This is a genomic window from Confluentibacter sediminis (genome assembly GCF_003258355.1).
In the GTDB taxonomy this organism is placed as follows: Bacteria; Bacteroidota; Bacteroidia; order Flavobacteriales; family Flavobacteriaceae; genus Confluentibacter; species Confluentibacter sediminis.
Window position 1 is genome coordinate 1 of sequence record NZ_QKPO01000019.1, and the last position, 57,671, is coordinate 57,671.

Sequence of the window (57,671 nt, forward strand, 5' to 3'; positions counted from 1 at the left end):
CACCAATTCGTATTCTGTATCTGATATTTTATCTACTGATGTCGTCCACTTTACGGGCTTTAGGATTTGAGCCTGCGAAAAGCTAAAAGTTAAAAGTGCTAAAAAGAAAATAAATTTTTTCATATATGGGGTTTATTGTTTGGGTTTAAATACGACTTCATAAGACTTTCCACTATCAAGTACTTGTATTGCCATATTTTGGATATCCTTTTTGGACATATTATTTACAATATCCTGAAAGTTTTTTGGATCATTTATGTTTTCGTTATATCTAAAGTAAGAAGTAAGTACTTGCATATCATACCCGTTCTTATCTTTAGCTTGCTCACGCTCTTTTAGGAAGTTCGTTCTTGTTTTATTTAAATCATCATCTTTAATCTCCCCATTTGCTATTTTTTGAAGTTCTCCATTAACAATATCTACTAATTTATCTACCATATCTGGATTACAATCAAATGCAAAAGACACGTATGCCTGCGATTTTGGTTCTCTTGTAAAATAAGCATTCGCTCTTGGGCTATAAGCTCCGCCCTCAGATTCCCTTACAATTTCAGTAACCCGTAATTGTAAAATATCACCTAAGGCATTGGTATAGATTTCATTATTCTTTGTGTATGGCATATCTTTTTTATAGACAATATTTACGTTTGCTTTAGGGTCTTCCATAGTCAAATAAATATCTTTATCTATTTTGTTGGATACCCATTCTGCACTATTGTTTTTATAGGTCTCTTTAATGTTCTTTGTTGGCAAACTAGCTATATACTTTTCCAAAAGAGGTTTTAATTGATCTTCACTAACATCTCCCACAATAAAAAACTCAAAATCTGAAGCATCGGCAAAGCGGTCATTGTAAATCGTTTTAATTTTCTCAAACGAAACGGCATCAGCATAATCTTTATTAAATATTCGTTTTCTGGGATTGTTTTTACCGTATAAAGCAACGGTCAAACTATCTCTCATTTTCTCACCAATATCCTTACTTCTTCTAACAATGTAATCATCTATATTACTCTCTAAAACCTGAAAGGCATCTTTGTCGAATCGTGGCTTTACAAAATACAAATGCACCATTTGCAACATGGTTTCTACATCCTTTGTATTTGAAGATCCCGACAGGGACTCTGTAATATCATCAAGACTGATGTTAACATTCGCGGTTTTTCCTGTTAATATTTTCTGTATGTCTGTGGTATTAAAATTACCCAACCCAGACATTGAAATTAAATCACCTAACAAATTAGCAGATGGCAACTCATTATCACTTAAAAGGGAGGTTCCTCCGTAGCTAACAGCACTTAAAGATACCTTATCCTTTTCTTTATTTACAAATTTGTAGTGAACTTTTATGCCATTGCTTAGGGTGTATGTGGTAGCTCCTAAATCTTTGTTCACTTCTGTTTTAGAAATTGTTCCAGGATTAATATTTAGGTCTGACACTAATGTTTTTCCAGCTAACGCTTCAGTATAAGGTTGTAAAATAGCATCGTTTTCAACACCCTCTATAATATGCTTAGCTTCGATTTCTGTTAAATTATCTTGACCTTCAACACCCGTCACATTTAAATACCTGTTTTCTTGAGAATACAATCTCTCTATTGTTTCATGGAGTTCCTGTGGGGTAATTACATTAAATATCTGCTTTGCTATTTCATACTCTTTCTCAACATCTGTCATAGTGCTATTAGATAAAAAATTATTTTGAATAGTTTGCTCTATTTGATCGTGTCTTACATCCTCTTTCTTGGCAATTTGATTTTCATAAGAACTCTTTAAACCTGAAACAGATCTATCTATCTCTGATTGTGTAAAGCCAAATTTCACAGTTCTTTGCACTTCGGTCAACACCTCTTTAAAAGCCTCTGATTGTTTATTTATTTTAGGATAAATATCGATATTGAAAGCATTGGAGGTTCTAGTAAATTCTCCATAACTAACTAGAGCGGCTAAAAAAGTAGCATCTGGATTTTGAGATCTTTCTGAAATTCTTGCAGACAACATGTTCATCGTCATAGATTCTAATAACGTCCGCTTTAAATCGGCAGTAGTCTCCGCTTCTAATGATTTTTTATGACGAATACCTAAACTAATAGATGCTGATGACACTTCTGGATCTGTGCCAAAAAAATATGCCATGTCTTTATTGTCTGGCACATCTATTACAATACGCTTTTTAGGGTTTTCTACCGCTGGAATTTTTGAAAATCTCTCTATGATTTTTTGTTCAATCTCATCAATGTCCACATCACCTATAACAGCAATAGCTTGCAAATCTGTCCGGTACCAATCATGATAAAAATCACGTAATGCTTTATAATCAAACCCGTCAATAACGGACATCAATCCTATGGGCATTCTATCGGCATATTTTGAATGGTTAAATGTAATAGGCAAAGCCTTTTCAAAAAGACGCCTTCCACCATTTTGACCTGTGCGCCATTCTTCTTTAATAACACCGCGTTCTGAATCAATTTCTTCATCTGTCAATAATAAATAATTAGACCAATCTTTTAGTACTGTCAAACAAATATCGACCAGACCATCTTTTGTGGGAATGTCGTTTAGGTTATAAACCGTTTCATCGAACGATGTGTAGGCATTGATGTCCTTACCGAACACGGCACCGTGTTTTTGCAAGGTATTCAAAATCCCTTTTCCTGGAAAACGTTCCGTGCCGTTAAAAGCCATATGTTCTAAAAAATGCGCTAATCCTCGTTGTTCTTCATTTTCTAAAATAGAACCTACATTTTGTATGATGTAATAACTCGCCGCGCCTTTTACAACATTGGTATTTTTTATATAGTAGGTCATTCCATTTACCAAAACACCTTTTTAATGGTCTGGTCAACAGGTAAGTTCGCACTATAATTAAGCGTTTGGGCAAAGCCTCTAAATGAAAGAGAAATACCTAATAAAAATGTAAATATTAAAATACGTTTCATGAAAATGATATATTAATTGATGTTTATCTTCTTAAGAATAAATTCTTAACTGTTTGTTGTGTAATTATTTTATTTAGAAAGTTTTTAATAAAAGAGGACTGCTATTCATTACAGTTCTTTAATTTTCTGTATCAATAAAACTATTTTCTCTCTGTCTTCCTCTTCATTTCCTGCCATTTCCAACGCAGTGTTAGCAGCTTTCAATGCCTCCTTACCTTTACCTACTTTATATAATAAGCAGGCATGAGTATAGTGGTAAGTATATGAATTGTCGAGTTCCATTGCCCTTTCTATCCAACTAATTCCTGCTTCAATTATCTTCTTATCAGTGATCTCCAGCTGGCTGACCACAGTGGCGTAATTGTGTAGCGATGCGGCATTATCCCACTCATATGTCCTGAGATATTCATTTGCTTTTGTGACATAGTCACTATAATGCTCGCCATTAAAAGATTTGTCAACACCCTCCTCGGCTATTACCTTTTCAGCATGAGTATTACTCATGGCTCTGATCTCATTTATTTTTTGCTGATAAGCCTCATCTCCTTGGAGAGCTGCAAGTTTTAAGGCGACCTTAAACATCAGGCCTATATAATTATCCACTTCTTCCGCTTTTACCAGCTTCTTATAGCTATCATAATGGTTTATCACAAATTGAAATTGAGGGGAACTGACATAGTTGGCTGTTTTCTTGATAAGTTCAAAATTATCCTTAGAAAGAAGAGCTTCCTCTTTTTGTGTGAATAAATACCAGTCAGTTACTTCATTTGAGTTCATAGAAGCATCTGAGAGTACTTTAATATAGGCACGGATAAATTCAGGATCTCTTTCTCCCTTTTTATATTTTTCTTCATACGCTGCCAAACGCCTTTCTGGATCCAATGCAACTTTCCCCTCAGAAATAAATGACATAGGATCTAACTTTCCAACAAACTGATGCATTAACTCGCCCTTGCCGTCAATATAGAGAAGGGTGGGGACTGCCGGTATATTATATTCTTTTGCAAAAGCAACGCCATCACCTTCCTTTTCCATATTGACCCTTACTGAGATAAAGTTTTCGTTATAAAATTTACCTACCTCTTCATTAGGAAATGTGTTAGTGCTCATCCATTTACACGGCCCACACCAGTCGGTGTAGACATCAACAAAGATGAGCTTATTTTCCTGTTTGGCTTTTTCTTTAGTCTCGGCCCACGTCCCTTCAAAAAATTCGATGCCTGAAGCGTAAGTGCCCGTGGCCATTAACAGGGTCAACAGTATTGCTAAAAATATTTTATTCATATTATTTAGATTAAGTATTTAAATTAAGTTTGAGAAAGATCTTTACGGTTTGTCCTCATCATCTACGCAAGTGACTAATTATACCTCATTCATTTTACACTAGGCTTCTCTTATTAAGCCTGTTCCATCAAAGTTTTCACAAGCTAAAATACAGCGGTATCATTCCCGTTGTGAACTCCGGTTTTAAACTATATTTTATCTTCGAACCGATCAAAAATTTGGTAGGAATACCTGCCAGTTATTCCGTCGACAGTAGTGTGGTATATGACTAATATCCCGGATTGGGCACAAGCTTCGGGTTAGTTCGTATCTCCGAAAGCGGGATAGGCCATAATGCCTTATAGGAACTCCAGTCAGTGCCTTTGAGTGCGCCCAGCACGGCATCTATCTGCCCGGTTCTTTTGAGGTCATACCAGCGATGCCCCTCAAAGAAAAGCTCTACCCTCCGTTCCTGCATAATAGCATCAATCATCTCCGCCTGTGTTACCGCTTGGGTTGCTCCTAGATGGGCCCGCTCCCGAATGGTATTTACATCAGATTCAGCGCTATTTACCCCCGTGATGTTCCCTTGTCTCGCCCTGGCCTCAGCACGAATTAAGAATTGCTCGGCTAACCTGAGTTCAATTAAATCTTCCGGTTCATCTGGGGTTGTGAACAATTCATTCACATATTTGGACTGGTAGTAATATCCATCCGGAGTAATATCCACCCAATTGTTGAAGCGCTCGTCACCGGCTTCAAAGGCGGCGATTAATTCATCTCTCAAAATTACCGAAACAGTTCCGAAAAAAGGTCGTGTATCTAATGCGTAAGTAGTTAGAAGACCATCTGTATCTCCCGCGATCTTCGGAGCAAATATTATTTCAGCATTTCCCCGCTTGAATACTTGATGTAAATCTTCTTTTTCCAACACAAAAGGACCTTCCTCAATAACAGTAGTAGCCATTGCTTCGGCTCCGATCCAATTTTCCATATCGAGATAAACGCGGGCCAGTATCGCACGCGCTGGCCACTTACTATCCGCACGGTGCGGGCTAACGAACTCCTCTGGCACAAGATCTATGGCAATTTCCAAATCGTTAACGATGGATTCAAAAATATCTGCTTTCGGTGCGCGCGGCTTGAGTGCATTGACTTTTGCATCTGTAGTAAGTACCAGAGGCACATCACCATATGTACTTACCAGATAGTAATAAACAATAGCGCGTAAAAATCTGGCTTCCGACTCATATTGCCGCTGAACAGCTTCAGTAAGCACTGTGGAGCCGGGTACTTTTTCGATTATAGTATTTGCCATGTAAATCGTCTGATACTGATTCCACAAGTAACTGATCATTGAGCCGGATTCCGCATCATACGCATTCCTAGCATAGTAATCATATTCGCTATTTGTGTAATAACCATAAGCTTCATCCGAAGTTAAAGCCGTGGTCATTTGGGTTCGCGTGGCACCCGCAGGTAATGACCGACCGTAATTCAAATATATGCCCCTTACTGCCGATTCGATCGCCCCAGCATTCTGAAACACTGTCTCTTCAGTGATTTGATCCTTCGGTAGCTCAGCCTCCAGAAAGTCACTGCACGAAGATGCTGTAAAAAATACAGCTAATAACATTACTATTATATTCCTTAATTGTATATTATCCATGACTATTTTTGTATTTGTTATTTGTTTAGAAGGAAAGTTTTAAACCCATAGTCCACGTTTTCAAAATAGGTGTGTTATACCACAGATTCAACTCCGGGTCTTTTCCAAGTTCTTTGTTAACATAGGTCAACAAGTTTTGTCCAGATATGGTCAACTGAGCGTCCCTTAATCCGATTTTCGATACTAAATCTACTGGAAAATTCCAAGAAAGATTAACTGTTTTCAAACGAGCATAAAAAACATCTTTTACACCTAACTGTGAATCACGCATAGGGTAGTGCCAATCCAAACTGGCAATATTACCGTTTTCACTTGAGAGGTTGGGTAGGGTAGCATCCTCATCCCCTGGCCCGGTCCAATATTCGCCCAGTACATAGACGGGTAAGTTCTGACCTAGCAGGGGTGACTCGAGGTAATTTCGCCAAGTAGTTGACAATTGCTGGGCAAATTGAATGAAAACCTCCAATTGCAAGCCTTTATATCGAAACATATTTCCCAGCCCTCCAAAGGTTCGTGGACTCAGACGCCCGACATTAAACACCCGGTCGTTTTCATTAATTATACCGTCTTCATTTACATCCGTATAGATTGCTTCTCCAGTCGCGGAATCAATGCGTTCTAGGTTAAAGACAACTACTCTGTCTAGCGGTTCCCCTATCGCATATTGTTTAGAATAGCTGGATGATTCCAAATCCGGAAACTTAAGCAACTCATTCTTCAGGATCGAAATATTAAATGAAGTCCGCCAAGAAAAATTATGTGCGTTGATGTTTGTTGTCTGCAGTTCAAACTCCCAGCCCCGGTTTTCAACAAGGGCAGGCAAGTTGTTCTGGAATGAGGAAAACCCGGTCTGTATCGGCAACGGGTTGGCTACCAATTGATCATCTGTACGGCTTCGGAACCAAGTAGCCTCTACTAACAGGCGTTCTGAGAAAAATCCAAGTTCCAGCCCCGCTTCCAGCTTACTGGTACTCTCCCAACTGTATTCATTGTTTGCAAGTACAGTTGGCAAGAGAGAGGTTTTACCATCCACCAGTCCCGCTAAAGATACGGAACTGTACAATCCAAGGTACCCATAATCAGCAATCTGATCATTGCCAGTCACCCCATAGCTAGCACGAAGTTTACCAAAACTGAGCACGGGAAGTGCCTCTCGTATAAAATCCTCGTGTGAGAACAGCCATGCCGCACCGATAGCACCAAAGTTTCCCCATTTACGGTCGGGACCAAATCGAGAAGATCCGTCGCGTCGATAAGAGAGGTCTAATATATAGTGATCATCCCAGTTGTAGTTGATACGTGCAAAAATAGACTGGTAGTGATACTCACTGGAAGTATTATTAACATAGTCAATAGAACTTGCCCCCTGCCAACTCTCGAGCAGCGCTTCAGAGGTAAAACCTGAAAATGACAGTAATTCCCGGTTTTGGCTTCTTAGATTCCATGTGGCCCCCAACAAAGCTTCAAGGCGTCCCTTATTAATATCTGTCTCATAGCGAACCTGAGGCTCAATATTAACAGATTGGATGCCCCCTTGTCCGAAAGCTGAGTTAGCTTGTGGATTAAAGCTAAATGGATTAACACTTGATAATGGTTTCAACTCGGTTTCTTTTAATTGCTGCCGGTTATAACTGACCACCCCCCCTAGGTTCAGTCCCTTTAATACTTCATATCGTAGGTCGACACTTCCTATCATATTGTACGTATCGCTTTTGTAGGTAGACGCCAACAATGCCACTGGATTTGGCTGTGCATCTGGCCGCCAATACAGTTCTCCGTTTTCTTCATACAGCGGGTAATGTGGAGGTAGCAACATGGAATTCCCGTTTTTATGAATATCCAAGTTGTGATAACTGTAGTTTACCCTCATGTCGATATTAAGGCGTTCGTTGTCTGAAGTATGCTGTATATTCATATCTGTACTAAGTCGTTTCTCCCTGCTATCTCCGGGTGTAATATCTCCCTGAGCAAGATACCCTGCAGACAACAAATAACGGGTATTTACAGACCCTCCGGTTAAGCGTGCATGCACATTTTGCCTGAGCCCAGTGTTGCCGTAATTGTATTTTCCCCAATCTCTATTCACACTCTGATCCCAAACGGTCAGATCAGGGTAGTCTGATGCTGTTGGCGTTATGTTATTGAAATCCATGGTCTCTTGGCGAAGTGACACATACTGCGCTGTATTAAGCATCTCCGTAATTCTTGTTGCGCTGCTCATGCTTGTACTATAGTTAACATCCAGTCGACTTTCACCTGCACGTGCCTGTTTTGTAGTAATCAGTACCACCCCATTAGATCCTCGCGAACCATATATCGCGGTAGCGGAGGCATCTTTAAGTACTTCTATGCTTTGAATATCATCGGGGTTAATACTATTCAGTGGATTAGATGTTACCTGAGGAATAGTTTCAGTAGCTATATAATCACTGGGATAATATAATCCCGCCAACGACTCATTGGTAACAGGTACCCCATCGACTATATACAACGGTTCCCTTCCCGAGGCAATTGAATTGATCCCCCGGATTTGAACATTGATAGAAGTGCCCAACTGCCCGGTAGATTGCGTTATAGCTACCCCAGTCATTCGTCCTTGAAGGGACTGAAGGGGACTCGCTACAACTTGCTGCTGAATCTCCTCAGCACCAATCCGTTCAACCGATCCTGTCAGTTCCCTGCGCGTGGAAGTACCATAGCCTATCACCATAACCTCATCAAGATCGGCTATATCTTCTTCTAAAATTACATTTATAATCGTTTGCTTACCAACTACAACCTCTTGGGTTCGGTAGCCTATATAAGAAAACACCAATACGCTTGCAGCATAGGGTACTGTAACACTGTAGTGTCCATCAAAGTTAGAAGAAATCCCTTTGCGGGTGCCTTTTATAATAATTGTAACACCTGGAATTGGATTTCCTGACTGGTCTACAACTGTTCCAGAAATTAATTTGTCCTGTTCAGCGATACTAAATCCATCTTCTTTTATCAAAATGGTATTATCATTTGACACTAAAAAATCATAGTTCGTATTCCTTATCACTTTCTTTACAAGCTCTATAACACTTATCTTTCCTCTCTCTATTAATACGCTAGGGATTTTCTGTGTTAAATCTTGATCATAGATAAAATGATATTTGGTTTGTTTCTTTATAATATCAAATACTTCATCTACCGATCTTTCCTTACTTGACTTTATGAATACTATTTCTTGCCCTAAAGTGCTATTGGTTCCTAAAGCATAAAGCATTGTACTCATTAAAAAGATAAATGTTCTCATAAAAAATAGAAGTAACCGTTTCCGAAAATGGTAACAGCATTTAATTAATTTAAATTCCATAAATTTGTTTTGGATTAGTTAGACATTCGTTTAATTAATTACTCATATTAGAGACACGAAGTTTACTCACCGCCAAATGATTACACTTCGGTCTCTTTTTTTTATTTTAGTATTACTGTTTTATTGTTAATCTGATACTCATTTACAGCTCCAAATTGTTTTAAGGTTTGAAGAATTTCAATAATATCCTGATCTTTCCCAAGCCCACCATTAAACCCTCTGTTTTCAATAGATTTATTTTCAATAACAACTTCCATATCATACCATCTCGATAAAACTTGCATAATTTCTTTAAGTGTCTTTCTTTTAAAACTAAACACTCCTACTTTCCACGAGGTTTGATCGTATACATCAACATTCGTAATATCTAAAACCTTTGTAGTTGGATTCAAATTTGACTGCTCTTCTGGTTTTAATATTTTTCTTTGGTTTTCAAAGCTTACCTCTACTTTACCTTTTACCAAAGTGGTATAGATATTAGTTTCTTCTTTGTAGGCCCTAATATTAAACTCTGTTCCCAAGACCTCAACTTCCTGTTTGTTGTGCATTACTTTAAAATGAGATCCCTTGTGTTCGGTACTATGTGACACTTCAAAATAAGCTTCACCATACACAAGCTCCACTTGTCTTAATTGGCCGTCATTAAAAGTTACAGGGTATTTAAGTTGAGATTCAGAATTCAACCAAACCTTAGTACTGTCGGATAACATAATATAAAACTTACCCCCCCTAGGAATGGTCAATGTATTATAAGCGATTTCAGTGTTGCTTTTTTCTCCCGCATGATAAATAATTTCTTTACCATTACTAGTAGCGTTTTGAGTTTCGTAGATATTCCCTTTTTCCAATGCTATAGTTTCTCCAGTCTCCAAAGTCAGGGTTGCTTTATCATTACCTGGTTTAATAGTATTATTAACTATTATGGGTTTGGGAAACACTGTTTCTAACCTGTTACGAAAAAAATAACCACTTACCAAAAAACTAACTACAGTAGCAGCTGCTACATATTTAAACCAAGACTTTCTAAAAATAGATACCACTGGTTTTGTTTTTTCTAACACCTCTTCAGGACGCTCCAAAGTTTCAATCCGTTTTATGAGACTTTCATAGGCCCTATTTATATCAGGTTTTACCAAAGCCTTATTTAGATCGTAATCATGTTGAATATAATTTTTAAGAATAGATAGGTTATCTTCCTCCCGCAACCAGTTAAGAAGTTTTTCTTTTTCAGGTTCGGAGATACTATCTGTAAATAACTTAATAATTAAATGTTTCATGTTTTAAATGGTAGTCTTGTTTAGTATTTAGTGGTTTATTTTTTACAAATAATTAACGAATTAACTTAAAGTATTGAATTAAAAATAGACAATTTTAAAAAAAGCTAAAGATTATGTAAGTAATGCTCAAAAAATATAAAAAACCCTTAATGGAATTTTAATTATTTTTTTAACCTTTACTGAGATTATTATTATTTTAGGATAAAAACAACTTTCTGATGGGTGAAAATTATGATGTAGTAGCTCTTATAAATGGTGATCGGCAAGCTTTCAAACGACTATTCGAAAAGCTTTATCAACCTTTATTGGCTTATATCATTACTTATACACACGACCATAGCCAAGCAGAGGATTTGGTTCAACAGGCTTTTATAGATTTATGGGAAGATCGGGGAAAACTTGATCCAAATAAATCCCCAAAAAATTATATTTATCGTATTGCACGAAACCGTTATATAGACAGCATATATCAGGAAAAGCGTCAAGTAAAACTATTGGAATCTATATGGGAACGCGCGCTTCAAGAACGTATTGAAGAAAATACAGAAATCCAAGAAAAGCGTATTGCCAAAATAAAGGAAGTCATAGAATCTTTACCCCCTAAGTGCAAAAGAATTATTGAACTGAACAAGATAGAAGGATTACGTTATAAAGATATTGCAGAGCTCCTCGATATTTCCGTAAAAACAATTGAAGCCCAGATGCGCATTGCATTTACAAAAATCAGAAAGGCTTTTAAAGATGACCATTTTATTCTGATTTTTATATTTAAATTTGGACATAAACAAATGAAAAGATACTTTTAAAATATAAAAGCTTCCTATTCAATTGTTTTAAATTTCGATCTGATTTTTATTATCAGTAAACTACACATCATAATATACTTATCGATAACGTGATAAAAAACATTGAGTTTTTTCAAAAAATTCCTATCAAGGAAACTTAATAAATATGATGCAAGACTATTAAAACGACTCCTTTTCGAATTAAAAAATAGCTATTCACATGCATTATATTGCTTTCATTTATAGTAATTTAAAAAATTCAAGCGCTTGGTTCTTTAAAAACACTTTTAATATTCTAAAAAAACTAGTAACTTATAGACTTAAATAACAAAATTATGCCAAAAAACATAACCACTATAAACCCATATAACGAAGAAGTAATTAAAGTTTATGATTTTGACACTCCTTCACAAATCAAAACGAAACTTAAATTAGCTGATGACGTTTTTAATGCATGGAAAGAAAAAGAGATTAAAGAAAGAACAGAATTACTATCTGAAGTCAGTAATCTATTAGAACAACGTATTGACTATTTAAGTGAACTTATTACACTTGAGATGGGAAAGCCCATTAACGAAAGTATTGCTGAAATAAACAAATGTATCTTTCTATGTGATTTTTATGTAGTGAATGCTGAATCATTTTTAGCTGATCAAATTATAGAAACTGATGCCCATGAAAGCTTTATTAGTTACGATCCTTTAGGGGTTGTTTTAGCTATTATGCCATGGAATTATCCTTTTTGGCAAGTTTTCAGGTTTGCTGTGCCTACCTTAACATCTGGCAACACCACATTATTAAAACACGCTTCCAATGTAAGTGGATGCGCATTAGCGATTCAGGAAATTTTTGAAGAGGCAGGCTATCCAAAAGGATGTTTTCAAACCCTACTAACTAATCATGAGGCTGTAGAAAATCTTTTAAAAGATGATATTATAAAAGCAGTGTCATTAACTGGTAGCGAAAAAGCTGGAAGGCATATTGCAAAAATAGCAGGAGAAAACCTTAAAAAATCGGTACTTGAACTTGGAGGGAATAATGCTTGTATTGTTCTAGACGATGCCAACTTAGACAAGTATTTAGATACTATGGTTAAAGCTAGAATGCAAAATACAGGTCAAAGCTGTATCGCCGCAAAACGCTTTATAGTGACTCAAGGTATTTATGATGAGTTTGTTGAGAAATTCACAAACAAAGTAAAGGGTCTAAAATTTGGAAATCCCTTAGAAAAGGACACAGACATAGCGACGATGGCACGCGAAGATTTGGCTTTAGATTTAGAAAAACAAGTTAATGATGCTGTTGAAAAGGGGGCTAAAGTTATGATTGGAAACACAAGAGAGAAAGCCTATTTTGCCCCAACTATTTTAACCCACGTTTCAGAAGAAATGGCTGTGTTTAAAGAAGAAACTTTTGGTCCTGTAGCACCCATCTTTAAAGTTGACAATTTAGAAGACGCTCTAAAACTAGCAACAAATTCAAAATTCGGGTTGGGAACCATGTTGTTTACAGAAAATATTAAAGAAGCCATGCACACCATTTCTAAAATACCAGATGGCGCTTTTTTTATTAATGAGATGGTAAAGTCCGATCCAAGATTACCCTTTGGAGGCACAAAAGCCTCTGGATATGGGAGAGAATTATCTATTGAAGGGATTCATGAATTTGTAAACATAAAAACCGTATACGTTAATAAATAAACAACGATTCACAGGTAACTTCACGGCTTCATATCGAACAAAAAGATTTGATTTTGAAGCCTTGTTTTATTTTTAGGATTTTATTATTCGTTTTCTTATTTATCAACATCCAACCGCAATCTGTTTTTCCCAAAATCCAATGTACGAATTGGAAAAGGAATATTGATACCTTCCTTATCAAAATGAGCCTTAATAAGTTTTATGGCTTTATGCTTTGCTTCATAGTCTTGCTTTGCACTCACCATATCGACCCAAAAACGAATGATGAAATTTATGGAACTATCACCAAATTCTGTAAAGAAAAACTCCACACCTTCTCCTTCTTTTTGTTCAAAATTTTCAGATATAACCCGCATTACTAAATCTTCAACATCCTGTAAATTACTTTCATAACCTATACCACAACCTAAAGAAATCCTACTACGTTTACTTAAAGAATAATTTGTAAACGCATTCTCAATAAACTTTGAATTAGGAATCACCACATAATTATTATCGGGTTGACGCAAGACTATATTACGAAGGCTAATTTCAGACACAAAACCTTTAGCATCATTCGTTTCAATAAAATCATTAATTCTAATATTGGGCATAAATGACAATATCAAGCCTCCAAAAGTATTACTTAAAGTACCTTGAAGCGCCAAACCAACAGCAAGACCTACTACTCCTGCACCCGCAAGTACACTTGTTAAAACCTTATTGAGGTTCAACACGCCTAGAGCAATAAAAAAACCAACTAAAAATATGGTGACAAAAACCATTTTCGCAACGATATCTTGAATGGATTTCTGACTTATTCGAACTAGTAGAAATTTTCGCAATAAATTCCGAATGCCTTTAGCTATAAAATAAAAAAGTACCATAACCAAAATTGCTAAAACAAAATTTGGCAATTTTAATATAATGGCATCTAGCCAACCTTCTAGCTTATCCCAGAGCTTACTTATTGTATTTTCTAAAGAAAATCTATCTTTCATCTATTTATATATCTTTTATATGAAGTTAAAGTTTACATCCTTTTGTCATTTGTTTTTTGCGTTTGGTTGAATTCCCAGCCCATATCTTTTAGAAAAAACCCATGTGAATTCTGCTCCAAAAAATAAAATTAAACAGGAATAAGACACCCAAAGTAATATTAACACAACGGTTCCTGCCGCACCATAAGTAGAACCAGGTTTTGCCTCACCAAAATAGAGTCCTAAGAGAAATTTCCCTATCACAAATAAAACCGAAGTTATTAATGCACCTATCCATACCGTTTTCCATTTAATTTTAGCATCTGGAAGGTATTTAAAAATAAGGGCAAATAAAACAGTTATAATTGCTATTGAAACTATAATGTCGAGTGCAAAGGCAATATAAACAATAATATCTGGGAGAATACTTCGAATATAATCATTTAATGCGGAAATAGCTGTGGTAATTAAAAAACTTATTAATAATAAAAAACCAATGGCTAAGATAAAAGCAAAACTTCTTGCTCGATCCAATATCATTTTCTTAAAACTAGAATTACTGCTCGGGGCTATTCTCCAAATTTGATTAAGCGATAATTGGAGATGATAGAAAACTCCCGTAGCCCCAAAAACTAAAGTAGCAACGCCTAATATGGTGGCTAAGGTACTCTTATCATTGTTTTGGGTTTCTACCATCATAGCTTGGATGGAGTCTGCTGTATCTCTTCCCAAAGCCCCTGAAATTTCGTCTGTTAAATGACCTTGAATGATATCTACTCCCCAAATCGAACCGACGACGTTAATAACGATAACCAATAAACCAGGAAGTGAAAGAACCGCATAATAAGCAACTACAGCACTTAACCTAAAGGGATCGCTCGCATCCCAAGCTTTATACGTTTCTATAACAAGTGAAGGTAGGTGCTTAAGTTTGAATGTGCCGGTATGTTTTTGTGAATTCATTTAAAAAATTTTACTGTTCTAATTCTTGTCATGCTACCTTTTTTGAATGATAATATCTCATATTTTACAAATATTAAATTACAACAACTACAAATTCACCCCTAATTTATTTTAATTTACTACAAATCAAATCCGTATGCCAAACGAAGCATCACTTGGGCTAAACCATTATCTGCTACATTATTTTTAACAATAGGAAAGTCCTTTAAAAATTCATATCTCACACTAATGTCTACATACTTTGTAGCATAACCAATGCTTGGCGAAAAAAGCATGGAATTGTTGTTATACTCTTTAGTAGTGGAAAAAGCACCTCCTATTTCTCCCATGACATAAAATTCATTTTTAAACAAGAACGTTTTATAACCAACTTTTACTGGCACATAACCAAAATTGGGCTCCTCATTATCTACAAATAAATTATTATAACCTGTTGTTAAGCATAATGAGTATGATTGTGATATGTTATACTGAAGTCTAACATCTCCTCCTACAATAAAATTGTAGGGATCGTTTAAGGGTAAACCTCCACTGAGTCCAACCCCAAATTTAAAATTTCTTTTATAACCATCGGTTTCTTGTGCTATTGCAAGATTTATAAAACTGAAAATACACAATATAGATAAAGCAAAAATTTTAGTCATTTTTTTCATGATTTTTTTATTTAAGAATTTATTTTGATAATAATTTGATACTTATTGTAAGGCATAATCCATAATTTGTTTATAGCCTATCATTGATTTGCTTTTTCTTCTGCTTCTTTTTCTGCTTGTTTTTCAGCTTCCTTTTTAGCTTTCTCTTTTTCTCTTTCTTTCTTTTTAAAATACCCTCTTAAAAGAAAGTTATGTTTGGCAGCTTCCATGTTTTGTTCTAATCCTTTGGAGCCTTCTTTTAAATTTTCCATAGTTTTTTCCAAATCATTAGCCACACCTTCATCATTAAGTAATTTTCCTAAGGTGCCTTCTCCCTCATTGATGCTTATTAACATGGTAGCCAATTCATCGGTTATTATTTCTGCATTTTCTGCACTAACTTTAATAGATGATAAAATATCATCAAACTCGACAGGTTCAAAAGATTTGATTTTATCTCCATCATTAACTTCAGGTGATTTTGAACTTCCTTGAGAAATTATTAAAATTTTGTCTCCAATAACCCCTTCCGATGCGATGGAGGCTTTGCTATCTTTTTTAATGAAGCTTTTCACATTCTTATCAATAGTTGCTATCACATTTACCGTAGAATCATTGATAATTTCGATGGTTTCAATATTCCCAACTGAAATTCCAGAAAAACGAACTTGACCACCAACTTGCAATCCGCTTACATTACCAAAATTGGTATTGATTTTAAATTTTGAACTAAATAAATTTTGATGGCTACCTATAAAAAAAATAATTACAAATAGTATTAACACCCCTAAAGACACAAAAATCCCTAGCTTTATTTTGTATGAGTTATTTGTTGTTTTCATAATTCTCTATTTAAAAAATGATTGAATATATGGGTCTTCATCTTTAATGAATTCCTCTAAATTACCTTCCTTATAAACGGTTCCTTCTTTTATCATGACAATTCTATCAGCAACTGTTTTTACACAGTTGATATCATGTGTAATTATTATGGATGCATTATTAAATTTAGCCTTAGTATCGTTTATTAAATGACTTATTTCATACGACGTTATGGGATCTAGGCCTGTTGTGGGCTCATCATACAAAATAATTTTAGGGTTTACTACTAAGGTTCTTGCCAAACCAATTCTTTTTTTCATCCCACCAGATAATTCTGAAGGCATTTTATCTATAGAATCTGGAAGCCCTACATTGTCCAATGCTTCAACAATTTTATTATTTATCTCTTTTTTTGAAAAACTCTTATTCAACCGTGAAAGCGCAAATGTTAAATTTTCTCTCACTGTCATAGAATCGTAAAGTGCAGCTCCTTGAAAAAGAAATCCTATTTTCTTACGCACCTCCACCAAATCCTCTTCATTAATATCCGTTAACTCATAGTCTCCAACAACGATGCTGCCTTCATCATGTTCTAAAAGATTTACAATGCACTTGATTAAAACCGATTTTCCTGAGCCTGATTTACCCAGTACAACTAAGTTTTCTTCTTCATGAAGCTGCAGTGTGATACCATCAAGAACCTTTTGATTACCAAAACTCTTTTTTAGGTCTTTGATGTCGATAATGACCTTTTTAGTATTCTTTTCCATTATAGCAAATCGGTTACTTGTACAGCAATTAAGTCTACAATAATTAATAATAAGGATGCTGTTACAACTGCAGAATTTGCAGCAATACCCACACTCTCTGTTCCTCTCCCTGCATTATAGCCTTTATAGCATCCTACCAACCCAATTACGGCTCCAAAAAAGAACGATTTTATGACGGCTGGAACGATATCCATAAAATCTACTTGGGTGAAAGCTTGATTTAAAAATAATTTTATACTTATACTATCCTTAATATTAATGCCTAACCAACTTCCAAAAATCCCAATAGCATCGGCATACAAAGTAAGTACGGGGATCATTACTGTGGCGGCAAGAACGCGAGGGATGATTAAAAAATTTATGGGATTAGTATTAGACACTTCCATGGCGTCAATTTGTTCACTTACTCGCATAGAACCTAATTCTGCACCCATACTGGAACCTATTTTTCCCGCACATATTAAAGCAGTAATTACGGGCCCCATTTCTCTAATTATAGAAATAGCAACCATACCTGGCAACATAGCCACAGCTCCAAAATCGACTAAGGGCGGTCTGGATTGAATGGTTAAAACCAAGCCTATAATAATACCCGTAATAGAAATTAACCCAACTGATTTATTGCCTATTTGATAGCATTGTTTCAAAAATTCCTGAAATTCAAACCTTTTGGCAAATAGGTTTCTAAATACTATTTTTAAATATGCCACGACATTGGCTACATCCATGAAAAACAATATCCCTTTTTCTTTTAATGTAGGAATAAAAGAGGAAAGATTTAAAGATAGTTTGTTAGCTTGATGGTGTTTTTTTGACATAATTTTATTCATAAAATGCTGGAATAAAATTACACCCTTTTTCACGCTAAGATTTACAACATTTCATGATTTTGTTATACAATACCATTGAAATCACACAGTAGAATGAGAAACATGAATAAAATAATGATTTAAAAAGGATAGCCAATTGCTAAATTGAATATTAGGTTCTCTTTCCTCCATGAGCTATTACCAAAATCAATATCATCCATGACCCATCGATCACCTTTTGGTAAATAGGGTTTTCTTAAAGGAAACGCCAAGTCTGTTCTAAGTACTAAGAAATCAAAATCAAATCGTAATCCAATACCTGTTCCTACGGCCAATTCATCTAAAAATTTGCCCGAGAATTTAGCCCCTGGTTTTTCATCACTTTCATTTAACAACCATATATTTCCTGCATCAACAAATACGGCACCTTTTACTATTTTATATATTTTAGTTCTTAATTCTGTACTAAACTCCAATTTCAAATCTCCTGATTGGTCTGGTAAAAAAGAATTTGTAGTTTCATTTCCATTAAATGTTCCCGGACCAATAGACCTGGCTCTAAAAGCTCGAATACTACTCGTCCCTCCTATAAAGAATTGTTTTATAAAAGGTAAATCTTTAGAATTTCCATAAGGAATGCCTGCTCCTAAAATAATTCTGCTCGCTAATGTAGTTTCCTCTGCAAAATTATAATAATGACGAAATTCTAATTCTAATTTTGAATATTGACTAAATGGAACTCCCAATATTTTTTTGGGATTATCTGTATCATGGGCTCCCATTACCAACCCTAGAGAATTTCCAGACAAATCAACACCTCCCCTAAAATAAATATTGTTTTTCCTGTTTTTCAACATGGTATTGGTATACGTATAACTATACGTTGTACCTATAATAAATTGTTTATCAATAACTTTCTGTAAGGAAGGGTTTTCCGCAATTTTAGACTGATATAGATCGGAAACATTATTGGATGATGTATAAGCTATATTAACCACATTAAGATTGTGTTCTTTCCTTTCGTTTTCCTTCCAAATATATCCAAATGAGCCATTAAATGTTTTTAAAGAATAAAGTTTCGTTCTCAATTGATACTCATAGCTTAAAGCTGCTTTTGTATTTGGAACATAAGCACTTCCAGAACTCATTTTGAAAGGTGAGATAAATCGAGGCCATGTTAAACTTGCCTCTCCCCCAAACCTGTAAACATTAAACCCATTATTTTGCCCGGAAACTTGCACTTCTAATCCTGCAAATCCCGAAACCTTTAATAATTCTGCCCCTTTAAAAGTATTACGGTTACTCCAGTTAATATTTAATTCGGTTCCAGAATAATTAGCGGAATTTGTTTTAGCTAATGCTTCCAATTGAATTGATTTTTTAGGCAATGGTGTTAAATAGTAATAGGCATCTAATTGATTTTTTAAGGAATCATTTTCTTTAAATTCATTTTTAACAAACTTGAAAGTACCCAATGTAATCAACCTATTTAATGATAAATTATGAGTCGTCCTATTATATAAATCCCCTTTATTGAATAATAATGTTTTATCAAAAATAAAAGGCTTAAAAACGGTTTTGTTATCAATTATGTTAAGATCGTCGTACTTAACCGTATCCATGACCCTTGTAGACATCGTATCTCTTTTTAAATTAAAACTAGGGTAGACAAAAATGTTATTGATTTTGTATTGATTTTTCGCTTTTTCAGGAATATCGTTTTTTATTTTTACCAGTAAATCAACTTCATGATTGGCAACCGTACTGTCTACTTGAACTAAAAGATAGTCTTCATTGAAATAATAAAAGCCTCTTTCTTTTAGTTTAGCATCCATTCTTGCTCTTTCATTCTTTATGGCATCTAAATTATAAGCCTCCCCTACTTTTAAAACACTTTTCTCTTGTAATTTATTTATTTCTTCACTTAAAAGCATAGAGTCTTTAGGAAAAACAACCGATTTAATTTTATATTGATTGTGCAAATTAACCCTATAATTGGCTTTTGCTTTCTTTCCTGTACGGGTTGAATCCGCTTTAGATTCCGCATTAAAAAAACCATTATTCTCTACATAGTTCTGAATCACCTTTTTATTGTACTCCAAATCGACGTCACTCATTAATACGGGTTCTTTTCCTAAAGTATATTTTACCCAATGTTTAAATCCTTTATCTTTTTTAACCTCGCCAACCAAATTGTAAAAAAAGATGCTTGGTCGCATTCCAAAAATAGATTTATTAGGTATGGGGCGAATTAAATCATTTAATTCAGAGGTTATTTTCCTTCTTATTTTTGCAGACTCTTTTCCCTTTTCAACCTCAATACTATGACCTATATATAACAAATCACCTTCTGGAATGTTACGAGTACCACTACAACCTATAAGTATAGTAACCGAAAAAAGCAGTGTTATATAATTATTAACCTTCATTCTTTTTAATATTTTGTCTCTTACCATGACGCTTATTATGAAATAACTCTCTAAACTTGTTATAGTTCATAGTTATTATAAATGCAACGCCAGTTTCAATAACCTGACCCTGTAAAGCCACTTGATAATTATTTTTTCGGTAAGCCCTCAATTTATAACGACCATCTTTTGTAATTAAATAATCGGCCGTAACATCTCCTGCTATATTTGTGGCTTGTTCGTTTTTTTGCTGACCACCCTCTATGCCAAAACTACTCCCGACAGTAACTTTTAATCGGTCGTTAAATAATTGTTTTGAAAGTCCCACATTCAAATCGGTCCTATCTTCTTTTTGCCCAGAGGAATAGTCTTCTGTGGCCTGAATATCAAAATCTAGTTCAAAACCTTTTATTAAATCGCCCGCCAAATTATTTAACTGCTGCGATAAAATCTTACTAGCACTTTGTCTAACCAGATAAGTACCACTTGTACCGCCTGCTTGGCTTTCAAAGGGATTCTCACCTATAAAACGATTTAGAAGCAATAGCGCAAACACTTGTTTATTAAGCGCATCTTCATCACGCCTAATCTGTTCTAGTTTTGCTTGTGTTGTATTGATTATTTCGGTAGAAACGTTATTATTTCCTTCAGGCAAAACAATATCGAAAGTGATTTTGGGTTGCATCAGTTCACCTTTCATTATTAAATTGGTTTCAAAAGGAATTCTCTGCTTGTAAGTATTTCTGGTTTCTGCACTTATTCCTGTTAATTGATCGTCTACCAGATCCAAAGGAGATGCGTCTACTTTATAAACAGCTGTTATACTTATATTTGCATCTGTAGGCTCACCCGTCCATAGAATATAACTTTCAGGTTGTATATCAAATTTTCTTTTTATTAAATTGAAATTCATTTCATAACTACCTCCAGTAAATTCATATTTACCTGTTAAAGTTGTTTTTCCAGAAGGATCAATACCTCCCGTTAATTCGGCATCACCTTGAAGTTTTAAGTAATCACCATTTGCTTCATCAATGATGATAGAAATCTCTGCTTTTTTATCAACTACGATATTTACCGAAGCGTCTATACCTTTAACCTCTGTTTGGGTTATTTGTTTTGTTTTATTTTCAACAGTAATCAAAACAGGTTGGTCTTGGTCTATAAATTCAACAATACCTTCTCTGTCCGCAATTGAGGGATCACTTTGTGGTAATACTATATTGAATTTTGTCTCTGCATTTATTTTAACCGTTCCATTAATAATTGGGTTATCCATGGTTCCTTTAATAGCTAAGTCATTATCAAGGTACAATTCTCCATAAAACAGATCATTATCTTTTGCATCAGAATTAACCGCTTTAAAATTATTTGCAATCACCTTTAAATCAAACCCTAAATTAGTATAGTTTTGGGTATTTATAACACCATTTATTCTCAGAGGGTTATCATTTTCATCTTGTAATTTAAAATTATTGAAAACAATATTATTGGTATTAAAAGTAATGTCATCATCAATGGATTTGAATTTTGAATTTAATGGTACTACAACAAAACCCACTGCATTAAATTTAATATGACCATTTACATTAGGGCTTGCGGCTTGGCCCTTAACCTCCAATTTTCCATTTAAATAACCTTCACTTTCTTTTAAATTATTTAAGGTAAAAGGTTGTATCGATGTCATTTGAAACTTTTCTATATCAACAATAAAATCTAGATTTTGGTTACTGATATTATAATTTCCATCAATATTTAGTTGATTATTCAAACCTGTTAACCCCACATTTGCTTTATATAAATTTGCCGTTTCATTATCTATTTTTAGAGCAAGGTTTCCTATAGTATCATTTTTTACTTTGAAATTTTCAATATTTAAATCAGCTACAAATAACGGGGTCGTATTCGTATTTTTAATAGTAGTTTCTCCATTTATAGTTCCACCAACTTCAAAATTAGATTTGGCTATACTAGTTAAGGATTCCAACTTAAAGTTTTTAAAAGCGACCATAATTGGGGCATTCGCAACATTTTTTTCTGATTGAACTGAAAAAGATTGCTGGTCTTTTTGAATTTTGAAATCAGAAATTAACATGCCTTCTTCTTCAAACTTTATAAAATTATTGTCGTCGATTGTCCAATCTTCATAATTTAAAAGTAGTTTTTCAGGATTAAAGTGAACTGTTGAAGCCCCTAAACTGTCTTTAAAAATTCCGGAAATCAAATAGGCATCATTGTTTTTTAAATCTTTAATATTTAATTGATAATCGATTGTATTGTCTTTTATTTTACCGGTTAAGATTGTTCTGGGAATTTCAAATTGGGAATTTTTAATGTTTCTAAAAGACACATCATATACTAAAGCATTGTCTTGGGTATTGACTTTTAAAACACCATTTGAAATTTCATTATTAGCATAGTTTAATCTTGGAATGGAAGCATTTATTACAATTGAATCATTAACAGCATTGTAAGTTCCGTTGAGTGTGATTTCAGATAACTCGGTTATTTCTGGAATTATTTTTTTTGTAATGGCATTATCCTTAATCGTGAATTCAAAATCTAAATGCTGGTTATCTTCATTCTTAATATACTTTTTGTCAAATTGATAATATTTTGAAATTGAATTAATCAATTGATCGCTTATGGTGGATAATTTATAATTTCCTGAAATCAATCCATTAGCAAATTGAGATTTCAAGATTATTGAATCTTTTTCAATATTTGAAATGGCTCTTAAACTTATAGTGTCTAAAGGGAATTGCTCTTTTTCTAAAGCGACCAGAAAATTATTGGCATTGAGGGTGCCATTCAAATTATCTGGATTTAAATCATCAAAATTTGCTGTTATGTTGCCTTTCATTTTTAAAGCCCCGGCATGAAGATTCAGTTTATTTAAATCCAAAATATCAATAGTAAGCTTTAAATCTAGAGTCGGTTTTTCGCTGTTGGAAGATCCTTTAGCATCTAAAACAAAAGTTATGTTTGGGTCTGAAGCATTGGCATTTGCTACGAACAGCCCATTATCAATGCGTCCATCCATGTTTATATCATGGTAATTGTAATTATTGAATTGAGCTGTTACAATTTTTGAAGTCAGTTTCGCCGTCGCTATTGATGGATCGAGACTTCGACCACGAATAGTGGCATTTGCGGTAACTTTTCCAAACTGGTTGTTTTTCATGAATATTCCCAAATCAAAATTTTCCACACTAGCATCAACCATGTACTTTTCGTTATTTTTCCGAGATTGATCGAATGTGGCTTCTAAAACGGCATTACCAAGAGTACTTTTTAAATCTAAATTGGTTTCAAACACATGGGTACTAGCTTTAAAATATCCATTAACATTAAACTTTTCGGGGAGTTGAATAGTATTGGGGATGGTATTTTTTGGAGTAAAGGCGTACATGTCTTTTGATGAACTTTCAAAATTTAGAATCGTAACATCAAACATACTTTTATCAATATTTGGCAAACCCACTATACTACCTTTTAAATCAATTTTTGTGTTACCAATGCCATAAGCATGGAATGTATTGATTTCTAAATCATTTAGCGCTCCTTTTAAAATGGCAGTGAAGTTTACAATGGCATTGGGATTGTTTTTAAAAATATCATTTGAATTCAATTCTGGAACCAGTAATAAAATATCTTTAAAACCAATTTTACTGCCTTTTAGATTTATATTTAAACCAATATCTTCTGGTTTTTCGCTTATAGATTCTACGGAAGGATACGTGACAACTATGCTATTTTGCAAAGTAGTTTGTGGTGTTTTTAGCGATAAATTTTTTAAAAATGCTCCTGTAGGCGTATAATTAAACTCTGTAACTAGTTCATTTAATTGAAAGCCACTTTTTTCTTTAAAAGTAAAAGTATCAATTGTTCCAGCATATAAATTTTCATTAATAGCAATAGCCCTCCCTTTAAAGGCTAAACCATTAACTTCTAAATGATTATAATCAATTCCATTTTGAGTTTGTGTTATATTATTGTTATCAAATTCAAAGTTAACATCGGTTATAGAAACAGATTCCAAATTAATTTTCCAAGGCAAACCAGAAGATTCTTCAACGGTTTCTTCTAATACCTTATCCGATTTATTTAAAGTAACATAACCCTTCGCTTTGTTTAATTCAATGGAATTTAAAACAACCCTCTGTTTTTCTAAATCTATGGTTTCTACTTTTGTTTCTAGATTTTCAAATTGAATTTTGGTATCTAGGTTTGTCATGGCATCTTTATAGCTTACATCTATATTTTCAAGATGGATGTTTTTTAGTTTGAGGTTTAAACTTTGTGATTCAGCGTCCTCTTTAATCTTTTCTGTGGTTTTTTTAGTAGCCGCAACCAAATCCTGATCCACATAAAACTTTAATCCATTGAGATTTATTTCCGGAACATCAAAAGACAAATTGTTTAAATCGAATTTGTTTATTTTGGTATCAAAATGATTGACAAATAAGTCTAAATTATTTTTAGAAACAGCATCTTTATATGTAAATTTAATATCATTAAGATTGATTTTCTGAATTGAAATTTCCATTGGTTCATCATCTGCCTTTGGGTCATTGGGTGTTTCAAATGCATTGATGATGTAATCAAAATTATAAACTGAATCTTTATTGACTTTAATATTAGCTGTTACTTTTTCTAAATAAATAGAATTAATTTCAGCTTTATTACGGAATAATTGAAATATGCTAACATCAATTTTTAAAGATTTTCCTGCCAACAAGGTGTCTTTTGCTTGATCTTCAAAATAAAAATCATTTAAGATGATTTTTTTTGGCAGACCTATTTCAATAGACCCTATTTCAACCCTTGTTTTTATCTTTTCTTCAAGATAAGTAACCGCCTTGTCTTTAACAAAATTTTGAACAGCAGGAATTTGTAATGCTAGCACAATTAACAAAAAAAGCGCAACAAGTATTAGTAAGATTTTTAAAATAATTCTGGCTGCTTTTTTCAAAGTTTGGAGCTCATTTTGTGTTAAATTTTCAATAATCTATTTACAAGCAAATATTGGCGTGAATATATCACTATAATGAGTAATGTTTATTATATAATTATAAACAATTCTTTTAAAATTTCAGGTTAAAACTGTATCAAATTTTACTTTCAAATTAGAAAAAATATTCTAATTGAAACCAAACATAATAGTCTTAAACTAAATCAACAGTGACATTGTACTTAATATATAAACATTAACTTACACAATGGCAGAGGTTTTTAGCATATATAAAAACAAAATCTAAACATCGCTCATTACTCAAAGCAACAAAAGCATTAGATTACTCGTTTTTTTTATAAATTGACCCTTTCAAGACGATGTATCTTTTATGAAGTCATTCAAACATAAAATCACTTTTAAAGTTTTAATAGGTTATATTATTCTTGGAGTTTTAGCCACTATTTCAGGAAGTTTAGTACTTTCTGAAATAAAAACATTTACGGAATTACAACACCAAGATATTTCCGATCGGAGCAAAATTTTAAAAGTGGGAAGCTTAATCGCCGATATTTACAAAAATGAAAGTTTGGCAAGAGCCGCCATCGAACTAAATTCAAATGAAAAATTTAATCAGTACGTTCAAGAAAACAAACAATTATTATTAAAAATAGATTCATTAAATTTTATTGTCGACAACCAATCCCAGGAATTTATTTTGGACAGCATTAAGTTTGTTATTAATAAAAAACTTCAAAACATCACCGATTTAAAAAACCTAAAACTTAACAATACTTCTGATGAATCTATAAATACAGCCATTAACAAACTGAGCTCGGTTGATTCTCTTTTGGGAAAAGTCACTATTGGAGACCTTGTTAAAAACCCTCAGTATTTGAATAAGGAAACACGTAGTAAATTTGAAGAATATGTTAAGATACTTAATAAATACAATCCACTGGATTCCATTAACAGTATTGGTAAAAAACAAGTTGATTCTCTAATATCCATTTCCAAAAACATGTTGAGAGAAGCCCAAAAAGAAGACAATCTCCAACGCATATCCTTACAAAAAAAAGAACAACAACTTATTGAAAACGACTTGACCATCTCAAGGAATTTACGGGAATTGTTAAGTAATCTAGAAAAAGGGATTATTAGCTACACAAATAATATTAATAAACAAAGAGAAAAAACCCTCGACCATAGCAAGAATATTATTCTCTATGCAGCTGGTATTAGTTTTATCATCATCATCATTTTTTCTATTATTATTTTAAATGATTTTTGGAAAAGTCAACGTTATCGCAGACAATTGGAGTTGGCTAACAAAACAACTTCGTCACTTTTAAAAAGTAGGGAGCAAATAATCTCTATGGTAAGCCATGATTTAAGAACACCTTTAAGTACTATTTCTGGTTACGGTGAACTATTACAAAAAACAATACATAGCACTAAAGAATCAAATTATGTAGAACATATACGGAATGCTTCGTCGTATATGGCACAATTGGTAGATGATCTTTTAGAGTTTTCAAAACTTGAAAATAATAACATATCTGTTGAATCTATCTCATTTAATCTGGAAAAACTTGTAAACGAAATTATTCAGAATGCCAAAAATACAGTACAAGACAAACCTATACACTTTATTGTAAAACATAATAAAACTACAGACAGCCCCATTGTTAGTGATCCTTTCAGAATAAAACAAATTCTATATAATTTAGTTACAAATGCCTGCAAATTCACCAATGAGGGCACCATTACTATTGAAAGTGCTTTTAAAAATGAAAACAATAAAAACATATTACAAATTTCTGTAAGCGATACAGGAATAGGTATTAGTAAAGACCAGAAAAAAAATATTTTCAAAGCTTTTACTCAAGGAGATGGTACTAAACAAAATAATCAAAATGGTTTTGGGTTGGGATTGACTATTTCCAAAAGACTTGCAGAATTATTGGGTGGCTCTTTGACTTTAGAAAGCGAATTAAATAAAGGAAGCACCTTCTTTTTAAAAATTCCCACTATACTTTCCACCAAACCTATAATTATAAATAAACCAACCGACAGAGAAAATGTTTTTAAATTAAAAGCGATAATCGTTGAAGATGATATTTCAATACGGCAACTTCTTTCTGATCTTTTAAAACAGTATGGCATTGAATCGTATACTTTTGAAAATGCCCAAAAAGCATTAGAGAGCATGCACCAAATTCATTTTGATTTGGTTTTAACAGATATTCAGCTTCCCAAAATGAATGGCATCCATTTTATGGAAATTCTTAAAAAACATAGTTTATATAATAATCAGCCAATAATTGCCATGACTGGGAGATTAAATTTATCTATAGAAGAGTATATCAATAGTGGTTTTTCAGAGGTATTAATAAAGCCTTTTGACACCAATAAACTTGAAAATATTTTAAAACATTTTTTTGGCTCTAGCTCCATAAAAAATAATAGCAAGCTATTAAGAGAAGACGACAAGCAAACCAAAGGTTTCAGTATTGATTTGTTGGGTTCTTTTTTAAATAATGATACCGCTTCCATAAAAAAAACATTAATTACTTTTTTGCAAGACACAAAAAACAATATGCTATTATTGAAACAGGCCAAAAAAGATAATGACATACATACCATAAATAACATAAGTCATAAAATGCTTAGTATGTTTAAACAATTGGAAGCAAAATCCATCATTCCATTTCTAGAAAATTTTGAAACCAATAAAACTATAGATAACACTCTTTTTGAGGAGTTTGAAAATACTTTAAATGATTTTATAAGCTCTATTGAAGCGTATATTAATTAAGATGGTATTCTTTCATTTTGTTATAAAGTGTTTTTCTGGTAATGTTTAATAATTTGGCGGCTTTTGTTTTATTATTACCAACTTCCTGCAAAGCACTTATAATAAGTGCTTTTTCATTCTCTTTGGATGAAAACTTATTAGATACAACAGTACTTTTATGCGATTCAACCAACTCGTCTGGTAACACATTTTTCTCTATAACATCGGTTTGGGTTAGCAACGTAGCTCTTTTAATAACATTTGATAATTCCCGTAAATTTCCAGGCCAATAATAACTTTGAAAAAGAGTCAACACATCTTTTGAAAATCCCACAATGGATTTGTTTAATTGTTTATTTGCCTTTTCTAAAAAGAAATCGGCATACAAAATCAAATCGTCATTTCTATCTTTTAAGTTAGGCACTTTTATAGAAAACTCATTTAAGCGATGATACAAATCTTCACGAAAATCTCCATTCTCGACAGCATGTAATAAATCCTCATTAGTAGCTGTAACCAATCTTATATCAACAAATATCTCATCATTACTTCCAATAGGCTTTATTTTTCTTTCTTGTAATGCCCGTAACAATTGTATTTGGTTTTCATAAGTTAAATTACCTACTTCGTCTAAAAAAAGTGTTCCTCCATTCGCTGCTTCAAAATGCCCGATTTTATCATTTATAGCTCCCGTAAAAGACCCTTTTTTATGTCCAAAAAATTCACTTGAAGCAATTTCTTTAGGTATGGCACCACAATCAACAGCTATAAAAGGCTTATCTTTTCGTAAACTTTTTAAATGAATATTTTTAGCAACGACTTCTTTGCCAGTACCACTCTCGCCAGTTATTAAAACCGACATACTAGTGGGAGCTACCAATTGAATGTATTCTTTTAAGGTTTTAGATGCAGCACTAATACCTTCAACAAAATTCGTTGTAGAATTGTCATTATTTTTTTTGGAACTAGTTTTTGAAATAACAACCTCAGTCTTTTTAACTTCTAAAGCGTTATTAATAACTTCTAGAACTTCATCTGTATTGAATGGTTTTGAAATATAGTCGAACGCCCCCTGTTTCATTGCCTGAACAGCTGTAGAGACCTCGGCATAACTGGTCATTAAAACGACCGGAATATAATTATCGTTCTTTTTTATTTCCCTCAGCAAGGTTATACCATCACCATCAGGAAGACGTAAATCGGTAAAAACCAAGTCATATTTTTGCTTTTTCAAAAGACCAATGCCACTTTGAATATTGTAGCTTGAATCGACAACATAATGGTGCCGTTCCAGAAAATGTTTTAACATCTCCGAAAACGTGACATCATCTTCAACTAAAAGGATATGCTTCATAACATGAGTTGGTTCTTACAAAAATATTAAGATAAGATGACTTATATGTTTAAAAAAACTTAAAAAGGACGTTTTTAAATAAAAACGTCCTTTTTAAAAAAATTGAGTCTATGGATATGCTTTTACAACCCAACGCTACTTTATTGATTTTCATCACTTTTAATAGCTGATTCTTCTAACCAGTTTCCTTCTTTATCGGCATATACGGTACTAGTACTTCCATCAACCGTAAGTTCCAATTTGTATTGTTCATTGTCGTTTACATAAGCCTTACTTATACTAGCTGTAGCAAAATCTTTCTCAACGGCACTAGCAACGGCTGCCGGCAATTTATCTAAAGCGATTTCTTTGAATGCTTCATTCACTACAACATGGATAGATTCTGCTGGTAAAATGTTGTTAGGTAAAGCAAATGTTGACATTCCACCTGCTAAAATTGCTACTGTTAAAATTAACTTTTTCATGATTTTAATAATTTAAGTTTATAATTTATTTACAATTAGTATAAAGAAATAAATATGCCATGAATCACATTTAAACAGAATAAAACAACAACTATTTGATTACAAGTATTTTAATTAATTCCAAACACTATGTTAAATAAGAGCACTATGTGTAAAACTGTATAATTATTCACTGCATTGTGTAAAATTTATACGCTTTTCCGTTTGTTATTTAGATATTAAAAAGACATAAAAAAGGATAAGCCTATTAAGAAAATTATTTGTGCAATACATTTCTATAATTTATTCATTAGTCCTTCTTTATAGATCATGTACTATAAATTAAATTTAAAAGTGATAATTATTGTATTTACATTTTTAAGGGCTATTTTTGACAATCGTTAAATACTTATAAAATAATAAATACGTAGCACCCATAAAATGAGCTCAAAATTTATCCATGACAACTTTTTATTGGAAAATAAATATGCCGAAGAATTATATCACAATTATTCAAAAAAACAACCAATAATAGATTACCACAATCACCTACCTCCTCAACAAATTGCCGAAGACCAAACCTTTAAAAACATCACGGATGTTTGGATAAATGGCGACCACTACAAGTGGCGAGCCATGCGTACTTTGGGTATTAAGGAAGAATTTATTACAGGAAGAGCTTCGGACAAAGACAAATTTTTAAATTGGGCAAAAACGGTACCTTATACCATGCGTAACCCATTATATCATTGGACCCATTTAGAATTAGCACGGTATTTTGATATTTACGATTTGCTAAATGAGAATTCAGCCGAAAAAATTTGGGAACAAACCCACGAAAAATTAACAAGTGGACATTATAATTGTCGACAGTTGCTTAAAAAAGCCAATGTTGAATTTGTCTGTACAACAGAAGACCCAACAGATGATTTACAATATCATCAACAATTGGCTAAAAGTGATTTTTCAATTAAAGTAAGTACAGCTTTTAGACCAGACAAAGCTATTTTAATTTCAAATGATGGTTATAATGAATATATTGATACTTTAGGAAAAGTTGTTGATAAGCAAATAAACAGCTATTTAGATTTATGTGATGCTTTAAAGAACAGAATTGAATATTTCCATAAAAATGGCTGTAGAATTTGCGACCACGGATTAAGCCATTTATATTTTGAAAGTTTCACGGAAAATGAAATTTATACCATATTCAAAAAGAAAAGAGAAAATCAAGTAATTAGTAATGAAGATGCTTCGAAATTCCAAAGTGCCTTATTATTATTTTTATGTGAAACCTATAATGAATACGGTTGGGTTCAACAATTTCATTTAGGAGCATTAAGAAATAATAATACCCGTATGCTTCGTGTTTTAGGACCAGATACTGGATGGGATTCTATTGGCGATTATCCTCAAGCTGAAAAATTATCGGCATTTTTAAATGCTCTTGATAGTAAAGATAAATTGGGGAAAACCATTATTTATAACTTAAATCCCGCAGATAATGAAATCATGGCAACCATGATAGGAAACTTTAATGATGGTAGCGTTAAAGGAAAAGTACAATGGGGTTCTGGCTGGTGGTTTTTAGACCAAAAAGATGGTATGACCAAGCAACTAAACACCCTTTCTAGTATGGGATTATTAAGTTGTTTTGTAGGTATGCTAACAGATTCCCGTAGTTTTTTATCGTTCCCTAGGCACGAATATTTTAGACGTATTCTTTGTAATCTCCTAGGCGAAGAAATAAAAAAAGGCGAATTACCAAATGATATGGAATGGATTGGTAAGCTGGTTTCAGATATTAGTTATTACAATGCCAAAGAATATTTTAATTTATAACTAAAATAATTGCTAATTATAATGATTAAGAATCTAAAATACCTGCTTTTTTTACTTGTAATTACAGTAACAAGTTGCACTGAAATGAGCAAAACAAGAACTATTAAAATTGCCCATGGCTTAGATGTTAACCATTCAGTACATAAGGCTATGCTTGAATTGGGAAAAGATTTAAAGCAAAGATCTGGAGGTAAAATGACACTCGAAATTTATCCCAATCAGCAATTAGGCACAGAGAGAGAATGTCTTGAACTTTTACAAATAGGAAGCTTGGATATGACAAAAGTTTCTGTAGGTGTAATGGAAAATTTCGCTCCTAAAATGAAGGTTTTTGGAATCCCCTTTTTATTTAGAGATAAAGCCCATTCGTTTAAAGTATTAGATGGTCCAGTGGGAAAAAAGATTTTAGATGATGGTGAAAAATATTGGCTTAAAGGTTTAGCCTACTACGATGCTGGTAGCAGGAGTTTTTACACCAAAGAGAAGCCAATAAATGTGCCCGAAGATTTAAAAGGCTTAAAAATCAGGGTTATGGAAAGTGTTACAGCTATAAATATGGTTAAAGATTTTGGTGGATCACCCACTCCAATATCATGGGGAGAACTATATACTTCATTGCAACAGGGCGTCGTTGATGGGGCAGAAAATAATCCACCTAGTTTTTATTTGTCTCGACACTATGAAGTTTGCAAATACTATTCTTTAGATGAACATACAGTACTTCCAGATGTTTTAGTAATTGGCACTCAGTTATGGGATAATTTGTCTCCGCAAGAAAAAAAATGGCTGCAAGAGTCCGTTGACAAATCAGTTGTATATCAGCGAAAACTATGGGCTGAAGCAGAGGCTGAAGCCATTGAAGAAGTTAAAAAAGCAGGAGTCACCATCATTAATCCAGATAAAACTTTATTCAAAGAGAAAATTAAAGACATTTATCAAGAGTACGAAAGTAACCCAGAAATGAATATTTTAATACAACAAATTCAAGAAACAAACTAAACAAAATAGTTACACCACAAATACACATTCAACTAATGAAACTTCGAGAAAAAATTGATAAAATTCTAGGAAAAACACTCATTGCCATTATGTCTGTTATGGTAATAAATGTACTTTGGCAAGTATTCACAAGATTTGTAATGGGAACGCCAAGTTCATTTACCGATGAATTAGCCAGGTATTTAATGATTTGGGTCGGCATATTGGGAGCCGCCTATGTCTCTGGACGGAAAATGCACGTAGCTATAGATGTTTTACCTTCTAGAACTAGTACGGAAAATCAAAAAAAAATAGCTCGAATTGTAAATGTAATCATCATATTATTTTCTATTACGGCATTAGTTATCGGAGGTTCTAGACTGGTATATATCAGCTATTTGTTAGGTCAAAGCTCAGCAGCATTACAAATACCATTAGCGATGGTTTATATTGTTATTCCAATTAGTGGAATACTAATAATTTATTATAAAACGTCAGACCTTTTAAAAAAATAATTATGATGGAATATATACCCGTACTTGTATTAGTATTCAGTTTCTTATTTCTTTTATCTATCGGCACGCCCGTCGCTTGGAGTATCTCTATTTCGGCATTATTGACTATGATGGTTAGTATACCCCCTTTAGCGGCATTTACTACTGTATCTCAACGTATGGGAACCGGTCTTGATAGTTTTGCTTTATTAGCCATACCATTTTTTGTGCTCTCGGGACAATTAATGAATAAGGGAGGAATCGCCCACAGACTTATTGCCTTTGCAAAAACTTTAGTAGGCTCCCTTCCTGGAGGATTAGCTTTAATAAATGTTATTGGTGCCATGTTAATGGGAGCTATTGCTGGCTCTGCTATGGCTTCAGCATCAGCCATGGGTAGTATTTTGGGCCCTGAGATGGAAAAAGAAGGATATTCCAAAGAGTTTGGAGCTGCTGTAAACATCACATCTTCTACTACCGGATTAATTATCCCTCCAAGTAATGTTTTAATTGTTTATTCTTTAGCTAGTGGCGGTGTCTCTATAGCTGCTTTATTTCTTGCTGGATATATTCCAGGAATATTAACGGGTATTTTTTTAATGATAGTCGCTTCTTTATGGGCAAAAAAAAAGAACTATAAATTAGGCGAAAGAAGCAAACTTAAAGATGTTGTAAAAACTTTTATAGCTGCAGTACCCAGTTTATTTCTATTGGTTGTAGTTATTGGAGGCATAGTTACAGGCGTTTTTACAGCAACCGAAGCTTCAGCCATAGCTGTTTTATATACGCTTATATTAGGTTTTGTTTACAAAGAAATATCTTTAAAAGATTTACCGGAAATTTTGTTGGATTCCTCTGCAACAACTGCTATTGTTATGTTGTTAATAGGAGCATCTATGAGTATGTCTTGGGTGATGTCCTACGAAAATATTCCTCAAAACATAAGCGATGTTCTGATTGGCATTAGTGATAATAAAATAATTATATTATTAATTATCAACCTACTGCTACTCTTTGTAGGTGTTTTTATGGATATGACACCTGCCGTATTAATTTTTACTCCCATATTTTTACCAGTCGTCACTAAACTTGGCATAGACCCCATTCACTTCGGAATTATTATGGTATTAAACTTATGTATAGGATTATGTACCCCACCGGTGGGTTCTGTGCTGTTTGTAGGGGTAGGCATTGCAAATACCACTATAGAGAAAGTTATAAAACCGCTTATGCCATTATTTTTAGCAATGGTTCTTGCTTTATTTTTAGTAACTTATATACCAGAGTTAAGTTTATGGTTGCCTAGAGTCTTCGGATTAATAGATTAACCTAAAAAGATTTGAATTAAAAATAATAATGAAAAAATTAAATAGAAAAAATGTTGGATTGGAAGAAAAATTACCAATCAAGATAGTACAATTTGGTGAAGGCAATTTTTTAAGAGCTTTTATAGGATATGCGTTTCAAGAATTAAATAAAATAACCGATTTTAATGCTGGAATAGCTGTGGTACAACCCATAGATAAAGGTTTAGTTAATATGCTAAACGATCAAGATGGATTGTACACATTGTTTATGAAAGGAATAAAAAAAGGTGAAGAAATCCAACAGATGGAGCTTATTTCTAACATCGTAAAAGCAGTAGATCCTTATGCTGATTTTAATGATTATTTAAGTTTGGCGAAAGAAACATCATTGGAATTTATTATTTCCAACACCACTGAAGCAGGTATTGCCTATGTGAGTTCTGATACACCAGATATGCAGCCACCAAGTTCATTTCCTGCTAAATTAACAGTGCTATTACACGAACGTTTTAAATATTTCAATGGCGATAAAAGTAAAGGATTAACCTTGATTCCTTGTGAGTTAATCAACCACAATTCTGAAACTTTAAAAGACATTATTTTAAAATATGTAGACGATTGGAATTTAGGAAATGATTTCAAAACTTGGCTATTAGAAAGTAATGCGTTCCATAGTACATTAGTGGATAGAATTGTACCTGGATATCCAAAAGATGACATCGAAGCTTATAACAGCCAGTTAAATTACCAAGATAATTTAATTGTAGCAGCAGAAGCATTTTTCCTATGGGTTATTGAAGGCGGTGACGATTTAAAAGCAAAATTACCTTTCAACAAAACAGATTTAGATGTTAAAATTGTTGGTGACATGCAACCGTATCGTACCAGAAAAGTGAGGATCTTAAATGGTGCGCATACAGCTATGGTGCCTTTTTCTATGCTTTATGGAAACAAAACTGTTAAGCAATCCGTTGATAATTCTTTTACAGGTGAATTTATAAACAAAGCTGTTTTCAATGAAATTATTGAAGCCTTAGATATGGACAAAGCAGAACTCAATAGTTTTGCTGAGGATATTTTCGATCGTTTCAGAAATCCATTCATTGTCCATAATTTATCTAGCATTGCTTTAAACTCTATTTCAAAATTTACGGTTAGAGTACTTCCTAGTTTATTGGAATACGTAAACATCCATAAAAAATTACCAACCAATTTAACTTTTGCGTTTGCTGCATTAATTCGTTTTTATAAAGGTACTTGGAACGGAGAAAACTTACCCGTTCAAGATAGTGAAGACATAATTACTACATTTACTAAAATTTGGAAATCTGATGATTATTTAGAAATAGCTAAAAGGTCATTAAGTATTCAAGAATATTGGGGAGAAGATTTAACTAAAATTGATAACCTTACTGAAGCAGTTGCTTTAGCCTTGAAAGAAATAGACGCAAATGGTATTGAAGTTGGCTACGCCAATTACAGTAAGAAGTTCTAAATTTTAATTGATGACCATAATTCATTAAAATATGCAAAAAAAACTCATAAAAGTTAATCCTACCGATAATGTAGCTGTAGCCTTAGTTAATTTGAAAGCAGGCGATGTTGTACCTTTTGAAGGAGAGGATATCAAAATACTATCAGATACTAAATCCAAACATAAAATTGCATTAGAAACTTTTCAATCTGGTGACAGAATTATTATGTATGGTGTTCTTGTTGGCTCAGCCAATTCAACCATTAAAAAAGGAGATGTATTAACCACCGAGAATGTAAAACACCAGAGTGAAAAAGTTTTTGGAAGAACCGAAACGTTTAGTTGGACACCCCCCAATGTTGACAAGTGGAAAGATAAAACCTTTTTAGGATATCATAGAGAAGATGGACAAGTAGGCACTGAAAATGTGTGGTTATTTTTTCCATTGGTTTTTTGCGAAAACAGAAATATTGAAATCTTAAAAGATGTTTTTGAAAAAGAACTTTTAAAACATAAAGTAAATCCATATCAAATCTTGCTTCGTTCTTTAGTAAGCGGTGTGGAAGAAAAAGAAATAGCAAAAACCTCAGCGGATGTATTTGACAACATTGATGTAAAGTTTGTGACTCATCCAGGTGGTTGTGGAGCTATCAGGCAAGATTCAGAAAGTTTAGCCAAATTGTTAGCTGGCTATGTGAATAATCCAAATGTGGCAGGTGCAACAGTATTGAGTTTAGGCTGCCAAAATCTTCAAATAAGTGTTTTTAAAGATGCTTTGAATGATATCAATCCGAATTTAAACAAACCTGTTCTTATTTTTGAACAACAACAAATGGGAACTGTTGAAGATATGCTAACTGCCATAGTTAAAGAATCTTTTGAAGCGATAAAAAAAGCAAATACCGCTAAGAGGGAACCAGCACCATTATCTAAATTGAAAGTCGGATTAGAGTGTGGTGGGTCCGATGGTTTTTCGGGAATATCCGCAAATCCAACTTTAGGAGCTGTTTCAGATATGTTAGCGGCCTTAAATGGCACTGCTATATTATCTGAATTTCCGGAATTGTGTGGTGTTGAGCAGGAATTGGTAAACAGATGTGTAGAGGATAACAAAGGAGAGAAGTTTTTAAAATTAATGAAAGCTTATGAAAAAACCGTAGTAGATGCAGGTTCGGGATTTGATATGAATCCCTCTCCAGGAAATATCAAAGATGGTTTGATTACTGATGCCATGAAATCTGCTGGAGCTGCTAAAAAAGGCGGAACCTCACCCGTGCAAGATGTGTTGGATTATGGTGAGTACATTACCAAACCAGGCCTTAACTTATTATGCACGCCAGGAAACGATGTAGAAAGCACCACGGCCATGGTAGGTTCTGGAGCCAATCTGGTGTTGTTCACTACGGGTTTAGGAACACCTACAGGAAATCCAATTGCCCCTATAATTAAGGTGTCTTCAAATACAGAATTAGCAGAAAGGATGCCAGATATCATTGATATTGAAACCGGTGCCGTCATTCGCGGTGAAAAAACCATCGATGAAATGGCAGATGAAATGCTTGGATTTATTATTGATGTAGCTAGTGGAAAAATTCAAACGAAAGCCAAATTATTAAACCAAAACGATTTCATACCTTGGCGCAGAGGCGTTTCGCTATAAATTATTATATTTTCTAAAATTGAAAAGCCAAGAATTAAATTCTTGGCTTTTCAATTTTAGAAACAAATTCCATTATTACTTCCTTACAGATTTTATAATGGCTAAGGCATCTTTTACATCTTGTTCAAGCTTAGCATAATCTTTATTTGCTATAATGTCTTTTGAAATTAATTGAGACCCCATACCAACACAAGTGACACCAGAATCAAACCAACCTTTCAAATTTTCTTGGGTTGGAGATACACCACCTGTCGGCATAATAGATGTCCAAGGTTGAGGGCCTTTAATACCTTTCACAAAATTTGGTCCGTATAAATCACCAGGGAATAATTTCACTATTTCGCAACCTAATTCTTCGGCTCTAGCAATTTCAGTCAAAGAGCCACATCCTGGAGACCATAACACTTTTCTTCTATTACAAACAATAGCTATATCCTCTCTTAATACTGGTGTTACAATAAAGTTTGCTCCTAATGCCATATATAAAGAAGCTGCAGCACCATCTGTAACAGAACCAACGCCCATAATCATTCCTGGAAGTTCTTTAATGGCATATTTAGTTAATTCACCAAAAACTTCGTGAGCAAAATCGCCACGGGCTGTAAACTCCATCAGTCTGGCGCCACCATCATAACAAGCTTTTAATACTTTTTTACTTAATTCTATATCACTATGAAAAAATAAAGGAATCATGCCCGTATCTTTCATAGCCTGAGCCACTTCTAATCTTGAAAATTGTGCCATTTTTATATGTTTAATCGTTAATTGATGATTTGTTGAACGTGTACTCGATTAAACGATTACAACATTCAACAAACAAACTAATTTATCTCGCTACTCTACCAGATGCATCTCCACCCATTAATTTTGTTACCTCTTCTACGGTTACTAAGTTAGCATCACCTTTAATAGTGTGTTTTAAACAAGAGGCAGCTACCGCAAAATCCAATGCATTTTGGTCGTTATCTGGATAAGTTAATAATCCATATATTAAACCACCCATAAAACTGTCTCCACCACCTACTCTATCTACAATGTCGGTAATTTGATACTGACGGGTTTCATACATTTTTTTACCATCATATAATACTCCAGCCCATGTATTGTGAGATGCAGAGATAGAACCTCTCAACGTTGTAATAACTTTTTTAGCTCTTGGGAATTTTTTCATCATTTGTTGGCAAACAGATAAGAACGCTTCTGCTTTCACATCATGTCCATGTGTTTGTACGTCCAAGCCTTCTGGTTTAATTCCGAAGTGCATTTCGGCATCTTCTTCGTTGCCTAAAATAACATCACAATAAGAAGTTAATTCAGTCATAATAGCTTCACGATCACCGCCATATTTCCAAAGTTTTGCTCTGTAATTTAAATCCGTAGAAATGGTAATTCCCAATTTACTGGCGGCTTTTACAGCTTCCAAACAAGCATCGGCAGAACTTTGAGAAATTGCAGGTGTAATACCTGTCCAATGAAACCATTCAACACCTCTAAAAACCTCATCCCAATTAACCATACCAGGTTGAATTTCAGACATAGCAGAATGTGCTCTATCATAAACCACTTTACTACCTCTCGATACAGCCCCAGTTTCTAAAAAATAAATACCTAAACGATCACCACCCCAAACAATTTTATCTACACCAACACCTCTTTTACGCATTTCCATCATCGCACATTGACCAATATCATTTTTTGGTAAACGTGTTACAAAATCTACTGAAATGCCATAATTTGCTAGTGATACAGCTACGTTAGACTCTCCTCCTCCGTAAACAACCTCAAAATTGTCTGCTTGAGAAAATCTTAAAAATCCTTGAGGAGCTAATCTCAGCATGATTTCTCCAAATGTTACTACTCTACTCATTTAATAAATTGTATTAGTTATTTTATTTTGGTTAATCGTTTGAACATACTTAAAAACTATTATCTAATAAACAATATTTCTTTAAATCTTAGGTTTTTGAAGGATAATCTTTGAATAAAAATGCTATCTTAACAAAAAAGTTTATTTTTGTTCAAACGTTGAAACAAATATATATAAAAATTGGCAAGCAAAAAAAAAACTACTATAAAAGATATTGCTAATGTATTGGGCATTACGCCTTCAGCGGTTTCAAAGGCTTTAAATAATCATCCCAGAATAAGCGACAAAACCAAAGCGGCCGTCTTACAAATAGCCAAAAATTTAAACTATCAACCAAACCATTTAGCCAGTGCCTTAAGAAAAGGAAAAAGTAATTTAGTTGGTGTTATTATCCCTAAAGCCAACAGTCATTTTTTCTCTTCTATTATAGAAAAAATTGAAGAGGTTTTAAATGATAAAGGTTATAATGTAATTATAGCACAATCAAACGAATCTTATAACAAAGAGTGCAAAAGTATCGATGCTTTATTATATACTCAAGTCGATGGCATTATTGCTTCTATGGCAAATGAAACGGTTAAACTGGATTACTATGAAAAAATTAAGTCTAAAGGCATTCCTTTAATTTTATTTGACAGGGGTGAAAATGATTTGAATGTTGATTATGTTGGTATTGACGATTATTTAAGTAGCCACGTGGTCATTGACCATTTAGTAAAACAAGGGTGTAAAAGAATAGCGCATATTGCCGGCTTTAGCCATACAAGAATATATAAAAACAGAATTAGAGGCTACAGAGATGCTTTAGAAAAATTCAGTTTACCTATAGAAGAATCATTGATTATAGAAAGTAATTTGGGTATTGAAGATGGCAGGAAAATAATGACCCAACTTTTAAAACTTAAAAACAGACCCGATGCGATATATGCTGCTGGAGATTATGCAGCTCTGGGAGCATTACAAGTCATGCAAGAACAACATATACATGTTCCAAAGGATATTGCTTTGGTTGGTTTTACTAACGAACCATTTACTTCTTTAGTGACTCCTTCTATTACATCTGTAGACCAACATAGTACGCAAATAGGCAAAGTAGCTGCCGAAACCCTTTTAAAAAGGATGGATTCTCCCAACGAAAAAGTAACTTTAAATAAATTAATTCTACCTGCTGAGCTTATAATTCGATCTTCTTCTAAAAAAAATCAACTTTAATCCATTTAAACTCTCTTAGTTAAACATTTGAGCACCATTGTAAAAACATGAATAAACATGTCTTTACTAAAAATGTTAATAATTGTTCATTGAATTAAAAAAATGCCTAATTTGGGCTAGTTCAATTTTTTAAAAAATACAATGGAGAACGTCTTTAATATTCGATTTATTAAAAAATGCATTCTGCTTTTTACTTTATTAGTAAGCAGCATAATAACCTCTCAAAACAGCAAAATAATCCAGCACGACTTAGACTCTGTTGTTTCTTTAGAAGTCCCAGAAAATTTTTTTGAGGGTGATACGCTTGTAGATGGCGTACAAATACATCAAATTAGGTTTAAAACAGAAACCTATAATTTTATTGCTCAAAAAGTGCTTTTTGAAAACGAAGACCAAAAAGAGAGCCTATCAATGTTACCGTATGATTATGCTAGTTTAATTGATGAATACAATCGTGTTATAGCCAGAATGAGATATAGAGTGCCTTATTATTTAAAGTCTAAAACACTTGTTGAAAAAGAAGGTTTTACTGGTTACAATTTGAAATTTGAAAACGATTTGGGCACGCCTACCTATGAAGCCGAATTTTATTTATTGAACAAAAATTTATATACTTTTTTCTACGCCAGCGATACACATTTTGATGAGGATGTTGTAACTGAACTTTTTAAATCTATTAAAATAAATACGAAACAAGATATTAGTCAGTATTTAGGAAAACCTCCTAAATATAGAATTGGTTACGTAATTGCGACCTATTTTTTCTTAAGTTTGATGCTAGTAGGTGTTGTCATTTATATGATTAAAATTTACAGAAAGAAAACTGGCAAAACTGATTTTTTACATGAATAAATAGTTTTGAATACATAAAAAAAGAATCCCTAGAAATTAAAATTTCTAGGGATTCTTTTTTTTAAATCGTGTGTTTTATCCAGCTTGTTGTTTTTTCATTTTTTCAACTTTCATTTGGTTCAATTCATCTTCAAAAAGACTCCCTCTGTTTTTCTTCATTTGCTCTAATCGTTGTAGCTCCTTTCTAATTTCCGCACTTCTTTTTAAAGACTTATTTAATCTTTCATCTCTAAGCTCTTGCTTAATCAAATTATCTTTCTTCCTTACTTCTTGAAGCTCAACCTGCTCAATTTTTAATTGTTTTTCTTTTCTTTTTTCCAAAATAATAGGGACATATGAATATCCATATATACCTATAAATAATAAGGCCAATATTGCTAAAATCAAATAACCGTGTTCCATAAAATATTTAGAATTAATCATTAATTGTATACGAACTGAACAATTTACAATAAAAGTACAGAAAAGGGTTATAGAAATAAAAATAACAAGTTGAACCGCTTAAAAAAAAGATAAAATAAAAAAAACAGGTCAAAATATCGAATCATTCAGAAAAAAGAGAAACTGGTCTTGCTACAATAAGTTAGATATTATTCACTTTTAATTGTTAAAGATGACATTAGTTTTTAATTTCTAAACCTTCATATTTCCATTTAGAAAAGCCTCCATCTAGATCATAAATTTTAACAAAACCTTCTTCAAGCATTTTTTGCGCACATTTGGCACTGCGCTTACCCGAATTGCAATAAAGATATACTGGTTTGTCTTTATCCAACTTAGTAATATCTTGAACAAAAGTAGGTGAAAAAAAATCAATATTTTGAGCCCCAGGAATGTGTCCATTCTCGAATTCTTTAGCAGTTCTAACATCTATTAGCTGAACATTATCTGCTTGTAAAAAACTTTGCATTTCTTCTGGAGAAACAATAGTTATTTTAGGGCTTTCTACTTCTTTGCAACTAGAAAAAGTTATAATAAGTATTACATATAAAAAAGATAGTTTTTTCATTTGCTTTTAATTAGTCTGCATCTACAATATCCCCTGTCCATTGCATCATACCTCCTTCAAGATTATATGCATTTTCAAACCCTAACTGTTCCATAATTTGGCATGCTTGGCCACTTCTATTTCCAGACCGACAGTAAACATAATAATTTTTACTTTTGTCTAAAGCTCCGATTTCATCAATAAAATCTTGTCCTTTATAAATATCTATGTGAATAGCATTTGGAATGATACCATCGGCGACTTCAGCATCCGTTCTAACGTCAAGTATTACAGCGTTATCATCATTAGCTAATTGTTCTGCCCACTCGTCTTGAGATAAATCTTCTATCATAATTAAAATAATATAATTACAAATTTAGCACTTCTATATTTAATATAAACGAAAAAAATCTGAAGTATTGTGAACCTCAGATTTTTTTATATTCCTTTTTTTATAACCTTAAACTTTTATGGTACAACCAATAGCTTTAGTTTCTTTTGCTGGAACTTCTTTTCCTTCTAATAAAGCATTAACGGCATTTTCTACATACTTCGTTTTAACTGCTTTTGCATCTTGATAGTTATCATCAATAGCTCCAATATATTTCACAACATTACCTTTACTGGTTTTTTGCAATACAAATACATGTGGTGTTTTTGTAGCTCCGTATTTTGGATATACTTTTTGTTCTTTATCCATTAAATAAGGAAAAGTAAATCCTTTTTCTTTAGCTCTTTCTTTCATGGCTTTCATACTATCGCCTGGTTGAACATCTGGATTATTTGGCATAATGGCTATAACAGGATAGCCTAAAGATGCATACTTTTTATTTAGCTCGATAATTCTATCTTCATAAGCTTGCGCATAAGGACACGTATTACATGTAAAGGTTACAATAAATCCTTTGGCATTCCTATAATCGGCTAAAGAAACCATCTTATCATCGACATTCATTAATTTAAAGTCTTCGGCAACATCGCCAACTCTATAACCGTTAACCATTACTGTTTTGTTAACAGTAAAAGCACTCATAACAATGATGAATGTTAGCATCGATAAAATTTTAATTGTTTTCATAGTACTAATTTAAAAATTGTTTGACTTCAGTTTCTAATGATTCGTAAGTGAACGATTGTTCGAAAAATTTATTTGTATCGTTTTTATAAATAACAGTAGCCGGAATAGAACCAGACCAATTTTCATCTACTTTTGGAATCCAAGTATTAGCATCCACATCATTTAAAGCAACTACTTTAGATTTTATTTTTTTGTCCCTAATGAATGGTTTTAATTTTGAATCATATAAATGTGGAAAATCCAAACTCACCAATAAAACCTCAACATTTTTGTTTTTGTACTCTTCATTCAATTTTTCAAAATAAGGCAACTCCTTAACACAAGGAGCGCACCAAGTAGCCCAAAAATTGATGACATAAACCTTATTGTCTTTTTTTTGTAAAAACTTTTGAAAGCCATCAAAATCGTACACCTCTAGATCTGTTTTATGGGCAACTTCAATGGTATTATCATCTGCTTTCTGTACGGTTTTCAATCCTTCATTTGTTTTCTTATCATTACAAGAAGAAAAAAACAGCAACAAGATTAAGAGTCTAATAATTTTCATTTAGCTAGTTTTTTAATACATCTAATCTATAAATGTAAGTAATCTTAAACGCATGTTAAGCTGTTTAACAATTTTTTATAGAAATCTGAACTTTCAAAAATATTTTTCCTACATTTGTATATACAATAGTTAAAAGATGAATATTGAATCCATTTTAAAAATAAATTCAGATTTATCTTTATCTAAAAAAGCCATAATCAATTTATTATATACTTACGGCGTAATAAACAAAACATTAAACGACGTTCTTAAACCCTTTGACATATCCATTCAGCAATTTAATGTGCTTAGAATTTTACGTGGACAGAATGAAAAACCAATCAGTTTGGAGGTTTTACAGGAACTCATGATACATAAAATGAGTAACACTACACGCTTAATTGATAAGCTTATTAAAAAGGAGTATGTTACAAAAAATACGAATGAAACAAATCGTAGAAAAATAGATATTTATATTACTAAAGAAGGATTAAAACTTCTGGATATAATAGATAAATTAATTGATAGCACAGAGAAAAAAATCGTCAGTTCCTTAACAGATGGTGAAACAAAAGAATTCATTAGATTATTAGGCAAGATAAGATTAATAGCAAAATAATTCTCTCAATCCCTGATAGTCAGCATAAACTACCGTAGTACTACGGTAGTTTTTTGTTTAAAAAAACATGTAAAACTATTGTGTAATTATATTTTCATTTCTATATTTGGCAGAGTTAAAACAAAGTAATGAACACAATTTTAAATAATACTTGGTGGTGGAGCTTTAGAAATTCAAATTTCGTGAAGTAAAACCTAGTATATTTAAAACTTAAAATATCGAAAAGGCTTGTCATTCACGACAGGCCTTTTTTTATGAACTATTTATGATGACATTTAATTTACATACCTACCACAAAAAAATATTAACTGATACAATTACGCCCGTTAGTGTTTATTATAAAATAAGGGACAAATACCCTAACAGCATTCTTTTGGAAAGTGGTGATTACCATAAAAGTCAAAAAAACTTCTCCTATATATGTTTCAATCCTATTGCATCTATTAAAGTTGAAAATGAGGTTATTTCACAAACGTTTCCCGATGGAAGTACCACATCAACAAACATAGATGACACCATTAATTTAGCTAATGAAATTCATCTGTTTACCAAACGATTTGAAACCGATTCTGAAGACACTTTTAAATTTATACACAACGGCATTTTTGGTTACACGGCATATGATGCTGTAAGGTATTTTGAAGATATTGCCATTAGTAAAAAGGAAGATTCCATAATCATTCCCGATATGTATTATGCCGTTTATAAGAATATTATTGCCATCAATCATTTTAAAAATGAAGCCTATATTTTTGCGCATTGTTATAATTCAGATAATAATATTCATGAAATTGACGATTTAATAAACATTCAAAATTTTGCTTCTTATAAATTTTCAACATCAGGAGCTATTACTTCCAATTTAACAGACGACGAGTACAAATCTCATGTTGATTTAGCAAAAAAGCATTGTGCCAGAGGTGATGTATTTCAACTAGTACTATCAAAAAGTTTTACTCAAGAATTTAAAGGGGATGAGTTTAACGTGTATCGCGCTTTAAGAAGTATCAATCCATCACCCTATCTTTTTTATTTTGACTATGGAAATTTTAAAATTTTCGGAAGTTCACCTGAAGCACAGCTTATCGTTACTGATGGTAAAGCAGAAATCCATCCCATTGCCGGTACATTTAAACGTACCGATGACGATGTAAAAGATGCCCAATTAGCCGAAGCCTTAAAATTAGATAGTAAAGAAAATGCAGAACATGTGATGTTAGTAGACTTAGCCAGAAATGATTTAAGCCGACATGGTAGCCATGTAACAGTTGACACCTATCGCGAAGTTCAATTTTTCTCGCATGTTATCCATTTAGTAAGCAAAGTAACAGGACAAAAACATAAAGAAACACCAACCATGCAAGTGGTTGCCGACACGTTTCCTGCAGGAACACTTAGCGGCGCGCCAAAACACAGAGCCATGCAGTTGATTGAACAATACGAAAAAACAAGTCGTGGTTTTTATGGTGGTGCCATTGGTTTTATGGATTTTGAGGGCAATTTTAATCATGCTATTATGATTAGAACCTTTTTGAGTAAAGACCACAAATTACATTGGCAAGCTGGTGCGGGACTGGTTTCTAAATCTACCCCAGAACACGAATTACAAGAAGTTTATAATAAATTAGGTGCTTTAACAAAAGCCATCACATTAGCTGAAGACATATAAAAAAATGAAAGTATTAGTTATAGATAATTACGACAGTTTTACATACAACTTAGTTCACTATTTAGAAGATTTAAATTGCGATGTTACGGTACTTCGAAATGATAAATTAACTCTGGAAGATGTGGAGCCTTTTAATAAAATAGTGCTTTCACCAGGTCCAGGAATTCCAGATGAAGCAGGCTTGCTTAAACCAATCATTAAAAAATATGCACCTACCAAAAGCATCTTAGGAGTATGCTTAGGGCAACAAGCCATTGGTGAGGTTTTTGGCGGATCGCTTATAAATTTAGAAGACGTCTATCATGGTGTTGCCACTAAAGTGACTATCACTGTAGCTGATGAACCTCTTTTTAATGGTTTAGAAAAAGAAATTGAAGTAGGCCGCTATCATTCGTGGGTGGTAGATTCTAATTTACCAGACAGTTTAGAGGCGACTTCTTTTGATGCTAACGGACAAGTGATGTCTTTACGCCATAAAGTCTATGATGTAAAAGGCGTACAATACCATCCTGAATCGGTACTAACCCCTTTTGGGAAACAGATATTGAAGAATTGGATTGATAGTTAGATGTTAGACAATAGACGATAGACAATAGACTATGGATATAAGATATGAATCAATCAGTAACTCAGGAATCCATTATAAACTAAAGTTGAATTAAATTTAGATTCCTGCCTTCGCAGGAATGACAAAAATGAAGCAGATACTTAATAGATTAATCAATCACGAAACCTTAGAAAGCGAAGAAGCTAAACAAATCTTGGTAAACATTTCAAATGGGATGTATAATCCAAGTCAAATAGCTTCATTTCTTACCGTTTTCATGATGCGAAGCATGACGCTTGAAGAACTTAAAGGTTTTAGAAATTGCCTTTTAGAACTTTGTATTCCTATTGATTTAAAAGACTTTAACGCCATTGATTTATGTGGCACTGGTGGTGACGGAAAAGACACATTTAACATTTCAACCTTGGCATCTTTTGTGACGGCTGGTGCGGGTGTGCATGTGGCTAAGCATGGCAATTACGGGGTATCATCCTCATGTGGCTCATCAAATGTTATGGAATTTTTAGGCATTAAATTTTCAAATGATAAGGATTTTTTAAAACGTTCTATAGACAAGGCAGGCATTTGTGTGTTGCATGCACCCTTGTTTCACCCAGCTATGAAACATGTGGCACCCATTCGTCGCGAACTAGGTGTAAAAACCTTCTTCAATATTTTGGGACCTATGGTAAATCCATCCTTTCCAAAAAATCAAATGGTGGGGGTTTTTAATTTAGAACTACTACGTCTTTATGGTTATTTATATCAGAACACCGATAAAAATTATAGCATTATTCATGCTTTAGATGGCTATGATGAAATATCTTTGACAGGAAAAACAAAAGTGATTTCCAATAAAATGGAAATATTATTTTCACCTGAAGATTTGGGGATTTCACAAATAAAACAAGAAGATATTTTTGGGGGAAGCACTATTGAAAGTTCTGCTAAAATTTTCATGAACGTGATTCAAGGAAAAGGCACCGAAGCTCAAAACAATGTCGTTTGTGCCAATGCGGGCTTAGCGATTGCAACGGTGAAACAAATCAGTCATAAAGAAGGGTTTGAACGAGCCAAAGAATCATTACTTTCTGGAAAAGCAAGACAAAGTTTAAACACGTTAATTGAATTAAGCAAATGAATATTCTAGATAAAATAGTTGCCGACAAGCGTTTAGAAGTCAATTTAAAAAAATCATTAATTCCAATGTCTCAGTTAGAACAGTCTGTTTTATTTGAAAGAAAAACGACTTCGTTAGCCAATAAATTAAGAAACAGTTCATCAGGGATTATTGCAGAACACAAAAGACGATCGCCTTCAAAATCAACTATCAATCAGAATTTAAACGTTCAAGATGTTGCTAGAGGTTATGAGAATGCAGGCGTTTGTGGCATGTCCGTTTTAACTGATTTAAAATATTTTGGTGGTGCACTAGACGATTTATTGTTAGCCAGAGCCAGCTGTAATCTGCCGTTATTAAGAAAAGAATTTATTATTGATGAATACCAAATTCTAGAAGCTAGAGCATATGGTGCCGATGTTATTTTACTCATCGCTGCCATTTTAACAAGAGCCGAAATAAAAAAGTTTTCTGAATTTGCTAAAAGCTTACAGTTAGACGTGTTGCTAGAAGTTCATAATGAAGACGAATTACATAAATCTATCATGCCGAGTTTGGATATGTTAGGCGTTAATAATCGAAACTTAAAAACCTTCGACGTTAGTTTAGATATTAGTAAATCGCTTAGCGAATTAATTCCAAATGAGTTTGTGAAAGTGTCGGAAAGTGGCATTAGCACTATAGACGCCATTAAGGAGTTACACCCTTATGGGTATCAAGGGTTTTTAATTGGTGAGAACTTTATGAAAACAGACAACCCAGGAGAAAGTGCTAAGGAATTTATAAACCTCCTCTAATGCCTCCTAAGGAGGAGAACTCATACTAACATGAATAAAGAAGATCAAAATACAACCAAACCTACTCCCTCCCCTTCAGAGAAGGCTAGAGTGAAACTCAAAGTTTGCGGTATGAAATACCAAGATAATATTGAACAAGTTGCGGCAACGCAACCAGATTATCTTGGTTTTATTTTTTATAATAAATCTGTTCGCAATTTTGACTTAGAATACATACCTGAAGTTTCAAAAAACATAAAAAAGACTGGAGTTTTTGTTGATGCTGAAATTGATGAAGTTATTAAAAACATCCATTTACATCATTTACATGCCGTTCAATTACATGGTAATGAATCCACAGACTATTGTAAAAAATTAAAATCTTATGATATAGAAATCATCAAAGCATTTTCAGTTGATTACAATTTCAATTTTGATGATTTAAAACCTTATGAAACGGTTTGCAATTATTATTTATTTGACACGAAGGGCAGACTAGCTGGTGGCAATGGTTACACATTCGATTGGAGTTTATTAAAAAATTATCCATCCACAAAACCTTACTTTTTAAGTGGGGGCATTGGGATTGAAGAGATTGAAAATGTTTTGTCATTCCTGCATCGGCAGGAATCCAAATATTGTTATGCCTTGGATGTAAACAGTAAATTTGAAACTGATCCAGGATTGAAAAATATTGAATTATTAAAAGAATTTAAAGACCACGTCATTACGAAGGAGGAACAACTGAAGTAATCTCTCTAAAAGAAACAGATTGCCACAACTTTTTTCAAAAGTTTCGCAATGACGACAATTAAAATAAACATGAATTACAACGTTAACGAAAAAGGTTATTATGGAGAATTTGGCGGGGCTTTTATTCCCGAAATGCTCTATCCAAACGTAGAAGAGTTACGCCAAAAATATTTGGAAGTGATGGCTGAACCTGACTTTAAAAAAGAGTTCAACCAATTACTAAAAGATTATGTTGGCCGTCCATCTCCGCTCTACTTTGCAAAACGCCTATCTGAAAAATACCATACCAAAATCTATTTAAAGCGCGAAGATTTAAATCATACGGGAGCGCATAAAATAAACAATACCATTGGTCAAATATTAATGGCTAAACGCTTAGGAAAAACCAGAATTATTGCTGAAACTGGTGCTGGGCAGCATGGTGTAGCCACAGCTACTGTTTGTGCCTTAATGGGGTTGGAATGTATTGTATACATGGGTGAAATTGATATTGCCCGACAAGCACCAAACGTTGCCCGAATGAAAATGTTAGGCGCCAAAGTAGTGCCTGCATTATCAGGCAGTAGAACCTTAAAAGATGCCACTAATGAAGCCATTCGCGATTGGATTAACAATCCCGTAAACACGCATTATATTATTGGCTCTGCGATTGGACCACATCCCTATCCTGATATGGTGACACGCTTTCAGTCGATTATTTCCGAAGAAATCAAATGGCAACTAAAAGAACAAATAGGAAGAGAAAATCCAGATTATGTGGTGGCTTGTATTGGTGGTGGCAGTAATGCCGCTGGCACCTATTATCATTTTTTACATGAACCCGATGTGAACATCATAGCGGTTGAAGCAGCAGGTTTGGGTGTTAATTCAGGAGAAAGTGCCGCAACGTCTGTTTTAGGAAAAGAGGGGATTATACACGGTTGCAAAACCTTATTAATGCAAACTAATGACGGACAAATTACAGAACCCTATTCAATTTCTGCTGGTTTAGATTATCCTGGTGTGGGCCCGATGCATGCTCATTTATGTAAAACGGGACGTGCAGAATTTATGGCAATTACGGATGATGAAGCGATGACCGCTGGTTTAGAATTATGCCAATTGGAAGGCATCATTCCAGCCATTGAAAGCTCTCATGCCCTTGCTATTTTTGAGCAAAGAACTTTTAAACCAGATGATGTTATTGTAGTGAGTTTATCAGGTCGTGGTGATAAAGATTTAGACACTTATATTAAATATTTTAAACTATAGTCTGAATCCTGATTGGAAAGATCTTTCAGAATACATTTAGAAATAACATGATATTTTAAAAATACAATTATAAGACTCCCTTCTTTAAGGGACAGAAAAAAAATTCATAATCAATGAACAGAATAAATCAAAAATTAAAAGAAGACAAAAAACTTCTTTCTATATATTTTACAGCGGGTTATCCAAGTTTAAATGATACGGTTACTATTATTCAGAATCTGGAAAAAAGTGGTGTCGATATGATTGAAATCGGATTGCCTTTTAGCGACCCATTGGCTGATGGCCCTACCATTCAAGCAAGTTCTACACAAGCTTTAAAAAATGGTATGACTACCGAAGTGCTGTTCAAGCAACTAAAAGATATTCGAAAATCGGTAAGCATTCCATTAATTATTATGGGGTATTTTAACCCCGTGCTTCAGTATGGTGTTGAGGCCTTTTGTAAAAAATGTCAAGAGATAGGTATCGATGGTTTAATCATCCCCGACTTACCCGTAGATGTATACCATGACGAGTATAAAACCATTTTTGAACATTACGGATTGATAAATGTGTTTTTAATCACCCCTCAAACCTCTGATGAACGCATCCGTTTTATCGATTCGGTTTCAAACGGATTTATTTATATGGTAAGTAGCGCAAGTGTGACGGGGAGTCAATCTGGTTTTGGAGATGAGAACACTGCTTATTTCAAACGCATTGCCGATATGCATCTTAAAAACCCTCAAATTGTTGGCTTTGGAATTTCAGACCATGAAACATTCACCCAAGCCACAGCATATGCTAAAGGAGCTATTATTGGCTCGGCTTTTATAAAACATTTAACGTCTAAAAAAATTGATACTATAAATGAATTTGTGAACTTTGTAGTTAAATAAATTCAGTCATGGCAGAGGTACAAAAAGTCATTATTATTGGTGCCGGTTTTGCAGGATTACGTCTTGCACAAGATTTAATAAATCATCCAAACTTTGAGGTATATTTAATCGATAAGCATAATTACCATCAATTTCAACCACTCATGTACCAAGTGGCAACCGCACGTTTAGAGCCTGCCAGTATTTCTTTTCCGCTTCGTAAAGTATTCCAAAAAGCAAAAAACGTACGCATAAGAATTACCGAAGTCACTCAAATTAATTATGACAAAAAATCGGTGACGACCACTATTGGTGACTTTGATTATGACCATCTGGTGATTGCCATTGGTTGTACCACTAACTATTTTGGTAATGCCAATTTAAGAGATTACGCCTATCCGATGAAAACCATACCGGAGGCTATCCAACTTAGAAACCGTATTTTACAAACCTTTGAAGATGCTTTAAATATCACGGCTCCTGAAAAACTTCAAGCACTACTCAACTTTGTTATTGTTGGTGGTGGTCCAACTGGTGTTGAATTGGCTGGTGCTTTATCAGAAATGAAAAAGTATATTTTACCTAAAGATTATCCAGATAAAGATTTTTCCAAATTAACCATATATCTTTTAGAAGGCTCCCCCCATACCTTAAGCCCCATGAGTCATGGATCTCAAAAAATGTCGCAAAAATATCTAGAAGATCTAGGGGTTATTGTAAAAACCAACACCATCGTTAGTGATTATGATGGTACGCTAGTGTCCCTAAATAATGGGGAAATCATTCAATCTAAAAATGTTATTTGGGCCGCGGGCGTTACTGGAAACTTTATTGAAGGACTCCCTAAAGCATGTATTACCAGAGGCAACAGACTGATTGTAAATCGTTTTAACGAGATTACATCATTACACAATATATATGCCTTAGGAGATATCGCCTATATGGAGACGCCAAAAAACCCCAAAGGACACGCTCAAGTCGCTAGCGTGGCCATCCAGCAGGCACAACTATTAGCACAAAATTTAAAAAACGACGTTGAAAATAAAGCTCAAAAAGAATTTGAGTATCACGATAAAGGCTCTATGGCCACTATTGGAAAACGCAAAGCCGTTGTCGACTTACCTAAATTTAGCTTTCAAGGGCGATTGGCTTGGTTTACTTGGATGTTCATTCATTTAATGCTTATTTTAAGTGTAAAAAACAAGCTCTTAATTTTTATGAATTGGACCATTAGTTATTTTAATAATGATAGTACGTTAAGAATTATCATGAAACCCGTCTCCAAAAAAACAAAACAAAAAACAGATTAAAATACTAAAAACCAATTAATTAAACATAATGTATTCGGTTTTTAATAGAAACACCTCTGTTAAATTTTCATTAAAACAAAATTAAACAAACGTTTAATTAAAACATTTGTTTAATTTTGCGGCATGATTTTTAAAAAGCCAAACATAGTGGACTTGAACGACAAGCAAATTCAAATTCTTGAAACTGCCGAAAAACTCTTCGCTGAAAATGGTTTTGACGGCACATCTGTACGTAATATTGCGAAAGCAGCAGATATCAATATTGCCATGATTTCATATTATTTTGGGTCTAAGGAAAAATTATTAGAATCACTCCTTTTATACAGAATATCAGATTTTAGAATGCAATTGGAATCTGTCTTTTCAAAAAACAATGGTTTTATAGACACTTTGGATGAGATTGTCACTTTAATTGTAAAGCGTATCCACAAGAGCAGACTGACCCACAAAATCATCAATTTTGAATTCTCAAATGAAGCTAGACAAATTGATTTTGATAGTTACATCGAGCAAAAAAAACAAAACCTATACCTTATAAAAGCCTTTGTTGAGAAAGGTCAGAAAGCTGGAGTTTTTGTAAACCATGTTAATATTGAATTACTTACCGCCACCATTCTAGGGACCTATTTTCATTTTTATAATAATAAAAAATATTACCAAAACCTTTTTAACCTTAAAGATGACGAGGCCATTGAACTGTATGTTCATAATGAGCTTACACTACATATTCTAAATACCATAAAAGCGTTACTTACACATGAAAACTAGATATTTAATATTACTCATTGTTTCATTTATAAGCATTTCAACATTACAGGCACAACAGCCTACCACATTAACTTTAGAAGATGCCGTAGCCTTAGCTATTAAAAATAGTGATGCTTCTAAAATAGCAGATACGAAGGTTTTGACTGCTGAAAACGAACTCAATGTGACCAAAAACAATCAATATCCAGACGTTAAACTCTCTGGTCAATATCTGTATTTGACAAATGCTGATGTCAATTTAAAAATCAAAACCGGCGAAAGCAATTCCAGCTCTGGTGATTCACAAAATAGTGGCGCACCCAATGCGCATCAATTATTACTGGGCCAGGCGAATGTAAGCATGCCATTATTTTCTGGTTTTAAACTTCAAAATGCCATTAAAGCGAGTGAAAATAGCTATCAAGCAGCAAAGTATCATGCCAAGAATGAGAAAGAACAATTAAGCTTAAACGTTATTAATGATTATTTAAATCTGTATAAAGCCACCCAAACCATCGACCTCATTGAAGAAAACTTAAAAAGTGCTCATCAACGTGTTACTGATTTTTCTGCCAAAGAAGAAAACGGTTTATTAGCTAGAAACGATTTATTAAAAGCCCAACTTCAAGAATCTAACATTCAATTGTCTTTGGACGACGCTATTAAAACCAAAAACATTCTTAACTACAAATTAGCCGTTCTTTTAAAACTTCCATACAACAGCATCATTGAAACGACAACACCCGAAATAGGGTTGGTTGAAAGTAATATGCCAACAGAAACCATAACCAAAAATGATTTGGAAGCTTTAAAGTACCAAGAAAAAGCGGCAGAAAATCAAATAAAAATGGCTAAAAGTAAATTCTATCCGTCGCTTGCCTTAACGGGAGGTTATATTGCTTTAGACTTACAAAATGCATTAACCGTCAACAATGCCATGAATTTCGGATTGGGTATTTCTTATAACCTTTCAGATATATTTAAAGCAAAAAGCGATATAAAATTAGCCAAGAGCAAAGTTCAAGAATTGCAATATTCAATCGATATGATGTCCAACGACATTAAAGTACAAATTGAAAACGCGAAACAAAACTACAACCTCGCTTTAAAAAAACAAGATGTTTATACGGCATCAAAAGCACAGGCAGAAGAAAACTATCGTATTGTTAAAGACAAATATGATAATGGTTTGGTAGACACCAATGATTTACTGGAAGCCGATGTCGATCAGCTTCAAGCCAAATTAAATTTAAGTTATTCCAAAGCAGATATCAGTCAAAAATATTACGAATTACTTGCAGCCCAAGGACAATTATCAAATTCATTAAAACTATAGTAATCACATCATGAAACAAAAGAAAAAAACGAATATAAAATTTATCGTTATCATATCTACACTGGTATTAATTGGCGTGGTTTATGGCGGATATAAAATCATTCATTCCTTCTATCATGAAGAAACCGATGATGCCCAAGTACAAGCAAATATGAGTCCCATCATTCCACATGTGGGTGGCTTTGTAAAAAAAGTGTATGTAACCGATAACCAAAAAGTAAAAAAGGGAGATACACTATTTGTTATAGACCAACAAGATTACTTGGTAAAACTAGAACAAGCGGAAGCCCATTTAGCCGCTGCAAAAAGCGGACTAACCGTTTCAGAAGTGAGTATTGGGTCTTATAAAGCCAATACGGAAACAGCCACCGCACAGGTGAGTTCTGCAACCAGCAATATCGAAACGGCCAAAACCAGATTATGGCGCGCTACCAATGATTTTGAACGCTATAAAAACCTATATGACAATCATTCTATTACGGCACAACAATATGAGCAAGCCCTGGCTACCAAACAGGAAGCCGAGCAACAACTCAATATGTTGCAAAGTCAGCAAAAAGCGAGTCAAAGTCAACGAAATGCTGCTCAGCAACAAACACAAATATCAGAAAAGCAGGTGTCTGTTGCCGAAGCTAATGTTAAAAGTGCCCAAGCTCAGGTAGATGCTGCCAAACTAGATTTGGACTACACCATCGTTACGGCACCTATTGATGGGCAACTATCAAACGTCAGCCTGCAAGTCGGACAATTTGTGCAGCCAGGTCAATCGCTATTTTATTTGATTAACACTGCCGATCGATGGGTGGTTGCCAATTTTAAGGAAACCCAATTGGATAAAATGGAAATTGGACAAAAAGTGACTATAAAAGCCGATGCGTATCCTAATGAAGATTTTGAAGCGACCATCTCTGCCTTTTCCCCTGCAACTGGTGCTCGTTTTTCATTATTGCCTCCCGATAATGCTACAGGAAACTTTGTAAAAACCATTCAACGCTTACCGGTAAAAATCGAATTTACCAAAAACAACGATTTAGAAAAACTGCAAAAATTGCGTTCAGGAATGAATGTGATTGTAGATGTGCATTTAAAATAAACTATGTTACCAGACGAAAACGACTTAGTGGAATATGGCTTCAGACGGGTCATTATAACCATTACCGCTATTCTGTGTGCGCTTTTAGAAATAGTAGATACCACTATTGTAAATGTAGCCCTCAATGATATGAGAGGTAGTTTGGGGGCCTCTTTAACGGATATTGCCTGGGTCATCACCGCTTATGCCATAGCCAATGTGATTATTATCCCCATGACCAGTTGGCTCTCTAAACAATTTGGCAGACGCAACTATTTTGCGACCTCTATTGTTATCTTTACCACAGCCTCTTTTTTATGTGGTAATGCCGACAATATTTGGGAACTCGTCATTTTTAGATTCATTCAAGGCTTAGGGGGTGGTGCCTTATTGGTGACCGCACAAACCATCATTACCGAAAGTTATCCTATTGCCAAACGCGGCATGGCACAAGCCATTTATGGTATGGGTGTTATTGTAGGTCCTACCTTAGGCCCTCCATTAGGCGGCTATTTAGTGGATAATTTTTCTTGGCCTTATATCTTTTACATCAACATACCTATTGGGATTATTGCTACTTTTTTAACCATTATATATGTAAGAAGTCCTAAATACGGAAGCAAGCTAAAAGCGAATCAGGTGGATTGGATAGGCATCCTGCTTTTAACTATGTTTATTGGTTCTTTACAATTTGTTTTGGAGCATGGGCAACAAGACGATTGGTTTGATGATTCATTAATCGTGCTATTAAGTGTCATGTCTGTCTTTGGCTTGATCCTTTTTATATGGCGTGAAATGACCTACGAGCATCCGATTGTGAATTTAAGGGTACTTAAGGACGGTAATTTACGTATTGGAACTATCATGACCTTCATTATGGGATTCGGGCTTTATGGCTCTACCTTCATCATTCCTATATATACCCAATCTGTGTTAGGGTTTACAGCGACCGATGCGGGGTTACTCCTCATTCCTAGTTCCATTACCACAGGAATCATGATGCCCTTTATTGGTAAAATGCTACAAAATGGAGTGCCTCAAAAATATCTGGTTACCGGAGGATTTTTAATCTTCTTTGTGTACAGTTTATGGATGTATCTTATTATGACACCCGACACAGGGTCTGAGCATTTCTTTTGGCCATTAGTGGTTAGAGGGTTTGGGCTAGGCTTATTATTTGTGCCTATCACGACACTCTCCTTATCTACCTTAAAAGGAAAAGATATTGCAGACGGTGCCGCCTTTACGGGGATGACCCGACAATTAGGAGGCTCCTTTGGTATTGCCATCATTACCACCTTAATTGCGCGTTGGACACAACAACATCGTATCGATTTATTGCCCAATATAAGTGCCATAGATTTTAAGGTGCAAGAACGCATCCACGGCTTACAACAATTATTCATCAGCAAAGGTTTTGCGGCCAATGAGGCTTTGGAAAGAGCA

General features: G+C 33.7%; 47 protein-coding genes (1 of these 47 running past the window's edge). 24 read left to right on the top strand and 23 right to left on the bottom strand.

The window, feature by feature from the left end; translation table 11 throughout:
- Positions 1 to 132: 132 nt before the first annotated feature.
- The 6 genes from DKT72_RS15535 to DKT72_RS15555 all read right to left on the bottom strand — a co-directional run bounded on the left by DKT72_RS15535 (position 133) and on the right by DKT72_RS15555 (position 10,494).
- Positions 133 to 2,811 (bottom strand): M16 family metallopeptidase, encoded by a 2,679-nt coding sequence (locus tag DKT72_RS15535; protein ID WP_235841739.1) that lies wholly within the window; start codon positions 2,809 to 2,811, stop codon positions 133 to 135.
- 5 nt (positions 2,812 to 2,816) lie between these two features.
- The gene (locus DKT72_RS18620; RefSeq protein WP_262510079.1) at positions 2,817 to 2,942 is read right to left on the bottom strand and encodes a hypothetical protein; all 126 of its coding nucleotides are present in this window, start codon (positions 2,940 to 2,942) and stop codon (positions 2,817 to 2,819) included.
- 108 nt (positions 2,943 to 3,050) lie between these two features.
- Positions 3,051 to 4,226 (bottom strand): thioredoxin family protein, encoded by a 1,176-nt coding sequence (locus tag DKT72_RS15540; protein ID WP_111309663.1) that lies wholly within the window; start codon positions 4,224 to 4,226, stop codon positions 3,051 to 3,053.
- A 268-nt stretch (positions 4,227 to 4,494) separates the two neighbouring features.
- Entirely contained in the window at positions 4,495 to 5,874 is a 1,380-nt protein-coding gene (locus DKT72_RS15545) for a RagB/SusD family nutrient uptake outer membrane protein (RefSeq protein WP_111309664.1), read from the bottom strand.
- A gap of 25 nt (positions 5,875 to 5,899) precedes the next feature.
- Entirely contained in the window at positions 5,900 to 9,157 is a 3,258-nt protein-coding gene (locus DKT72_RS15550; RefSeq protein ID WP_162623336.1) for a SusC/RagA family TonB-linked outer membrane protein, read from the bottom strand.
- 161 nt (positions 9,158 to 9,318) lie between these two features.
- Positions 9,319 to 10,494, bottom strand: coding sequence for a FecR family protein (locus tag DKT72_RS15555; protein ID WP_111309666.1), 1,176 nt, complete (start codon positions 10,492 to 10,494; stop codon positions 9,319 to 9,321).
- A 218-nt stretch (positions 10,495 to 10,712) separates the two neighbouring features.
- Between DKT72_RS15555 and DKT72_RS15560 the strand changes: the two genes are divergently transcribed.
- Both DKT72_RS15560 and DKT72_RS15565 read left to right on the top strand, forming a co-directional pair.
- Positions 10,713 to 11,300 carry an RNA polymerase sigma factor gene (locus DKT72_RS15560; RefSeq protein ID WP_111309667.1) on the top strand — a complete coding sequence of 196 codons (588 nt, stop codon included), beginning with the start codon at positions 10,713 to 10,715 and terminating at the stop codon, positions 11,298 to 11,300.
- A 314-nt stretch (positions 11,301 to 11,614) separates the two neighbouring features.
- Positions 11,615 to 12,979, top strand: a complete 1,365-nt coding sequence (locus DKT72_RS15565; protein ID WP_111309668.1) for an NAD-dependent succinate-semialdehyde dehydrogenase — start codon at positions 11,615 to 11,617, stop codon at positions 12,977 to 12,979.
- A 95-nt stretch (positions 12,980 to 13,074) separates the two neighbouring features.
- On the opposite strand, the gene DKT72_RS15570 is transcribed toward DKT72_RS15565, so the two are convergent.
- From DKT72_RS15570 to DKT72_RS15605, 8 genes are all read right to left on the bottom strand, one after another.
- Entirely contained in the window at positions 13,075 to 13,959 is an 885-nt protein-coding gene (locus tag DKT72_RS15570) for a mechanosensitive ion channel family protein (protein WP_111309669.1), read from the bottom strand.
- A 45-nt stretch (positions 13,960 to 14,004) separates the two neighbouring features.
- Complete coding sequence (locus DKT72_RS15575; RefSeq protein ID WP_111309670.1) at positions 14,005 to 14,901, bottom strand: YihY/virulence factor BrkB family protein; 897 nt, start codon at positions 14,899 to 14,901, stop codon at positions 14,005 to 14,007.
- 119 nt (positions 14,902 to 15,020) lie between these two features.
- On the bottom strand, positions 15,021 to 15,545 hold the full coding sequence (locus DKT72_RS15580) for a hypothetical protein (protein WP_235841740.1): 525 nt from the start codon (positions 15,543 to 15,545) through the stop codon (positions 15,021 to 15,023).
- A gap of 89 nt (positions 15,546 to 15,634) precedes the next feature.
- Positions 15,635 to 16,375 (bottom strand): MlaD family protein, encoded by a 741-nt coding sequence (locus tag DKT72_RS15585; protein ID WP_111309672.1) that lies wholly within the window; start codon positions 16,373 to 16,375, stop codon positions 15,635 to 15,637.
- A gap of 6 nt (positions 16,376 to 16,381) precedes the next feature.
- Positions 16,382 to 17,125, bottom strand: coding sequence for an ABC transporter ATP-binding protein (locus tag DKT72_RS15590; RefSeq protein ID WP_111309673.1), 744 nt, complete (start codon positions 17,123 to 17,125; stop codon positions 16,382 to 16,384).
- Complete coding sequence (locus tag DKT72_RS15595) at positions 17,125 to 17,943, bottom strand: MlaE family ABC transporter permease (protein WP_235841741.1); 819 nt, start codon at positions 17,941 to 17,943, stop codon at positions 17,125 to 17,127. Before DKT72_RS15595 ends, DKT72_RS15590 begins: the two co-directional genes overlap by 1 nt.
- A 131-nt stretch (positions 17,944 to 18,074) precedes the next feature.
- A complete protein-coding gene (tamL, locus tag DKT72_RS15600; RefSeq protein ID WP_220628138.1) occupies positions 18,075 to 20,363 on the bottom strand; it encodes a translocation and assembly module lipoprotein TamL in 2,289 nt (762 codons plus the stop codon).
- The gene (locus tag DKT72_RS15605; protein ID WP_111309675.1) at positions 20,353 to 25,317 is read right to left on the bottom strand and encodes a translocation/assembly module TamB domain-containing protein; all 4,965 of its coding nucleotides are present in this window, start codon (positions 25,315 to 25,317) and stop codon (positions 20,353 to 20,355) included. Before DKT72_RS15605 ends, tamL begins: the two co-directional genes overlap by 11 nt.
- A 370-nt stretch (positions 25,318 to 25,687) precedes the next feature.
- On the opposite strand from DKT72_RS15605, the gene DKT72_RS15610 reads away from it, so the two are divergent.
- Positions 25,688 to 28,114 (top strand): hybrid sensor histidine kinase/response regulator, encoded by a 2,427-nt coding sequence (locus DKT72_RS15610; protein WP_111309676.1) that lies wholly within the window; start codon positions 25,688 to 25,690, stop codon positions 28,112 to 28,114.
- On the opposite strand, the gene DKT72_RS15615 is transcribed toward DKT72_RS15610, so the two are convergent.
- Together DKT72_RS15615 and DKT72_RS15620 are read right to left on the bottom strand one after the other, a co-directional pair.
- Positions 28,107 to 29,447, bottom strand: coding sequence for a sigma-54-dependent transcriptional regulator (locus DKT72_RS15615; protein WP_111309677.1), 1,341 nt, complete (start codon positions 29,445 to 29,447; stop codon positions 28,107 to 28,109). The two genes, DKT72_RS15610 and DKT72_RS15615, sit on opposite strands and share 8 nt — an antisense overlap.
- 140 nt (positions 29,448 to 29,587) lie before the next feature.
- A complete protein-coding gene (locus tag DKT72_RS15620; RefSeq protein WP_111309678.1) occupies positions 29,588 to 29,911 on the bottom strand; it encodes a hypothetical protein in 324 nt (107 codons plus the stop codon).
- 420 nt (positions 29,912 to 30,331) lie between these two features.
- On the opposite strand from DKT72_RS15620, the gene uxaC reads away from it, so the two are divergent.
- The 6 genes from uxaC to DKT72_RS15650 all read left to right on the top strand — a co-directional run bounded on the left by uxaC (position 30,332) and on the right by DKT72_RS15650 (position 37,645).
- Positions 30,332 to 31,732, top strand: coding sequence for a glucuronate isomerase (uxaC, locus tag DKT72_RS15625; protein WP_111309679.1), 1,401 nt, complete (start codon positions 30,332 to 30,334; stop codon positions 31,730 to 31,732).
- Between the two features lie 84 nt (positions 31,733 to 31,816).
- Positions 31,817 to 32,731 (top strand): TRAP transporter substrate-binding protein, encoded by a 915-nt coding sequence (locus DKT72_RS15630; RefSeq protein WP_235841743.1) that lies wholly within the window; start codon positions 31,817 to 31,819, stop codon positions 32,729 to 32,731.
- Positions 32,732 to 32,766: 35 nt separating this feature from the next.
- Positions 32,767 to 33,225, top strand: coding sequence for a TRAP transporter small permease (locus tag DKT72_RS15635; RefSeq protein ID WP_111309681.1), 459 nt, complete (start codon positions 32,767 to 32,769; stop codon positions 33,223 to 33,225).
- Positions 33,226 to 33,230: 5 nt separating this feature from the next.
- Positions 33,231 to 34,532 (top strand): TRAP transporter large permease, encoded by a 1,302-nt coding sequence (locus DKT72_RS15640; RefSeq protein ID WP_111309722.1) that lies wholly within the window; start codon positions 33,231 to 33,233, stop codon positions 34,530 to 34,532.
- A 28-nt stretch (positions 34,533 to 34,560) separates the two neighbouring features.
- Positions 34,561 to 36,006 carry a tagaturonate reductase gene (locus DKT72_RS15645; protein WP_111309682.1) on the top strand — a complete coding sequence of 482 codons (1,446 nt, stop codon included), beginning with the start codon at positions 34,561 to 34,563 and terminating at the stop codon, positions 36,004 to 36,006.
- Positions 36,007 to 36,037: 31 nt separating this feature from the next.
- Positions 36,038 to 37,645, top strand: coding sequence for a UxaA family hydrolase (locus DKT72_RS15650; protein WP_111309683.1), 1,608 nt, complete (start codon positions 36,038 to 36,040; stop codon positions 37,643 to 37,645).
- Positions 37,646 to 37,720: 75 nt separating this feature from the next.
- Here DKT72_RS15650 and DKT72_RS15655 read toward each other — a convergent pair whose 3' ends face one another.
- Positions 37,721 to 38,389, bottom strand: a complete 669-nt coding sequence (locus DKT72_RS15655; protein ID WP_111309684.1) for a bifunctional 4-hydroxy-2-oxoglutarate aldolase/2-dehydro-3-deoxy-phosphogluconate aldolase — start codon at positions 38,387 to 38,389, stop codon at positions 37,721 to 37,723.
- Positions 38,390 to 38,471: 82 nt separating this feature from the next.
- Positions 38,472 to 39,512 (bottom strand): sugar kinase, encoded by a 1,041-nt coding sequence (locus tag DKT72_RS15660; protein ID WP_111309685.1) that lies wholly within the window; start codon positions 39,510 to 39,512, stop codon positions 38,472 to 38,474.
- A gap of 180 nt (positions 39,513 to 39,692) precedes the next feature.
- Between DKT72_RS15660 and DKT72_RS15665 the strand changes: the two genes are divergently transcribed.
- Positions 39,693 to 40,724 (top strand): LacI family DNA-binding transcriptional regulator, encoded by a 1,032-nt coding sequence (locus tag DKT72_RS15665; protein WP_111309686.1) that lies wholly within the window; start codon positions 39,693 to 39,695, stop codon positions 40,722 to 40,724.
- A 141-nt stretch (positions 40,725 to 40,865) separates the two neighbouring features.
- Positions 40,866 to 41,576 (top strand): hypothetical protein, encoded by a 711-nt coding sequence (locus DKT72_RS15670; RefSeq protein ID WP_111309687.1) that lies wholly within the window; start codon positions 40,866 to 40,868, stop codon positions 41,574 to 41,576.
- Positions 41,577 to 41,651: 75 nt separating this feature from the next.
- Here DKT72_RS15670 and DKT72_RS15675 read toward each other — a convergent pair whose 3' ends face one another.
- The 5 genes from DKT72_RS15675 to DKT72_RS15695 form a co-directional block, all read right to left on the bottom strand.
- Entirely contained in the window at positions 41,652 to 41,978 is a 327-nt protein-coding gene (locus DKT72_RS15675) for a hypothetical protein (RefSeq protein WP_162623337.1), read from the bottom strand.
- 217 nt (positions 41,979 to 42,195) lie between these two features.
- The gene (locus DKT72_RS15680) at positions 42,196 to 42,585 is read right to left on the bottom strand and encodes a rhodanese-like domain-containing protein (RefSeq protein ID WP_111309689.1); all 390 of its coding nucleotides are present in this window, start codon (positions 42,583 to 42,585) and stop codon (positions 42,196 to 42,198) included.
- Positions 42,586 to 42,595: 10 nt separating this feature from the next.
- Positions 42,596 to 42,916, bottom strand: coding sequence for a rhodanese-like domain-containing protein (locus DKT72_RS15685; protein WP_111309690.1), 321 nt, complete (start codon positions 42,914 to 42,916; stop codon positions 42,596 to 42,598).
- 108 nt (positions 42,917 to 43,024) lie between these two features.
- Positions 43,025 to 43,642, bottom strand: coding sequence for a thioredoxin family protein (locus DKT72_RS15690; RefSeq protein WP_111309691.1), 618 nt, complete (start codon positions 43,640 to 43,642; stop codon positions 43,025 to 43,027).
- Between the two features lie 4 nt (positions 43,643 to 43,646).
- Positions 43,647 to 44,189 (bottom strand): TlpA disulfide reductase family protein, encoded by a 543-nt coding sequence (locus DKT72_RS15695; RefSeq protein WP_111309692.1) that lies wholly within the window; start codon positions 44,187 to 44,189, stop codon positions 43,647 to 43,649.
- Positions 44,190 to 44,325: 136 nt separating this feature from the next.
- Here DKT72_RS15695 and DKT72_RS15700 point away from each other — a divergent pair, with 136 nt between their 5' ends.
- The 13 genes from DKT72_RS15700 to DKT72_RS15760 all read left to right on the top strand — a co-directional run.
- A complete protein-coding gene (locus DKT72_RS15700; RefSeq protein ID WP_111309693.1) occupies positions 44,326 to 44,787 on the top strand; it encodes a MarR family winged helix-turn-helix transcriptional regulator in 462 nt (153 codons plus the stop codon).
- Between the two features lie 265 nt (positions 44,788 to 45,052).
- Positions 45,053 to 46,456 carry an anthranilate synthase component I family protein gene (locus DKT72_RS15705; RefSeq protein WP_111309694.1) on the top strand — a complete coding sequence of 468 codons (1,404 nt, stop codon included), beginning with the start codon at positions 45,053 to 45,055 and terminating at the stop codon, positions 46,454 to 46,456.
- A 4-nt stretch (positions 46,457 to 46,460) separates the two neighbouring features.
- Positions 46,461 to 47,024: an anthranilate synthase component II gene (locus DKT72_RS15710; RefSeq protein ID WP_111309695.1), complete on the top strand. Its 564-nt coding sequence runs from the start codon at positions 46,461 to 46,463 to the stop codon at positions 47,022 to 47,024.
- Positions 47,025 to 47,151: 127 nt separating this feature from the next.
- A complete protein-coding gene (gene trpD, locus DKT72_RS15715; RefSeq protein WP_111309696.1) occupies positions 47,152 to 48,144 on the top strand; it encodes an anthranilate phosphoribosyltransferase in 993 nt (330 codons plus the stop codon).
- Positions 48,141 to 48,920: an indole-3-glycerol phosphate synthase TrpC gene (gene trpC, locus DKT72_RS15720; RefSeq protein WP_111309697.1), complete on the top strand. Its 780-nt coding sequence runs from the start codon at positions 48,141 to 48,143 to the stop codon at positions 48,918 to 48,920. Before trpD ends, trpC begins: the two co-directional genes overlap by 4 nt.
- 30 nt (positions 48,921 to 48,950) lie before the next feature.
- Entirely contained in the window at positions 48,951 to 49,652 is a 702-nt protein-coding gene (locus DKT72_RS15725; protein ID WP_235841744.1) for a phosphoribosylanthranilate isomerase, read from the top strand.
- A gap of 69 nt (positions 49,653 to 49,721) precedes the next feature.
- Entirely contained in the window at positions 49,722 to 50,903 is a 1,182-nt protein-coding gene (trpB, locus tag DKT72_RS15730) for a tryptophan synthase subunit beta (protein WP_111309699.1), read from the top strand.
- A 113-nt stretch (positions 50,904 to 51,016) separates the two neighbouring features.
- The gene (gene trpA, locus DKT72_RS15735; RefSeq protein ID WP_111309700.1) at positions 51,017 to 51,781 is read left to right on the top strand and encodes a tryptophan synthase subunit alpha; all 765 of its coding nucleotides are present in this window, start codon (positions 51,017 to 51,019) and stop codon (positions 51,779 to 51,781) included.
- 8 nt (positions 51,782 to 51,789) lie between these two features.
- A complete protein-coding gene (locus DKT72_RS15740) occupies positions 51,790 to 53,070 on the top strand; it encodes an NAD(P)/FAD-dependent oxidoreductase (RefSeq protein ID WP_111309701.1) in 1,281 nt (426 codons plus the stop codon).
- A gap of 123 nt (positions 53,071 to 53,193) precedes the next feature.
- Entirely contained in the window at positions 53,194 to 53,838 is a 645-nt protein-coding gene (locus tag DKT72_RS15745) for a TetR family transcriptional regulator (RefSeq protein WP_235841745.1), read from the top strand.
- Positions 53,828 to 55,153, top strand: coding sequence for a TolC family protein (locus tag DKT72_RS15750; protein WP_111309702.1), 1,326 nt, complete (start codon positions 53,828 to 53,830; stop codon positions 55,151 to 55,153). The genes DKT72_RS15745 and DKT72_RS15750 overlap by 11 nt, the downstream gene beginning before the upstream one ends.
- Positions 55,154 to 55,163: 10 nt before the next feature.
- Positions 55,164 to 56,246 (top strand): HlyD family secretion protein, encoded by a 1,083-nt coding sequence (locus DKT72_RS15755; protein WP_111309703.1) that lies wholly within the window; start codon positions 55,164 to 55,166, stop codon positions 56,244 to 56,246.
- 3 nt (positions 56,247 to 56,249) lie between these two features.
- Positions 56,250 to 57,671, top strand: the 5' portion of a protein-coding gene (locus DKT72_RS15760; RefSeq protein WP_111309704.1) for a DHA2 family efflux MFS transporter permease subunit. 156 nt of this gene lie beyond the right edge of the window; only the first 1,422 of its 1,578 coding nucleotides appear in the window; the start codon lies at positions 56,250 to 56,252; its stop codon lies off the right edge, out of view.

Coding starts and splice junctions, on each gene's coding strand:
- DKT72_RS15705 (WP_111309694.1), top strand. CDS start 45,053: ATGATGACATTTAATTTACATACCTACCACAAAAAAATATTAACTGAT.
- DKT72_RS18620 (WP_262510079.1), bottom strand. CDS start 2,942: ATGAAACGTATTTTAATATTTACATTTTTATTAGGTATTTCTCTTTCA.
- DKT72_RS15685 (WP_111309690.1), bottom strand. CDS start 42,916: ATGATAGAAGATTTATCTCAAGACGAGTGGGCAGAACAATTAGCTAAT.
- DKT72_RS15750 (WP_111309702.1), top strand. CDS start 53,828: ATGAAAACTAGATATTTAATATTACTCATTGTTTCATTTATAAGCATT.
- uxaC (WP_111309679.1), top strand. CDS start 30,332: ATGAGCTCAAAATTTATCCATGACAACTTTTTATTGGAAAATAAATAT.
- DKT72_RS15655 (WP_111309684.1), bottom strand. CDS start 38,389: ATGGCACAATTTTCAAGATTAGAAGTGGCTCAGGCTATGAAAGATACG.
- DKT72_RS15710 (WP_111309695.1), top strand. CDS start 46,461: ATGAAAGTATTAGTTATAGATAATTACGACAGTTTTACATACAACTTA.
- DKT72_RS15695 (WP_111309692.1), bottom strand. CDS start 44,189: ATGAAAATTATTAGACTCTTAATCTTGTTGCTGTTTTTTTCTTCTTGT.
- DKT72_RS15670 (WP_111309687.1), top strand. CDS start 40,866: ATGGAGAACGTCTTTAATATTCGATTTATTAAAAAATGCATTCTGCTT.
- DKT72_RS15585 (WP_111309672.1), bottom strand. CDS start 16,375: ATGAAAACAACAAATAACTCATACAAAATAAAGCTAGGGATTTTTGTG.
- tamL (WP_220628138.1), bottom strand. CDS start 20,363: ATGAAGGTTAATAATTATATAACACTGCTTTTTTCGGTTACTATACTT.
- DKT72_RS15550 (WP_162623336.1), bottom strand. CDS start 9,157: ATGAGAACATTTATCTTTTTAATGAGTACAATGCTTTATGCTTTAGGA.
- DKT72_RS15645 (WP_111309682.1), top strand. CDS start 34,561: ATGAAAAAATTAAATAGAAAAAATGTTGGATTGGAAGAAAAATTACCA.
- trpD (WP_111309696.1), top strand. CDS start 47,152: ATGAAGCAGATACTTAATAGATTAATCAATCACGAAACCTTAGAAAGC.
- DKT72_RS15660 (WP_111309685.1), bottom strand. CDS start 39,512: ATGAGTAGAGTAGTAACATTTGGAGAAATCATGCTGAGATTAGCTCCT.
- DKT72_RS15560 (WP_111309667.1), top strand. CDS start 10,713: ATGGGTGAAAATTATGATGTAGTAGCTCTTATAAATGGTGATCGGCAA.
- DKT72_RS15575 (WP_111309670.1), bottom strand. CDS start 14,901: ATGAATTCACAAAAACATACCGGCACATTCAAACTTAAGCACCTACCT.
- DKT72_RS15740 (WP_111309701.1), top strand. CDS start 51,790: ATGGCAGAGGTACAAAAAGTCATTATTATTGGTGCCGGTTTTGCAGGA.
- DKT72_RS15555 (WP_111309666.1), bottom strand. CDS start 10,494: ATGAAACATTTAATTATTAAGTTATTTACAGATAGTATCTCCGAACCT.
- DKT72_RS15595 (WP_235841741.1), bottom strand. CDS start 17,943: ATGTCAAAAAAACACCATCAAGCTAACAAACTATCTTTAAATCTTTCC.
- DKT72_RS15565 (WP_111309668.1), top strand. CDS start 11,615: ATGCCAAAAAACATAACCACTATAAACCCATATAACGAAGAAGTAATT.
- DKT72_RS15640 (WP_111309722.1), top strand. CDS start 33,231: ATGGAATATATACCCGTACTTGTATTAGTATTCAGTTTCTTATTTCTT.
- DKT72_RS15615 (WP_111309677.1), bottom strand. CDS start 29,447: ATGAAGCATATCCTTTTAGTTGAAGATGATGTCACGTTTTCGGAGATG.
- DKT72_RS15650 (WP_111309683.1), top strand. CDS start 36,038: ATGCAAAAAAAACTCATAAAAGTTAATCCTACCGATAATGTAGCTGTA.
- trpC (WP_111309697.1), top strand. CDS start 48,141: ATGAATATTCTAGATAAAATAGTTGCCGACAAGCGTTTAGAAGTCAAT.
- DKT72_RS15635 (WP_111309681.1), top strand. CDS start 32,767: ATGAAACTTCGAGAAAAAATTGATAAAATTCTAGGAAAAACACTCATT.
- trpA (WP_111309700.1), top strand. CDS start 51,017: ATGAACAGAATAAATCAAAAATTAAAAGAAGACAAAAAACTTCTTTCT.
- DKT72_RS15675 (WP_162623337.1), bottom strand. CDS start 41,978: ATGGAACACGGTTATTTGATTTTAGCAATATTGGCCTTATTATTTATA.
- trpB (WP_111309699.1), top strand. CDS start 49,722: ATGAATTACAACGTTAACGAAAAAGGTTATTATGGAGAATTTGGCGGG.
- DKT72_RS15700 (WP_111309693.1), top strand. CDS start 44,326: ATGAATATTGAATCCATTTTAAAAATAAATTCAGATTTATCTTTATCT.
- DKT72_RS15570 (WP_111309669.1), bottom strand. CDS start 13,959: ATGAAAGATAGATTTTCTTTAGAAAATACAATAAGTAAGCTCTGGGAT.
- DKT72_RS15725 (WP_235841744.1), top strand. CDS start 48,951: ATGAATAAAGAAGATCAAAATACAACCAAACCTACTCCCTCCCCTTCA.
- DKT72_RS15535 (WP_235841739.1), bottom strand. CDS start 2,811: ATGACCTACTATATAAAAAATACCAATGTTGTAAAAGGCGCGGCGAGT.
- DKT72_RS15590 (WP_111309673.1), bottom strand. CDS start 17,125: ATGGAAAAGAATACTAAAAAGGTCATTATCGACATCAAAGACCTAAAA.
- DKT72_RS15580 (WP_235841740.1), bottom strand. CDS start 15,545: ATGACTAAAATTTTTGCTTTATCTATATTGTGTATTTTCAGTTTTATA.
- DKT72_RS15540 (WP_111309663.1), bottom strand. CDS start 4,226: ATGAATAAAATATTTTTAGCAATACTGTTGACCCTGTTAATGGCCACG.
- DKT72_RS15620 (WP_111309678.1), bottom strand. CDS start 29,911: ATGAAAAAGTTAATTTTAACAGTAGCAATTTTAGCAGGTGGAATGTCA.
- DKT72_RS15745 (WP_235841745.1), top strand. CDS start 53,194: ATGATTTTTAAAAAGCCAAACATAGTGGACTTGAACGACAAGCAAATT.
- DKT72_RS15755 (WP_111309703.1), top strand. CDS start 55,164: ATGAAACAAAAGAAAAAAACGAATATAAAATTTATCGTTATCATATCT.
- DKT72_RS15610 (WP_111309676.1), top strand. CDS start 25,688: ATGAAGTCATTCAAACATAAAATCACTTTTAAAGTTTTAATAGGTTAT.
- DKT72_RS15630 (WP_235841743.1), top strand. CDS start 31,817: ATGAGCAAAACAAGAACTATTAAAATTGCCCATGGCTTAGATGTTAAC.
- DKT72_RS15545 (WP_111309664.1), bottom strand. CDS start 5,874: ATGGATAATATACAATTAAGGAATATAATAGTAATGTTATTAGCTGTA.
- DKT72_RS15690 (WP_111309691.1), bottom strand. CDS start 43,642: ATGAAAACAATTAAAATTTTATCGATGCTAACATTCATCATTGTTATG.
- DKT72_RS15680 (WP_111309689.1), bottom strand. CDS start 42,585: ATGAAAAAACTATCTTTTTTATATGTAATACTTATTATAACTTTTTCT.